We start from the raw sequence: 57,671 nt of genomic DNA, 5'->3' as shown, positions 1-57,671 counted from the left end.
CCTTGGCAAGCGAGGTGACGGCAAATCGTACCCGGTCCTGTTCCTCCACCGCGCTCAAGGTCAGGTCGGTGACCTGCACACGAAGCCAATGTCGGGTTTGATTGTCCACCGCACGCAGGCCGACGAGATAGGTGCCGGGCTGGTCAGGCCCAGCGATCCGGGCAAAAAAGGATTTCAGATCCAGGCCGAATTTGGTGGCGGCGCCGCCCTTGTGAATCGGCAGGTCCACGAATTCGGATATAGCAGGCGATCCGAGCGCCTTGACGCGCGCCTGGATCGCGTCGGCTGAAATCTCATCGCTGTCGGCCCATTTCTGCGGCTCCTTGCCGGGCAGAGGCGGCGCTTCGTAGTCATCCGTCTCGAGGCCGGGTTGCGGGAAAGGCCAAAAATCGCGGGACAGCGGATCGATTGCGTGGATGCGCACGTCGGCCCTGTCATAGCCGCGCCCACGCAACGGCACGAGTTGCGGGCCAAAACGCTCGACCACGCCCTGCGACGCATCCCAGACGAGCGAGGACTGTTCCGGTGCGAAGGCGAATTTCTGGCCGAAACCGGTCGCCAGCGGTCTGCCGCGGTCATCCGTCAAGGCGCCGGCGGTCACATCGAGCGTATAGACCTTGTCGGTGAGAAAGCGGCCATTGATGTAAAGACGGCCGTCGCTGGCTTCCGCCGTCAGATCGTCGACCGGTGGAGAAATGCGCAAGGCGTCCCGGACCGAAAACTGCTTCCCGGCCACCGGATTGCTCGAAAACCGGAAGATCAGGCCACGACCCGATCGAGCGATCGGCGCTGCCTCGGCATTGTCGAGCGAGTTGCCGTCATCATCGACCGCGGCGCTGTCGTCGCTGACGGTGGCGTTGGACGTGCAGCGCATGATGTCATCGCTTGTGGCGGCGTCGAAGCCTCGTCCGCAATCGGAACTGGTCATGGTGAAGGGCACTGCGGTACGCACGCGCAACTCGAAGGTCTGGTCGTTGAAGTCTGGCGTGTCGGCAAGCTTTAACCGCAGAATGGCAACGCGGCCATCGGGCACGCTGGCATGCAGCTTCACCACATAGGATTGCTGGTCGCCGCGGCTGTTGCGTTCGAGCGGCTGGATATCGAAATCCTGCGCCCCCAGCATCAAACCGCCTTCGTCGCCAATGCCGGGCGCCGGACGCAGCTCGATCGACAGAAGCCGGCTCAGCGCCGGAACATCGACGGGTTCGGCAAAGGTCAATGTGACCTGGTCGAGCTCGCTGACGGGATCATCGGGTGCGGCCGGAGCCGTCGATACCGGCACCGGCAGCAGCGGTATCAGTTCCGTCGTGCCGCCCGCGTCCTTGTCATGAGCCAGCATCGTTACCTTGACGCGCGACAGCGGCTGCCACTTGTCGGCCGGGCGGAATTGCAAGGCGCGTGCGCCGAGCCACTGCCAGGCGCCGGCAGCCGCCGGTTCCATGGTCACAAAACGCTCAGGCGAATCCTCCGGGCCGCCGGTTGCGGGGCCGGTATCGGTGGGGAAGAAGATCGTGACCGGATCATAGGCGCGCAGGAACCTCTCCGGCACGATTTTGACGCCGTCGGCGCGCTGCAGGACATCCAGTGCCAACGAGGCAGCACCTTGCTGGGCATGACCGCTTGCAACCGGCGTTGAAGAGGCAAGAGCGAGGGCAATGAGAAATACGATTTTTTTCATTGGTTTCACTTCGATCCCGTGGGCTTCAAACCGGCACGCTGCAAATAATCGCTGACAATTTCGGGCGGCGGACCTGCGGGCGGTGGTGACAATCCAACCACCGAGGGCCTGACGATGAGCGTCGGTGCGTCCGCCGGTGCGCGCGCTTCCAGGAGGTAAGAGCCTGGCGCGAGCTGCTTCAATTGATTGACGCCGTCGCCGAGCACTTGGCCCTTGGCATCCAGCAGCCGGCCGATGGCAAGATCCGGATCGGAACGCAGGCCGACACCGATATTGCCGCTATTTATAACCTCGAAGCCGAACAAGGCTGTCGCGCCCGGTGCAAGCACGACCGGGGCGCCGATGCCGTCGTTGACCGGGACGACCGGTGTTGCCGTCATATCCAGGTTGCCTGACAAGGGGCCCTCATGCGTGGAATAGAGCGTCAGGACTGCCTCGCCCGCCGCCAGATAGCGGTGGAATTCCGCTCCCGTCGGAAATAGCTGCAGGTCGCGGTGACCCCCTTGCTCCAGGCCGACAATGACGGGGGCGTCGGTGCTGACGTCAAGCACCATCGGTTGGGCCGGATCGAGGCGGAAGGCCATGGCCTCACCCTCGAGTGTCACGCTCTGCGGCAGGGTCATCGATTTTGGTTCTGGCTTGGGCCAGGGCGACTTGCGATCCCGTTCCAGCCACAGCGCCACGAGGCCGGCACCGTGATCGACGATCAGTTGCCCAGGTCCGGACACGGGAATGCTGTCACCACGCGAGACCCGACCGTCGGAGCCGATAAAGGTCGCCGCGCCGCCGGAGACGTTCAGGACATCTCCTTTCATGGCATCAACCGCGATTTCTTCCGATCCGACCGTGCCGAAGAACCGTCGCTTGATCTGATCATTGCCGAGCGTAACGGCTTGGCCCGGCGACAGGCTAACGCGCGCCGAGCCGGCATCCCCCGTCAGGTTGACGAGCCAGATCTCCTCAGTCGACGTCGCGATGCTGCGCGACAGCGGAGCTGCACCCGACCAGACGTTCAACAATTGCGAGGTTGAAGGGGCGGAGACGACGGCGATCCCCGGCGCCAGGTCGAGGGTGAGCCGTTTCACTGCCGGTGCGAGCTTCACCGGCCGCGCGCTGAAGGCTGGAATGGTGGTCGTCAAGGTGCCATTCAGCTGCACTGCCTCGAGCTCGGCAGCATCGACCGGTCTAAGCCGCAGCTGCAGGCTTTCATCGCTTGCGGCGTTCCAGATATGCAGATCCTGATTATCGGAGAGCGCGACCGCACTGTTGAGGCTGATGCCCATGCCGCGTCCGGCCGTCAGGCCCGGCTGTCCAAAAGCCGAATCCGCGCGCCACAATCTGACTTTGCCCGGCAAAGCCGGTGCGGCTGGGATAATTGCCTGATCTCCTGGCGCAAGCGTCAGCGCGATTTCTGCCTCGGGCTGCGCTGGGTTTACCTGCACATGGCTCGCTGCGCGGGAGACCAGCCATAAACGATCCGATTGCGGAGCAAAAAGTCCGGGCATGGCCGCCGTGAGCGGACGGTCCGCACTTGCGCCGACAAGCAGATCGGCGGCAGCGCCAAGGTCGACGAGGCCGGCCGATGGTGCATGCGCGAGAGCAACGTTCAAGGAGAGATCAAGGCCATCGATGGTCACCGGATCCAAGGCAATGTCGCCGGGCTCGCGCATATCGCGGGCGATGCTGCGCGCGGCGATTTTGATGGGTGCTGCTCCACCATCAAGGGTCCAGACCGATGCGCGCCGTTGTGCACCTCCCTCGGACGCCGGCCAGGCGATCAGCGGCGTGCGGCCACGGGCAAAGGCTTGCGGCTTCCAATTGCCGTCGGCGTCTCGTTTTTCGACGGAGAGAACCAGCTCACTGGTGGACTGGGCTGCGACCAGCGCAAGTTGATCCTTTGTGTTGGCCGGCAAGGGAAAAGCAAAGACGGAGGCGCCGTTGACCTCGGCGGTGCCGCTCTCGGTGAGGGCTGGCTGCGGCTGCTCCTGCGGCAGGGCAAACTGAACTTCGATATCCCCAACGTCGGCCTGGTCGTCGCTGGCCTCCTGCTCACCATCACCGGAGTCGGCGTCTTGATCGTCGGAACCGTCATCTGATTGACTGCTGGCCGGGCCTGACGCTGCCGCCTGATCAAGGGCCAGCGTATAGGATCCCGCCGGCAGGCGAGTGGAGAGCGCGATGTTCCAATCATCGCTGCGCCCCGTCAGGCGTTCGACTACGGCGCCATGCTCGTCCTTCAACACGCCTTTGATTTCGCTGCGGCCGAACGTGCCGAGGCTGACGACACGGTCCTTGTCGACATTGAAGGAAAGCTCGGCGGGAAGGTTGACGAAGCGTGCTTCGCCCGGCTGCAAATCCTGGGTGTTCAGGGTAATCTGATAATCCAGTCGGTCATCATGGGCGAGGCTCATGAGATCGATGCGATAATGCCCGGCCTTCAACGTGCCGGTGAATTGGGGAGCGGCGACAAATCGGGCGATCTGGTCCTTGTCGTCGCGAAACAGAGTGCCGATCATGCCTTCGGTCAGGTCGATGCTGACATCGGCATCGGCAAGGAGATCAAACGTCCAGCTATCGGCAACGCGTGCGTCGCTTTTGCTCTGAGGCTCGCGCCACTGAAATGCTTGGGACTGATTGAAGGCCAGTGGGTGTGGTCCGTGGCCCTGCAACTGCGGTGGGTCGATGACCGGTCTTAGCCGTGCGACAAACCGCGTGTCGACGTCGCGCGGCAGGATTACCAGACGGTAGTGCCCCGGGGTGAAATCCTGACTGAGCGTGGAAAGCGGGCCTGGCGCGGTGAGCGGCCATCCCTCCGCATCCTCGAGACGCGCGGTAAGGTCTTCGCCCAGGGAATAGAGATCGAGCTGATAGGTTCCTGCAGTTGCGATCTCGATCGGCACGATGGCGCCGCGCCCGCCTGAGAGGGCCCCTCGGCTGGTGCCATCGGCGACCAGGCTTGCCGCGGTCAACAGCGAGGCCGGCGTAACGGCGACGCCGAGATGGCCGGAGGAATTCTGGGCGGAGACGTCAACCTGATAGGTTCCCGCGCGCAGATAGGTTTGCAGCAGCGCATTATGGCCATCGCCATTGTCCGACGCTTCCCCCAGTCCCGGCAGGAATGAGGTGCCAAGGCTCAGCGATGTCTGCAAACGGCCAAGGGTTTCGATGCGGTAAAGCCCGCCCTCGGGAACCTCGAGCCGGTAGGATTTCTGCGCGTTTTCGGCGAGATCGAGAAACTGGCTTTGGCCGACAATCAACGAGGATGCGGGGGTCGGCGAGGCGATTTTCTGCGCCGCAGCAGCATCCGGCTGCCAGCTGACGACGATGGACCGGGCAGCGGCAGGGGCGGGGAAGCGCAGTGTCAACGTGCGGCCCTTTGCGTCGACACGTTGGTTGCTGGTCGCAAAAGCGACGGATGTATTGTGCATGTCGACGGCGGCGATGGTCCCGCCAGGGGGCACACGGACGTCGATCTGCAAATCCGCTGGCGATGCCGGCCGCGACAGGGCGTTCGCATCGTCATTCGCGGCGCCTTTGGCCTGCGGCACGGGCGCCGGCATATTGGACATCGGCTGATCTGGCAGGGGTTGCGGCTGCGCCGAGGCATCGACGGGCTGCCAAAGCGCCAGTGGCCGCACCTGCAGATCGGCGGGCAAGGCCACGGCACGAGGTCCCGTCAGCAAACCGGGCGCAGCATTGGTGATGATCTGGTAGCGCGTGGCCTTTTCGGCTTCCCGGATGCCAAAGGAAATAGTCGTGCGTGCCGGAGCGGCGGGTTGGACCGGTGGGAGGAGGCCCGGCGTGCCGAAGGAAAGGTCGACGATGCCGACGGCATTATTGTCGGGCAGCAGGCGCAGCAGATAATAGCCGGCGTCCAGATCGAAACGATCGGCGTTGCGGCCATCGGCGCGCGGGGCATTGCCAACCAGAACCGGGCTGATGTCGGCATGCAGCGCAACGCCTGAGGTGCGGATGCCGATCTGGCCCGCTTGGGTCATCTCGAATAGAAGCGATGTCGGCCCGCGCAAGTTGAAGCGTCGCCGCCAAGCCTGGCCTGGCCCCAGATGAGGCAGGTCGGAAGCGACGATGGTGGCTTTGCCACTGCTATCCTGGCGCACCAACAGAGCCGTGGCCGGAATTTCATCGTGGCCTTCGCCGGCAACGTCGAGACTGATGAGATTGGCCACCGAGCCTTTGAATTGGGTCTCGGTGCCGAACCGAAGCCCGCGGAGCTGGAAAGGCTGGCCTTCATAACCCGAGACTTCGACAATACTCACCTGGCTGTCTGTCGAAAGCGAAAGCGTGGCTATCGGTTCACGGCTAGCCTTATCGATCGCGGCGCTCTGAAAAGCCGTCCCTGTGTCGGAAATCCGACCGGCCCGGAGCACCGCCGGTGCCGATTGCGGCAGCTCCAGGCGGAAGGTATCGAGATCTGCCGGCGCCTCAAAACGTATCGAGCCGAAAGGGCCGATGACATTTTCGGCAATCCCTCCGGCCAGCGATATCTGCGTGCCGGTGCGAATGTGGAATGGCTCTGCGGCGTCCGAATTGGTCCAGACAAGCTTCTGGCCGCCATAGGCCGTCACGAGATAGCGGCCGGCCTCGACCTTTCCCGTCAGCGTGGCCCGGGTCATGGGGAGGCCCGGCTTCAGTTCGAAAATCGACATTTTCGGCGAGAGAGCGGCAATATCGGTGCCGTTTCGCCACAAGCGAAGATCCTGAAGCGAGCGTCCAACGGCCTCGATATCGACGCGCCCGGCATCGCGAATGTCGATCCAATAGGATCTTTGTTGCAGATCGCTTAGATCGGCATGGATTGGGGTGGCGGAGGTCAAAGCGGCGTCGGGCTGTTCAAGCTCCTGATAGGCCTGTGCGGTAAGCTTAACGTCGCCGGCGGCTCCCTTGGCGCCGAACACACGGATCTTGTAGGTGCCTTTATCGAGCAGGGCGTCGATCCGGCCGTCGCTGACCCCGGCGGCGCCCATGCGGTCCCCAGGGCCTGCGATCATATCGACGAGCTGCAATGCTTCACCCGAGGTGCTCTGCGTACGGATGGTGATATGGCCGGGCGTGTCGACGGTCAGCAAGGTGCTGCCATCCTGATCGGCAGGCAGTTGATCCGAGGCCAAATGCGGCTGCGACACAAGCCGGGGCAGGGCCTTTATGGGCGCGGGTTGAGGCGCTGCGGCAACCAACGGCGCCGATGTATCTTGTCCCGCAGCAGGCGGTGTCGTCGGTGCTGTTGATGGTGCAAGCTCGACGGCGGATTCTGCCGGCTTGTGGCTGGGAGACGCGCCAGCTGCTACAAGCGCTTCAAGACGCGTGTGATAGCTTGTTGTGAGGCATGCCGACAGCCGGACCGGATCGGTGTCTACACAGGATTTGTTGCGGTCAGCCAACCAGCGGCGCTGTTGCTGGCGTAGATCGTTCAGCTTTGCCGGGTCGCCGTTGAGATCGGTCAATGCCTGCCGATAGGAGGCCGCCAAGGCAGTGTCCTGAGCAATCAAGGCAGGGGAGGCACAAATCGCCTTTTCAATAGCGGACTGCGCCTTGCCGCAATCAAAGGATTGCGCATGGGAGACTGCTGAGAAAAGACAACCACTGAGGGCAACAAGCAAACGCAGGCGAGGGACGAAAGCCATGGATAACTCGTTTTTTTAAGTGGCCGGCATGCTAGTCAATATGAACTATCCTTGAGCAAGACAAGAGCCGGTTGCAGAAGCCGCGATCTCGGCTTCGCCGCCGACGATCTAAGCCTATCGGCCATCACCTAGTCCTATCGACATCGCAGCGTGATTGCTGCGGATCTGGAAGCGCCAATCGACGCTCGGTGCAGCCGTTCCAGCTGGCTTGCCAAGAAGCGTGCCGTCTTCATCGACGTCTGATCGCCGTCATGGAGATTGCCGGCGATGACCGCATCGATTATTCGTCTAGGCGCAGGTCAACCATTCGCCATCAGCGCCTGCTGTCGCTCCCGAGATCATCCAGCTCCGCATTGCAAAGTGCCAGGAAAGTCGAGCGATCGCAGCCTTTTGGTCGGGTCGGCAAAATGGGCCGGCATAACCGGCCCATCCACAATTACTGCTGCTCGGTCGGCGCCGGCACCGCAGGAGGTGAAGCCGGCTGCCCAAGCCGATCGGCGACCAGCATCGACAGCATCATTTCCACAAGACCATTGGTGGCGCCCTTTTCGCCGCCGCCACCACCGACCTGGATCTGCGGCACGAGCGGCAGCCTGCCGTTTTCGATCGCTTCAGCAAAGCGCATGAGGACCTGCGAGTGGAGCTGATAATCCGGTCCACCGAAGGCCGCGACCTTCTTCTCGGTGGCCTCCGCTTCCGCCAAACCGATGGCGCGCACCTTTTGGGCATCGGCAAAACCGGTCGCCTTGATGCGTTCGGCATCGGCGAGCGCGACGGCCTTGATACGATCGGCTTCGCCGAGGCCGGCGAGGCGCACCTTCTCGGCTTCGGCCTTTGCGGTAACCTGAATGGTCTCTGCCTGCTGACGGGTGCGGGCGAGTTGCGCCTTACCTTCGTTCTCGCTGATCTCGATGGTCAGTGCCGATGTGGTGATCTTCGCCTGCTGTTCGGCCAGCGCTTGCTTCTCGCGCAATGTGCGCTCCTGGACCGCCGCCGCCTCCTGCAATTTATAGGTCTCGACCTTTTCAACGGCTATCTGACGCTCGCGCAGCTGGATCAGAATCTGCTCGATGCTGTTCTGGCCATTGTTGGCCCGCGGCGTACCGATCAGCACTTCCTGCAGTTCGAGGCTGTAGGAGTTAAACTTCTCGCGCATTTCGTCGCCGGATTTACGCTGAATTTCGCTGCGTTCCTGCAGCAGTTCGATCAGGGTCTTGGTCTGGGCGATATTCTTGAAATAGGCTGAGACCATCGGATCGAGCGTCTGTTCGACCAGCCGTTTGATATCGCCGAAACGCTGCACGACGAGGGGCGCCTTCATATAGTCGATATGCACGACGACCGAGAGCGGCAGCACCGGTTCGAATGCATCCTTGGTGATCAGCGATACTTCGGAAAGATTCTCGTCCAGCCTGTGCTCGCCGAACTGTTCCTTGGTCCACTTCAGCACGAAGTTGGTCGTTGGCACGATGATGATATTGCCAGCAAAGGTGTTGAACGCATATTTGCCCGGCAGCAGCGGCGTCGACCAGACACCGCGGGCGCCCGTCTCGACCAGTTCGCCATGACGATAGGATGAGCCGGAAATGTCGGCGCTTCGCCGGCCGGTGTAGGAGACGACGACACCCACCGTGCCGACGTCGATGATCGTCTTTTCCACAAGTTCGACGGTTGCGAAGATGCGGTTGAGGAAATAACTGCCGTCGGCAAGCACCTGCAATTGCCGGCCGCGATAACCGCCGGCATTGAGAAACTTCTCCGGATCCTGAAAATTATTGTGGAAGTTCGGATCTTTCGGGTTGTTGGCAACGGTCGGCGCGATGATCTCGCCATCCGGCAGCGCCGGACCATCATGGATGGTGACGATGCCGATCAGGTCCTCGGCGTCGTGGATGACGACGGGCTCGAAGCCATTCCGGTCGGCAATCAGCGTCGACATGTCGGCGAACAGTCGTTGTTCCGATGCGTTCAGGTTGACCGCATAGTTCGATTGTGCGGTCAGCACGATGAACTGCGCGAGATTGATGGCATAGGTGCCTTCGCGTAGGATCTTGCGTTGCGGCCCCTTCTGGCCGCCTTTTGTGAGAAAGCCGCGCACATCCTGAAAATCATCGGCGTCGACATTGGAGGCAAGCGTCTGGGTCGGCGGCAGCGGCTCGCCGTCACGGGCGAAAACATAGCCGATCTGGCCCTGCGGAATGGTTACGAGATTGGCGCGATGCATCGAATACTGGAACGGCATGAAGAAATGCAGGCCGCCGCGCACGACTTCCGGCTGGAAGCCGGCCTCGCCATAGAGCGCAATGAAGCCATTGTCGACGGAGCCGCGAAAACTCCAGAGCTTCTCGAGAATGCCGAGCCTGTCGTTGGGGATGTAGCGGATCACGCCGCTCCACCGGAAAAGAATTGCCACCACGATGAGCGTGACGGCGATTTCGATCGCCTTCCATCCCATAGGGCTCAGGTATTGTAAGGTTTCCATCTTTTCTCTCGTATGGGCGCGCGGGTTCATCCACCCGATGGCCGCCCGGTTGGTGTTGGTTGATAAGACGGGGAGATGGCGCGCCTATTTGCTCGAGGCACTAAAGGTGCATCGAACGCTTGGGCTGCTCATTGTCTGGGAAAAACGACCGCGCGTCCCGAGTCCCCGATGAGGGGCGGCGTGGTCGTGAATGCTCTCACATCGGTGTCGCCTTGATAGACATGACGATGGACGACGTAAGGATTGCGCCTATAGGTTTAAAGATGCTCGATGCGGAAATCAGGCAAGTACTTCCAGCGATTTCGATATTTCGAGCATTCAATTCTACTGAATTATACCTGGTTCTCGAAATCCATATAAATAAAGGGGCTTCTGGTTTCTGCGATAACTCGAGAGATCGAAATTCGGTTCCGGCCTCTCGCCCCCGATCAAAGCGTTCAGCCGGGTTTTAGCCCTTGCCGACAAGCAACGGGTGCGGACCAGATGGAAGTTCGGGGCCCCGCAGCCCAATCGCCGGAACTGTTTGATGGTTGACCCTCAGAGCACGCCCTTCCTCAGGATGAAGTTCCCATAGGGGCGCGATTCAGCGGTCTGGATGATCGCAAACGATCGCATTGCAAGGGGATAGTAAGCAAACCTCTCGATGGGTTGGCTCGCGATCGAGCGCCCTTCCGCCTCACCGCACACATCGATGACGTCCCGGTGCACTTCCAGCAATTCACCCGGCGCGTCGACGGCCTCCATGTGCGTCAGCGGCGTGTCGCCGGATCTGTCCAGGGGCATCATCTTGAGGATCCCGCCCACCGCAGTTGGTGCATCGACCCCCTCCAAGATGAGAAGCTTTCCGCTCGTGGTCTGGGTCGACACCCGAAAGCCCGAGAAGTTTCGATCGACGATGGCCAATTCGTCGCCATGACCCATAGAGGCCATAACCCACAACAAGTCGGCAGTCACGAACGGCGGGACACCCTTCAGCACGTCATTTCCCTCCCAAGAGATGATCACGAATTGGACAGTATCGAGAAAAAAACGATTGCGCAAACGTTTCGATGGCGCTAGCGTAATCATATTCGCGGATCCTTGGAGAGCCTTTTTAAGGTTGGAGTTCCGCCTGGGAGGAAAATTTGAGACGTTTTCTTGTTGCGCTGCCGGCGAACGCCGGAGCGCGCTCATGACCACGATTTCCGAAGTTGCAAAGGCCGCGGGGGTTTCGGTCTCCACGGTTTCCCATGTTCTCAACAAGACGCGCTACGTGTCGCCCGAGAAGGCGAAGCTCGTCATGGAGGCCGTGGACGAGATCGGGTACATCCCGAACGCGGTTGCGCGCTCTCTCAAATTATCGTCGACCGGCACGGTCGGCCTGGCGATTTCGGCGATTTCGAACCCCTACTTCAGCGACATCATCTGCGCGATCGAAGCCGAGTGTTCCAAGCGAGGCTTGATCGTATTTCTGTGCGATACCCAGGACGATCCGGATCGGGAACTGGAGCTCGTCCGGCATCTGCACCAGCGCCGGGTCGACGGGATTATCCTTGCCGCGTCGGGCGATCCTCAGAAAGCGCTGGATTACCTCCTTGACTGCGATGTTCCCTGCGTGCTCGTCGACAGGCTCTCCGATGATCGTTTCGATCAGGTCGGGACCGACAATAGGGCGGCAATTCGCATGCTGGTCGATCACCTCGTCACGCTCCATCACCACCGGGTGGGGATCATCCTCGGCCAGCCTGGATTTGCGACGACCGTGGAGCGCACCAAGGCTTTCCGGGAAGCTATGACGGAGAGGGGAATAGAGGTCCCGCATGCTTTCATCAGCAACGGCAACCACAGCACTGCCGACGCCGCCGCTTCGACGCACCGTTTGCTGGAGCTGAAGGAGCCACCGACAGCAATCCTTGCCTCAAACAATCTTGCGATGATCGGCGCGATGAGAGCCATTCGGGAACGGGGACTTCGCGTTCCCGCCGACATTTCGGTGCTCGGGATCGATGATTTCGAATGGGCAGACTACTTCGAGCCGCGCCTGACGCTAATGGCCCAGCCTTGCGATGAGATTGGCAGGAAGGCGGCCGATTTGCTGATTGCACGGATCGGCAACAAGCACCGCCCCCGCGAGACCGTTCGACTGTCGCCGGTTTTGCGGGTTCGTGAATCGTGTGGAGAAGCAGCATGAACCAGGTTGTTCTTTCGGCGAAAGGGGTCACCAAGCATTTCGGCGGGGTTCAAGCGCTGCGTGGCGTGGACTTCGATCTTAAAGTGGGTGAAATCCATGCCCTGCTTGGAGAGAATGGCGCGGGCAAATCGACGTTGATGAACCTGATGTCCGGTGTGCACACGCCGGACCAGGGAGAGATCTTCATCGATGGCAAACCCGCCCGGTTTCACAGCCCGCGAGATGCACAGGCGGCGGGAATTGCAACGATTTTCCAGGAACTGGATCTCGTTCCTAGCCTGAGCGTCGCGGCCAATCTCTTTCTTGGCCGTGAGCTGGTCCATCCCCATGGCCTGCTCGACGGAAAGGCGATGCTGCGCGAAGCGCGCAAAAGACTGGAAGCAATCGACCGATCGATCGATCCCGCCCAGCTTGTCGGCGAGCTTTCGATCGGCCAGCGCCAGGTCGTCGCCATTGTCAAGGCGCTGTCCTATGCATCGCGCGCTCTGATCATGGATGAGCCGACGGCAGCATTGACTGTCGGCGAAGTCGATCGATTGTTCGATATCATGCGCGGGCTCGCATCGTCAGGCGTCGGTATCGTCTATATTTCGCATCGCCTTGAGGAAGTGCCGCAGATTGCCCATCGCGTAACGGTCATGCGCGACGGCAAGGTCGCCGGTATTACCGAACCGAACGCGCCACAAGCCCAACTGGTGCAGCTTCTCGTCGGCCGTCCGTTGAACGAGCTTTACCCGCCTCGATCGGATCGTGTCGGTGACGTGTTGCTGAGGATGCGGCAGGCCTCCTTCCGCCCGCACCGGGCGTCACCCGGCTGGCAAGCGCCATTAAAGATCGACCTGGATGTTCACCGTGGTGAAATTGTCGGCTTGGCTGGTGTGATGGGTGCAGGGCGAACGGAGCTTCTCAGCGCTCTCTACGGGACAGGCGTGCCGGGCAGATGGCAGGGTGAGGTTACCATTGGCGGCAAGCCGGCAAGGCTTAAATCCATCGCCGCGGCGCGTCGGGCGGGTCTCGCCTTCGTAACCGACGATCGGCGCGGCGCCGGGCTGATGCTGCGTATGTCTGTCGGCCTCAATCTGGTCATGTCGATCATTCGCCGAATATCCCCAAACGGCTTGTTGTCCGCGCGCCGACAGGACGATGCGATCAAGAGCTCGTTCGGGAATTTCGACATCCGTCCCAAGAATCCCGGGATCGCGGTGGGTGCTCTGTCCGGCGGCAACCAGCAGAAGGTCGTGCTTGCCAAGGAAGTGCTGGGTAATCCCAGCTTGTTGCTTCTCGACGAGCCGACCCGCGGTGTTGACGTCGGAGCAAAGGGGGAGATTTACGCCCGCTTGCGCGAATTTGCCTCGGACGGATTGGGCATCCTTGTCGCCTCAAGCGAAATGCCTGAGCTGATTGGCCTATGCGATCGAATAGTGGTTCTACGCAACGGCTGCAGCGTTGCCGAATTTTCTGGCGGGGTGAGCGAACACGAGGTTCTGGCCGCCGCCAACGGGAGGGAGGGATGATGTCCGAACAGCAAATTACGTCGAGTTCTTCGATTCAACCGGCAAAGCGCATCGATCCGCTTGCGGTGATCGTCCGCTTCCAAAGCCTGATCGGCCTTGTGCTGGTCTTTACAGGCGGCATCATATTCTCGCCGCGCCGGCATGGGGTCATCCTGTTCATTCAACCCGACAACATCGCCAACATCGTCCGCGCGGTGTCGGAAACCGGCATCATCGCCATCGGAATGACGTTCGTGATCATAACCGCCGGGATCGATCTCTCGGTCGGGGCCACCCTTGGTCTTGCGAGCGTCGTCACAGCAACATTGATGGTCTCCGGCGGTTTTGGGCTGATTACGACGGTGCTGGCAGTGCTGCTGATGGGCACTTGTTTCGGCTTGGTCCAGGGAGCGATCTCAAGCAAATTTCGGCTTGAAGCCTTTATCGTCACTCTTGCCGGTTTGCAGGCAGCTCGCGGGCTTGCACTCGTCGTGTCGGGCAATCAGTACATCAATATCTCTTATGGCGATGGCCCTGGGCTGGCTCCCCCCATCTTTGCGGTTCTCGGCGGGCGATTGTTCGGCAACGTCGTTCCGGTCGCCACGATCGTCTTCTTGATTTTTGCCTGCATCGCAACGCTGGTGCTGAACACGACCAGGTTCGGCCGTTACGTCTATGCCGTCGGCGGCAACGAGCGCGCCGCTCGCATCTCAGGTGTTCCGGTCTCGGCAATCAAGATCGCCGTTTACGCCATTACCGGCTTTGCATCCGCGCTGGCCGGCATCGTCCATGCCGGGCAATTCAATTTCGGAAGTGCCAATGATGGCACCGGATATGAACTGACGGCCATCGCGGCTGTCGTCATCGGCGGGACCAGCCTGTTTGGCGGCTCGGGGTCCATGGTCGGAACGATCGCCGGTACGATCATGCTTGGCGCCTTGGCCAATATTCTTCAGCTCAACAACATCACGCCGGCCATGCAGCTGCTGTCTACAGCGGCAATTATCGTTCTGGCGGCAGTCCTTCAATCCCTCGTTCGTCGCCGCGAAGGATTGGGCAGGTAATGTGGCGGCATCTTCCGGAGGGTGGATCCGGGACCAATGTGGAGGAGAAAGTAATGACACAGAATGCACTTCGATTTTCGAATGCCGGCCGCATGGCACTTATGGCGGGCTCATGTCTTTGTATTGCCGGCGTGGCCCAGGCTGCCGATCCGCTAGTGAAGGCTTGCGCCAAGGATGGCGAATTCGTCATCGGCTTCTCGCAGGCAAACAATGCGGAGCCCTACCGCCAGCACGTCAACGATGAACTGGAAGCAGCCGCCAAGGCAGTCCCGCAGTTCACACTGCAGATTGCCGACGGGGCAGGCAACGTCAACACGCAGACGTCGCAGGTCGACAATTTCATCACCCAAAAGGTCGACCTTCTGTTGATTTCGCCTTTCGAGGCGGCTCCGCTTACACCCGCCGTCAAGCGGGCAATGGACGCGGGTATCCCGGTCATCGAACTCGATCGCAAGACGAACGGTGAAGCAGGCAAGGATTACACAGCTTTCATCGGAGGCGATAACTACAAGATTGCGTTGGCGGCCGGCGAATATACCAGCAAGACGCTTCTTCCGGATGGCGGCGAGGCCGCCGTGCTGCAGGGGCTGCCGAGTTCGACACCGGCGGTCGAACGGCTCAACGGCTTCAAAGATGGCGTGAAAGCCAATTCCAAGATCCAGATCGTGGCAGAACAGGCGGCTGACTGGCTGCCGGATAAAGCGCAAACGGCGTTCGCCGCCATGCTGCAGGCCCATCCCGATATCAAGATGGTCTATGCGAGCAACGATATGATGGCGGCCGGTGCACTGCTTGCTGCAAAAGGTGCCGGCAAGAGCGTGAAGATCATCGGCACTGACGGCTTGCCTGGGCCTGCCGGGGGAATTGAGGCGGTCGCAAAGGGCGACTGGTCCGCGACCTTTACCTATCCTACCGGAGGGAAGGAGGCGATCGACATGGCAAAGTCGATACTGCTGGACTGCGCGTCGTCTGTTGAGCCGACGGTAACGGTCGATACCACAGCCATCACGCCCGAAAACGCGAAGCAAATGATGGGCAAGTAAAGGCGCAGGCTCAACCCGGCTGGGCGCATCTGCCTAGCCGGGTCGAGCCAATCAATTGGCTGGAGCGCATCGAGCCCATGCTGATCTCGATGCCGCCCCCGGTGGCCGGTTGTGGAACGCGCAAGCCTGGAGTGCTTGGGGATGCAGGGTATGGCCATCAACCTGCCGCTGTCAGTCCCTCGTCCTTCGCACGGCAAAATTCGATCAACTGCTCCGAGGTCATTGGTCGTGCCAGCGCGTAACCCTGCAGCAAATGGCAGCCAAGATCTTTCAGGATCTTCGCATGCTCCATTGTCTCCACACCCTCTGCGACGATGTCGATGTTCTGTGACCGGCCAATTTCTATGATCGAGGAGACCAGACGGCGTTGAGATGGAGAGGCGATAATCGGCTTGATTATTTCCCGATCGATCTTCAACCTTCGCGGCTCAAATCTCAGTAGACTGACGATACTGGCATGTTCGGTGCCGAAATCGTCGATCTCGATTTCAATGCCGAGCTCTTTGACAGCTGGAATTATCTCATTGAGAACAGGCTGGAGATGGTCGAAGGAGATTGTCTCCAGCAACTCGAAACACAGGCGGCCCTTCGCCAGGGGAAGCTCGGACAGTTCCGCAAGCAGATTTGCCTGTGCCAGTCGACGTGCTGAAATGTTGACCGAGACACGCGGGATCTGCATTCCCAAGCTGTCCCATCTTGCAAGCTCGAAGAGAGCCTTCTGCAGGATCAGCCGGTCCATGTCCCCGCTACGCCCCAGCCTTTCGGCGACATCAAGAAATTTGTCTGGGCCGAGCAGCCCTTTTTTCGGGTGATCCCACCGGGCAAGCGCCTCAACGCCGGCGATAGTCAATGTGTTCGCATCGAACTGCGGTTGGAAGAATGCAACGAGTTCATCGCAATCCAGCGCATGATGAAATTCGTCCGCCAGTTCTTTCGAAAGTATCGCCGCGCTGCGAAGCTCTTCGGTGAAAACGGCGGCGCGGCCGCGGCCCGTCTTTTTTGCCTCGTACAGAGCCAGGTCGGCATTCAGAAGCAATTGGCTGAGGTCACGGCCACGCGCCCCCGGGGTCTCCCAGGCGACACCGACGCTAGCGCCGACGGCACACTCCACGCCATCGATAAAGATTGTCTGCTCGAGGGTGCCGACAATCAGGCTGGCCAATGCCGTTGCTTTAGGCTCGGGATCAGCACTCCAGCTGGCGAAGATGAACTCATCTCCGCCGATCCGAGCGGCGACCTCGTTTGGTCCGGCCAACCCGGCAAGGCGCGACGCTGTCGCTTGCAAGACCGTGTCACCGCCGGCATGCCCTTTCGTGTCGTTAATCTCTTTAAACCGATCCAGGTCGATATGGATAAGTATCAGACAGTCTTCCGCATCGGGTCGCGGCGGCTGCGAGATGATCTGGTCGACAAATCGTCGATTGGGAAGTCCCGTGAGTGCGTCATGCAGCGACAGGTATTCCAGCCCCTGCCGTGCTCGAACGAGCTTTTTCTTATGTAGGCGAAGCTTTTCAATGGTTCTCTGGCGTGATTTCGTCAGAAAACCGACCCAGATAATCGGCGCAACGACACACAACGACAAGAGGCTCGCATAGAGCTCAAAAATGCCGATCTCGCTATTTTGGCCCCATCCGCCCTTGGGCGCCGCGGCGAGGGTCCATCGTCCATAAGTCATATCGACGGAGGCTTTAACCGGCTTCTTCGAAAAAGTTTGCAGGCTGCCGAGGAACACTTTTTTAGGCAGATCCGGCTCCGGTACGCTACTGATGGCGATCTCAAGATCGGTCGATTCAAGGCCGCTTTCTCGGTAGAGCTTTGGTATGTCGATCAGCCCAGACAGCAGACCCCAAAAGACCTGGCTCGTTCCGTTAGTGACATAAATTGGCCATCTGACAACAAAAGCGGTTCCACCTTGGACGAGGTCCACTGGGCCGGTCAGAACGATATTATGGGTGTTGCGCGCCAGCATTGCGCTATCCCGTTGCTTCTCATTCGTTCGGTAATCGAGCCCGATGGCCTTTTCATTGCCTTTTTCCGGATAAACCCATTTGACCACCATGCCGGGGGCTGCGGCGAAGCTGCGCAGTTGTGAGTCAGGTTGCAAGATCTGCGTGGCAAGCTTGGAAAATCGGTTTTGATCCATCGTCGGGTCGACGGCAATTCCAGCCGCCAGCCCTTGCAACAACTTCACATTGCTATTGAGGTTCGTCTGGAGACGAGATGATATGGTGGCGAGCTCTCCGGCAACAAGGGAGCGTTCATCGGCGAGCGAGCGCTCGAGCCGCCAGTTCGTTGCAACAGAGACGACGATGATTGCAATGATGGCAGCAAATATCGCGGGAGCAAATGCGCCTGTTTTGCCTACAGCGCCCGCGAGGCTGCGCACCATCTTTGGATGTCTTCGAAACTTCATCAGGTTGCCGGTGTGGATGACAAGCCTGCACCCTTGCACAGTTTGTTTAAGGCAACGCTAAACCGAGCACTGATCTGATGGGTTCTTTCGCCGTATCAATTCGTGCTCTTGACCAGCGTGCGGTGACTGTCATGGAATGAATAAACGCGCGCCCTTTGCAGGGCGCGCCGGGTCAGTCTCAGAGGCGATAGCGACTGCGTTCTTTTGCGACTTGTTCTGGACTATAGGGGTCGAGCGCGTCATCGAACCTGGTCCACCCCTCTTTGGTGTAAGCGGCGCGGCGTGTGGCCGGGTCGACCCAGTTTGATCGCTTGAGTATCGCTTCCGCTTCCGGGACAAGCGCGTCCTGGACCCTGGCGGTGACCAACGAGCCACCCCGGCGAACGCCTTCGGCATAGACATTTGCGTCCTCGTCAGAGACGCCCGAACTCGTCATTGCGCCGATGATGCCCCCTGTCGCACCGCCGGCGACAGCACCGGCGGCAGCGCCGGCGGCGGTTGCGGCCAGCCAGCCTGCTGCGACGACTGGGCCGACACCCGGGATGGCCATCAACCCAAGGCCTGTTAAAAGGCCGCCGGCGCCGCCGACGACCGCGCCAATGCCAGCCCCAGTACCGGCGCCTTCGCCAGCATTCGAATCTTCGCCGTAGCGATTGTCGGCATTATTCGAAACGATGCTAATGTCATTGGAAGGAACACCGGCGGACTCAAGCGCGCTGACTGCAGAACTTGCGTCGGTATAATCATCGAAAAGTCCAGTTACGGTTCTCATGTTCATTTCTCCTAAGTGCTTATTTATTGCGTCACTTGGCGACGATGTTTCCCTGGTAGTCGAGAGCGATCACGACGGCCTTGCCGTCCTTCATGCCCGATGCCATCCAGATGCCCTTGTCATCTTTCTTGAGGTCCTTGATCTCGGTATATCCGGCCTTTTCAATGCGATCCTTTGCCTGACCCTCGGTGAAGCTGTTGGCGCCTTCCACCGGGGCGGTCGCATTGTTTGATCCAGGCGTTGCAACGGCCGGCGTCTTGCCGTCATTCGTGGCTGCGGGCGCCGTCTGGGCCAGTGCTGACAATGCCGAAGCGCCGAGAAGCGCAGCAGTAAAAATAAACTTGTTCATGGGAATTTCCTCTCGTGCCGGACCTCTTAGATCCGTGAGCAGAAAACCTCATGCGGCCCTATTCGTTCCACGTTCCAGAACTTAATTTCGAATGCGGGGCTTTGCTGATTTGCTGTTGAATCAAAGATCTGGCGCAAGGAATCGCCGACCCTCCATCGGCGCGAGGGACGAATGGTGAGCTGGGCTTGCTTCGGCGGCATGCCTTGTTTGACTGCGGGATGGGGGGATGCCGTAGAGGGAGAGAGGGGAAGGGGATTTCGTGACGGGTTTGGAGGCTGGAGAAAGTTCCCGCCGGCTCGTCACGGAGAAACGATATGGCAGGGCCATTCAGAAGATCACGCTCAGTGTCGGACGCGATATCCCCTTTGACAAGCTGGTCTTAAGCCAGCAGAACGTCCGCAAATCAAGGCTGGCGTCTCGATCGACGAGCTTGCCGAAGACATAGCGTGCCGCGGACTACTGACCAGCCTAAATATTCGAGCCGAAGTCGACGGTGAGGGCAAAGAGACCGGCTTCTATCGCATCCCGGGCGGCGGCCGGCGCTACCTCGGCAGGGTCACCAAGGCGCAGATCCTGCAGGCTGCGGGAGGCGAAGGGCGAGCAGTCAGCCGAACTGATCGGCCATCTCAAGAAAGCCGACATGGCTCGTGAGGCAGAACGTCTGCTGGACGGCAGCGGCTGACTTCCCGAGCCGCTGAGACTGGCGTTCGACGCGGCATCGGCTGATGTCGCAATGACAGTGACAACGACGCTCAGAAAAAATGTTGAGCCGCTGGATCTTCCGGCATTCCTGACCGAAGACGCAAATGTCAGCGACCTGACAGGAGGGCCAAACGAGCCCTTCCAGGAGGAACGTCTCGACGCTGCCCAATAGGTTCCACATCCGATGAGTGAGGATCCGGCCGTCGAGCCGGGTCTTCCACCATTTCCCATCTATCCGCGCGGTCCGACTCCGACAGGAGACCGGGCCGCTTGTATTCTACGGAGATAAAATCATGGACAGCATCACTTCCAGCTCACGGCCCGTATCCTCTGCCTATAAAGTCGACATCTCGCGCGGTGAGCGCATCGGCCGCGTCTCGTCCGAATGGTTTTCACGGCCGAGCGACGAACGCTATCTTTCCCTCGGCGACCTCTACGGTGCGGTCAAATCACGTGCCGACCGAGCCCATGCCCGCACGGTAGAGAGCTCGGCGATCCGTCTCGAGGCCAGCCGGGACAGTGCCGAGCGCCTTGAACTGATCGTGCCCGGAAACCAGAGCCCGATTGCGCCGACGCACTGGAGCTATGGCCAGCTCTGCAGCCTGGTCGGGGCGCCTGCCACCTATATGCGCCAGCTTCCCGCGCCACTCGCCGCCATCAATCTTCAGCATGGCCTGCTCAACCATCGTGCCGAACTCGTCAAGACGCTGGAGATGGACGACGGCCGTGTGGAATTGCGAGCCGTGACCGGTCCCGACTACGGCAGAATCTGGGACCACGAACTCGTGTCTGCCGTGATGAAGATCGCCGGCAACGGAACCGGCGACACGATCTGGAAAGTGCCGGGTCTTCTCGATTGGGCGAGCATGACGCACAACCCGTTCATCGATATCTCCAAAGATACGACGACGCTCTACGCATCTGATCGCGACGTCTTCCTGTTCCTGGTCGATGATACCCACCCGATTGAGGCGGGACGGTTGCCCAATGGTGAACCTGACCTCTTCTTCCGCGGCTTCTATGCTTGGAATTCGGAGGTCGGATCGAAGACACTGGGCATCGCTTCCTTTTACCTCCGCGCCGTCTGCGCCAACAGAAATATCTGGGGCTCGGAAAACTTCGAACAGATCAGCATCCGGCATTCGAAATTCGCAGCCGAGCGATTCGCTCATGAAGCAGCGCCCGCATTGACCAACTTTGCCAATTCCTCGCCCGCAGCCTTCGTCGCCGGCATTCGGGCTGCGCGCGAGCGGGTCGTTGCTCGCAACGATGAGGAGCGCCAAAACTTCCTGCGCCGGCGTGGGTTCTCGAAAGGCGAAACCGGAAAGATCATCGAAACCGTTCTTACCGAGGAAGGCCGTCCACCTGAATCGATCTTCGATTTTGTTCAGGGGATCACGGCGCTTGCACGTGACAGGACACACCAGGACACGCGTCTCGAACTGGAAGGCAAGGCCAGGAAGCTTCTCGAAAGCGCGGCCTGAAACACTTCAGCCCTCATTATGTTGCCGCCGACCGCTTGAACCGGGTCGGCGGTATCTTTTCCAACTGATGCCGCTAAGTCCTCAACACCGTTTTAGGACAAATGGGACGCACGGGCGGGGGCAGTCGGTCCCGCCTCCCTGCAGGCCGCTATGCTGAGGCTCCTGCGGCTGCCCTTGTGCCGCCCTTAGCGTGGCGAGATTCCCGAAATTCCGCCTGCGGCGGCGCTATGCTAATTTCTCCGATACTCTTCATTGTTTAACTGGAACCCGCCTTGCAGGGCGGGTTGCCCTATAGTCCCTGGCGACTGCCGCCGGCAGCGCGATGAGGACCAACCAGTGATTCGTCATCCTGCCCCTTTCAAGGTGTTAAACCAGTCAGTTTGATCCCGCATCCTGGCTGGCGCGGAAAGCGCTAAGCTTGTTCAAAAGGTCCTGTGAGATCTCAAACTGCCGTGCCGTTCCCCGGCCCATCGAGTTCTTCACCATCGTCTCGTCCAGCATTCGCCGTTTTACCAGAAGATCAACAGTCTCCTTGACCCCGCTCCGCGTCAGCTCGGTAATCTCGATGATGTTCGAGAGGGTTAGCTTCTGGTGAGCCTGGGTCATCGTGTAGAGGATCGTCATCATGCCGATCTGCTTCAGTCTCGCCTGGGGGGTCTCGTCATCGAGCGGATGGTTGAGGATCTCGTGCAGCACGAGCCCGGAGAAAGCCAGGTTGTGCCATTGTGTTTTAAACGCGCTTGTCATGCTATTTAACTGTGTTATATAAGTTAGTATGATTGCGAGCAATCAGAACAAGCCCTTCCGCGTGCGATAGGGCGTCGTCTCGAAGGATATTGTCCATGAAAAGCCTTCTCCTGAATTCATTGCTGGCGGCCTGCTTCGTAGCGTCACCCTATCTTATTTCCGGCAGTAAAGCGCAGGCGGAAGATTGGGGATGCCAGGTTATCCTGTGCCTTTCTAATCCCGGCGGGCCGAGCCAATATGCCGAATGTCGGCCGCCGATTCAAAAATTGTGGCGGGAGCTTGCCGAGGGGCACGGGTTCCCGACCTGCAGCGGCGTCGGTTTTCAGAGTTCACGGCCTGGCTACGAGCCCTATTATTGCGACACGGGCTACAAGCTGATGGGTGATGATAGCCGCGGTGGCCGGCAAGTGACCTGCGTGTCGACGGCACCGCAGCCGGTGAGCGAAAGCCTCTGCTGGAATAGCAATGACACTTATCACACCAGCAATAACTCGGTCCTTTTGCCACGTTGGCAGCGCGTCGACGGGCGCCGCCAGTGCATGGGCTTCCCGAACGCCCGCCCGAATGTGCGATCGCAACCGCACTATATAGACATCTCCATCGATGGCGCTGGCAAACAGCGGGTCTGGTACTGACCGATGGGTGCTGTATTCATCGATGTTGCGCAAAACTGCGCGCCGATGGTTCAAGTGGAGACGCTGGCCGGGATCGTGAGCCTTGAGAGCCGGTTCCAGCCCCTCGCCATTCGCATCAACAGCGGCCCTCCACTGGCTGCGCAACCCACATCGAAGGCGGAGGCGATCGAGGTTGCCGCGTCTCTGATCGCCAATCACCAGGATATCCAGATCGGCCTTGGCGGCATCAGGACCGAGGAGCTTCAAAAACTTAAGCTATCCGTTTCGGGCGCCTTCGATCCCTGCCTGAACCTCAAGGCTACGGCCACGCTTCTCGAACAATATTATCGCGCCGCTTTGCGCGTGGGCGACGTCCCGGCTCAAGCCGAGACAGTGATGCTTCAATCCTACTACGGTCGCGATGATCCATCCGTCGGCGCCATAGTCGAATACGACGAGCAAGTGCGCCAGGCAATGAAGAGGCTATCGCCAACGATTGCCTCCCTCACCATCGGCGAGCCTGATGTCCGGGCCGAGCCCGACGGGCAGCCGCAAGGTGAGCTGGCGCCAGCTCTTCCGAAACTGCCCTCCCAAGCCTTCCAAACTGCTGAAGCCGCATCGTGGGATGTGTTCAGCTCCCGACGAGAATCCTCTGTTCTCGTTTTCCAGAATGACCGATCGGAGCAAAGTGAATGATCTCCAAAGCCAGACTACGGCCCCTTGCCGCATCCACGCTCATGGCGGCTTCCATTGTCATCTGCATGGTCGAACCGGCCTTCGCCCAGGCCGCCGGCATCGAAACCGTCCTGCAGAACATCGTCGACATGCTAACCGGCAATATCGCCCGCCTGCTGGCGGTCATCGCCGTCATCATCATCTGCATCGCCTGGATGTTCGGATACATGGATCTCAGGCGCGCTGGCTTCTGGATCATCGGTATCGGCGGCATCTTCGGCGCCACCGAGCTGGTCAACACTATCGTCGGGAGCTGAGCGCCATGGCGAGCCTTCTGAACCTCGAAGATGACACGCTTTTTCTCGCCTGCACTCGGCCGGCGATGATCGCCGGCGTCACCGTGGAGGCAATGGGCGTCAACATCATGCTGACGACGATCCTCTATATCACCGCGGGATCAATCGCCTACGCGCTGGTCGGGATCGTCTTCCATGCCCTGTTTCGCGCGCTCGTCAAGCACGACCACAACATGTTCCGGATCCTGATCGCCTGGATCGAGACCCGTGGCCGTTCGCGCAATGCCGGCTATTGGGGTGGCGCCTCGCTCTCACCTCTGACGCTTGCCAGGCGCTACGACGAAAGGGACCTCAGCCTTGCCTAGTCTCACGACGCTGCGGTCCCGCGAGCTCGGGGCGGAGACCTTCATCCCCTATGTCAGGCATGTCGACAAGACGACAATCGCGCTGGATTCCAGGGCGTTGATGACGATGATCGCGCTCGACGGGGTTTCCTTCGAGACCGCTGACGTCAGGGACCTCAACGGTCTGCACCGTAATCTGAACACGCTCTATCGCAATATCGCCGACGAGCGGCTGGCGCTCTGGACGCATGTCGTGCGCCGCCGCGACAATGCCTATCCCGATGGACGATTCGCCAATTCCTTCTGCGACGGCCTGAACGCGAGATATCGCGAGCGGATGGTGCGCGAAGACCTGTTTCGCAACGATCTCTACCTCACCCTCGTCTGGCACCCCGGCCGCGATCCTGCCGAAAGGGCAGCCAATCTCCTCTCCCGGCTTCGCAGGGCGCGCCGATCCAATATGGAACTCGACGAACAGGCTCTGAAAAATCTGCGCGACCGCGTGGCGGACGTCGTCGCTGGCCTGCAGCGTTTTGAGCCGCGATTGCTGACCCTTCACGAACAGGACGGCATCCTGTTCTCTGAGCAGAGCGAAGTTCTCCACCAGATCGTCGGCGGCCGGCGGGAACCGATCCCGTTGACGGAGGGACGGATTTCTTCGGCGATCTATTCCGATCGTGTGATTTTCGGGCGCGAGACCGTCGAAATTCGTCATGAGGCCGAAAGCCGCTATGTCGGCATGTTCGGTTTCAAGGAATATCCGGCGACGACGCGCAGCGGTATGCTCGATGGTATCCTGACGGCACCTTTCGAACTCATCCTGACGCAGTCCTTCGCCTTCAGCTCCAAGGCAGATGCCCGCACCATCATGGGCCGCAAGCAGAACCAGATGGTCAGCGCCGGCGACAAGGCGGCCTCGCAGATCGAGGAACTCGGGGAGGCGATGGACGATCTGGAATCCAATCGCTTCGTTCTCGGAGAGCATCACCTTGCGCTTGCCGTCTTCGCGCCGTCGGTCAAGGAATTAACCGATCACATGGCGAAGGCGCGCGCTTATCTCACCAGCGGCGGTGCCGTCGTCGCCCGCGAGGACCTCGGGCTCGAGGCTGCCTGGTGGGCACAATTGCCTGGCAATTTCCGCCACCGCGCGCGCTCGGGAGCGATCACCTCCCGTAACTTTGCGGCCCTTGCTCCCTATCATTCCTATCCCATCGGCCAGAAGGGCGGCAACGAGTGGGGGCCGGCGGTCGCCATGCTGAAGACCGCCTCGGGCTCGCCCTTCTATTTCAATTTCCATCACGGCGACCTCGGCAACACCTTCGTCTGCGGCCCGTCGGGCGCCGGCAAGACAGTCCTGTTGAACTTCATGCTGTCCCAACTTGAGAAGCACGATCCGCATATGGTCTTCTTCGACAAGGATCGCGGCGCTGACCTCTTCGTGCGCGCGGCCGGTGGCAACTATCTACCGCTGAGGAATGGCATCGCCACCGGCTGCGCGCCGTTGAAGGCGCTGGACCTAACTGCGAAAAACAAGATATTCCTCACCGGCTGGATCGCTAAGCTGGTCAGGCCAGCATCTGGTGAACTATCGATCACCGAGTTGCGCGACGTCGCTTCGGCGGTCGACGGGGTGGCGGACCTGCCGGTGGAGCGTCGCTCCATCGGCGCCCTGCGCACCTTTCTCAACAATACCGATCCCGAGGGCATTGCCGCACGTCTCCGACGCTGGGAGAGGGGCGGGCCGCTTGGCTGGGTCTTCGACAACGAGACCGATGATATCGGCATCGGCGCCAGGTTCATCGGCTACGACATGACCGATTTCCTCGACAATGAGGAGATCCGCACACCGCTCATGGCTTACCTGTTTTATCGCATCGAGCAGCTCATCGACGGGCGCCGCATCATCATCGTTATCGATGAATTCTGGAAGGCGCTGCAGGATGAAGGCTTTCGCGATCTCGCCCAGAATAAGCTCAAGACGATCCGCAAGCAGAACGGGCTCATGCTGTTTGCGACCCAGAGCCCGCGCGACGCCATCGTCTCGCCGATCGCCCATACGATCATCGAGCAGTGCCCGACGCAGATCTTCCTGCCGAACCCTCGCGGCGACCGCACCGACTATGTCGACGGTTTCAAGCTGACCGAATGCGAATTCGAGCTCGTCTCGCGCGAACTCTCCGTCGAGAGCCGCCGGTTCATCGTGAAGCAGGGGCACAACAGCGTCGTCGCCGAATTGAACCTCAACGGTTTCGACGACGAACTCGCCATCCTCTCCGGTCGGACAGCCAATGTGGAACTGGCCGATACGATCCGCGCGGAGCTCGGCGAGGGCTCCCAGCACTGGCTTGCCGAATTTCACAAGAGAAGGAGGACAGCATGATCCGAGGACACACGATAAGGCCCTTGCTTGCATCGGCCTTCTTGCTGGCGCCGGCGATGCTCGCGTCTGCCCAGGGCATCCCGGTCATCGATCAGACGGCGATCGCCAAGCAGATCGAGAGCATCACGCAGCTCAAATCCCAGCTCGACGCCTTGAACCAGCAACTCCAGCAAGCCCAGCAACTCTACGGGTCGCTGAACAAGATCACCAATATGGCCGATGTCGCCACGCTTCTGAACGATCCGTCTATCCGCAAGGCGCTCCCGCAGGACTTCACCGCGATCGAGGCCCTGCTCAAAGGGTCCGGGGCCGGCGCTTTCGGCAGCTCCGCCTCGAAATTCCTTCAGGACAATTCCGCCTATCGCACCGATGCCGACGATTTCTATGCGCAGGAGCTTTCGCGCCTCCAGAACCAGAACGCGGGGCAGATGAGCTTGGGACAGCAGATCTACGATGCCGCCACCAAGCGCATCGACGGCATCGACGAGCTTCGCCAGAAAATTTCCGGTGCGGCCGACGCCAAGGATATCGCCGACCTGCAGGCTCGCCTTCAAGCGGAAACCGCTTTCCTGCAAACCGACGTCCTGCGCATGGAGGGCTTGCAGATGGTCCAACAGGCCCAGGTGCAGGTTGACGACCAGCGCAAGGCCGAGGACTGGCGCAAGCGCATGGACACGATGGGAGCGGTGCTCAAATGAGATGGTTTCTTTACAGTATGGCGCTGCTTTTCCTGGTTGCTTGTTCCCCACAGGCGGACAAGGTCTATTCCGTCGATGAACTTCCAGCCGACGACGCGCTACTCGCGAAAATCATCGGCGAATGCCGCAACAATCCCGGCAATCTTCGCAACACGCCCAACTGCCGCAACGCCGAGGCCGCCGACGACACGCCGCGGCTGGAGCGGATGCGCAAGTCGCTCGGGGGCTGAGCAATGTATCAGGTCTTCAGCTTCGTCGACGGGCAATTCAAGACACCGCTCGAAAACTTCATTTCCTCCGGCACCTCGAACATCGCCAGCTGGGTCAGTGGCCCGTTGACGGCGGCCCTTACGCTCTATGTCGTGCTCTACGGCTACCTGGTTCTGCGCGGCTCCGTCCAGGACCCGATTCTTGAATTCGCGTTCCGGGCAATGAAGCTTGCCATCATCGTCATGCTGGTAAGGAACGCTGGCGACTACCAGACCTACGTCAGCAACATCTTCTTCGACATACTTCCACGCGAGATCTCGCAGGCGCTGAACTCCGGCACGACGCCGAGCGCTTCGACCTTCGACAGCCTGCTGGATAAAGGCCAGAAATGCGCCTACGAGATCTGGTCCCGCGCTTCCTGGCCAGTCGATATCGTCACAGGCATCGGCGGCATGATGGTCATCGGCGCGAGCTTCATCGTGGCGGCGATCGGCTACATCGTCTCGCTCTACGCTCGGCTGGCGCTTGCCATCGTCCTGGCGATTGGCCCGATCTTCATCGCGCTCGCCATGTTCCAGTCGACGCGCAGGTTTACCGAATCCTGGATCGGTCAGTTGGTGAACTTCGTCATCCTCGTCGGCGATGCGATGCAGCTGCAGCCGATCCAGGCAGGTGCGGCCTTCCGGGCAATCACCGAACGGACCGGCTTTGCCGAGCTTGCCGGCGTGCGCCGCCAGCGGCAGGAATGGGCGCGCGAGGCGTCACGGCTGTTTGCCCGCGGCAAGGTCGAGAAGGGGCTCGATGCCTATGCTGAGCATGGCCATCTGGTCGAGGCGGGCACGCGCGAGGAAGCGGTCGATCGGATCGTCGCCGATTGGACCGACGCACGCAAACAGGCGATCGATCGCTCCGCTTCCGAAGGCAGTGATGGCCGTCTTCGCGGCGACGAATTGCTCGTGCTCGCCCACACCAATGATGATGTCAAGCGCCTGAACGAGGCGCTGCGTGAAGTGATGACCCGAGAGGGGGCGTTGAGTGACAGCCGCAGCTTCCGGACCGAGCGCGGGACGCGGGAATTCGCCGTCGGTGATCGCATTATCTTCCTGGAGAACGCCCGCTTCCTCGAGCCGCGGGCCAGGCATTCCGGTCCGCAATATGTGAAGAACGGCATGCTCGCAACGGTCGTTGCCACCGGTGACAAAAACGGCGATCCGCTGCTGTCGGTGCGCCTCGACAATGGCCGCAAGGTCGTCTTCAGTGAGGACAGCTATCGCAATGTCGATCACGGCTATGCCGCAACGATCCACAAATCTCAAGGCTCGACCGTCGATCGCACCTTCGTGCTGGCAACCGGGATGATGGACCAGCATCTGACCTATGTGTCGATGACCAGGCATCGTGACCGCGTCGATCTCTATGCGGCAGGCGAGGATTTTGAGCCGAGGCCGGAATGGGGACGAAAGCTGCGTGCCGATCACGCCGCCGGCGTCACCGGCGAGCTTGTCGAAACCGGAAAAGCTAAATTCCGGCCGGATGACGAGGATGCCGACGATAGTCCCTATGCCGACGTTAAGACCGACGACGGAACCGTCCATCGGCTGTGGGGCGTCAGCCTGCCGAAGGCGCTCGACGATGCCGTCATCTTGGAAGGCGATACCGTCACGCTGCGCAAGGATGGGGTCGAAAGGGTCAACGTCCAGATTGCCATCGTCGACCAGGAGACGGGGCAGAAGCGTTACGAGGAGAGGCAAGTCGACCGCAATGTCTGGACGGCCAGTCGGATCGAAACCGCCGAAGCGCGCCAGGATCGCACCCGGCGCGAAAGCCATCGACCGGATGTGTTCAAGCAGCTGGTCGAACGACTGTCGCGCTCCGGCGCCAAGACGACGACGCTCGATTTTGAGAGCGAGGCCGGTTATCGCGCCCAGGCGCAAGACTTCGCCCGGCGCCGCGGGATCGAGCATCTTTCGCTGGCCGCGGCCGAGATGGAGGAAAGCCTGTCCCGGCGCTGGGGGTGGATTGCTGCCAAGAGGGAGCAGGTGGAAAAGCTCTGGGAGCGGGCAAGTGCGGCGCTCGGCTTTGCCATCGAGCGGGAGCGGCGGGTCGCCTACAACGAGGAGCGAACTGAATCCCACGTCGTCTCGGGCGCAAGCGCTGGTGAAGCACACTCTCTGATCCCGCCGACCACCGGCTTCGTCAGAAGCGTCGAGCAGGATGCGCGGCTGGCGCAGCATTCATCACCCGCCTGGGCGGAGCGGGAAACGCTGCTGCGACCGCTGCTGGGAAAGGTCTATCGCGATCCGGATGCAGCTCTTGTCATGCTGAACAGGCTGGCCTCGGATATCGGCAGTGAACCGCGCAGGCTCGCCGACGATCTTGCCGCAGCCCCTGATCGGCTCGGCCGCCTGCGTGGTTCCGCGCTGATGGTCGACGGACGCGCGGCCCGCAACGAGCGCAGTGTCGCGGTGGCGGCTGTGAAGGAATTGCTTCCCTTGGCCCGTGCCCATGCGACCGAATTCCGCCGGAACGCCGAGCGGTTCGAACTGCGTGAGCAGACGCGGCGTTCGTATATGTCCTTGTCGATCCCGGCGCTCTCGAAACCCGCGATGGCGCGCTTACTCGAGATCGAGGCGGTGCGCAGCCGGGGTGGAGATGATGCTTATAAGAGCGCCTTTGCATTTGCCGCCGAGGACCGCTCGGTCGTGCAGGAGATCAAGGCGGTCAGCGAAGCACTGTCGGCCCGCTTCGGCTGGAGTGCGTTCACCGCAAAGGCCGATGCGGTTGCCGAACGTAACATCGCCGAGCGCATGCCGGACGATCTGACCGCCGCTCGGCGCGAGACGCTCATCCAGCTGTTTGAAGCCGTCAAACGTTTTGCCGAAGAGCAGTATCTGGCCGAGCGTCAGGATCGCTCGAAGATCGTTGCTGCGGCCAGTGTCGATCTGGGCAAGGGACCAGAGACGGGACAGGGCAAGGAGAACGCCACCGTGCTGCCGATGCTTGCCGCCGTCACCGAGTTCAAGACGCCGGTCGACGAGGAGGCGCGATCGCGCGCCCTCGCAGCTCCTCTCTATCGCCAGCAGCGTGCGGCATTGGCCAAAGCCGCGACAACCATCTGGCGCGATCCGTCCGGCGCCGTCGGCAAGATCGAGGAACTGCTCCAGAAAGGTTTTGCTGCTGATCGCATTGCCGCCGCGGTCACCAACGATCCCGCCGCTTATGGTGCGTTACGCGGTTCTGGTCGGCTGATGGACCGGATGCTGGCGTCCGGCCGCGAGCGGAAGGAGGCGATGCGCACCGTGCCGGAAGCAGCAGCCCGCCTGCGTGCGCTCGGGTCGACCTACGTCAACGTTCTCGATGCAGAACGCAAGGTCATCACAGGAGAGCGCCAGCGCATGGCGGTTGCCATTCCCGGCCTGTCGAGAGCGGCAGACGAGGTGCTCGTGCAACGGCTGGCGCAGGCGCGGGCGAATGGTCGCAAGCTGAATACCTCGGCCGCTCCTCTCGATGCCAACATTCGCCGGGAGTTCGCCGATGTCAGCAGGGCGCTCGATCAGCGCTTCGGGCCCAATGCCCTCATTCGTGGTGAAGAGGCTCTCATCAATCGGGTACCGCCCGCGCAGCGTGAGGCCTTCGCGGCGATGCAGGAGAAGCTGAAGGTCCTGCAGCAGACCGTCCGCCATGAAAGCAGTGAGGAGATCATTGCAGAACGGCGCCACCGGGCTGTCAGCCGTGGCCGTGGCATTGGTTTGTGAGAGCCGCTGAATCGAAAGGGCATCATGGCTGAGCAGGAATTCTTCTGGCCTGATCGTTAGAGTGTCCGCGCAAATTCGCGATCATGATAATCCGCCGGCTCGCTACATTCCCGCGAGCCGCTGGCGAGGACCATAGACTTTGCGGTCACTTGTCGCTTTATCTCAAGGTTTGGGCGCGCAAGATGTCGAAACAGTGAGCGTCAACCGGGATGGTCATCTCCGATGAAACGCCGTCAAGCAGGAGATCGCGCAACGGCTGCCAATCCTTGTCGCCACGGATCGGTCCCCCGCGTACTCGCTATTGGTCCCATAGCCTATGCCGGCGACCCACTCGGGGGATGTGCTTCCGATGATCCTCAATTTCGCGCCCCTTCAGACTTCGCTGCTCCCAGGTGTTTGAAAACCCGCACCCAAAAAATGAAGTCGCCTGAACGCCCGTCGAAGCGCGCGCAGAGGGCGCACCAGGCCGCAGCCGATTTCGCATCTGGGCCATAAAGCGATCGCGCGGCAGCGCTTGTATCCCCAACATCTACATCACCCCAAATATCAGGTGCGGCTGCGGCACAGCCCACCGAGAACGTTTCGACTATTTCGCGCATGGAAAAACCCCGTAACCGTCCGGAAACAGGTCATCAATTATGCCGGACGTTGATCCCATCAAATGGGCCACGATCACGTGCCGTCCCTGGCAACTATACGCTTCTGCGCGAAATCCTTCCCGCGTTCAACATTATGTTGTAACAAAATAAAAAGGCAAGTTATAAAAATACCCGGGGTGAGAGCGATTTACGATTCAGGTAAGCCGTCTATGAGCCAATGGCGGGAGGAACCAATTAATATGACACAATTCGGTAAATGTTTTGTGGTATCAAAAACCGTCATGAGGGTCTCAGATTACGGGGCCTGCCAATGACCGAACTTCTGGCGATCGTATCCCGAGACGCTGATTATTATTTGATGCTCGAGCATATTTTGAAGGAAGCCGGATATAGGACAACGCTCGTGGATATTCCGAGCGAAGCCGTGCAGACAGCCGAGGAGCGCGACGCTGCAGCGATCATCGTCGACTGCCAGCCGGGGTCGCAAATTTTGTCTGATATCGCCTTCAGCCTAAAAGAAAGAGGGCTTGCCAGCAAGGTCACCCTCATTGCGCTCGTCGCCGAAAAAACAGCCTATCTCGACATCTTGAAAGCCAACGTCGATGAGAGCTTTACAAGGCCGATGCGGCCGAAGCGCCTCCTGTCTTACCTTCACGGTGCAATAGGCAATACCTCCGACGAGACGCGTAGCCGCCTCCCTCCAATATTCGACGATATGAAGTTGGACGCCGAGGGTCGGCGTGTCCTGGTGCGGGGCACGCCGATCAACCTCAGTCCGATCGAGTTTCGCCTATTGAACGCCCTTATGGGCGACGCGGGGCGTGTTCTCAGCCGCGCCGAGTTGATAGGCATCGCCTGGCCGCAGGGAGCGTTCGTTGAGCCGCGGACGGTGGATGTTCATATAGGCCGCCTCCGGCGGGCTTTGAAGCGAGCCCTTGGTCGCGATGTGATCCGGACGGTACCAAAGGTCGGATATGCGATCGACATCGCTTGAAGCATGTGAATGTCAACACGTTCACACCTTCACCGAAACTTCCTCAAAACTTGCCGACGCCTTCGTTGCATAAAGGATGGGCACGCGGTTAGCGTGTATCCCATCCATTGTTTGGGAGCACAACATGCAAGAGGCCGCTTCGGGCGCCGGGTCGCCCACGATATCGCACAGAAACACTGCCAGTTTGATCAGGCATGCAGGTCCTCACTTTGCCGCAGCCCATCTTGACGGTTTGATGGCACTCTATGTCCAGCCATCCGACGGTCGAGCGGTGTCGCTGCCAATTTCAGAGCATCGATCGGAGCGCATTGTCGACTTCGTTCGCTGCTCCTATCTCGGGCTCGACAATCATCCCTCGATTATAGAGGGCGCAATCGAGACCGTTCGGCGCTACGGAACGCTCCATTGGTCATGCGCCCGCACACGGCTCAATTTTGCAGTCCTCGGAAACCTTGAGGACGCTCTCTCTGATCTCTTCGGGGCGAGGGTGATTACCTACACAACGGTGCTTGCGGCCAACCTGAGCGCGCTTCCGCTGATCGCGTCCGGAGTTCTGACCGGCGGCAAGAAACCCGTGATGGTGTTCGACCGTCTCGCCCATGCGACGCTTGCCCTCAATAAGCCTGTCGTAGCCGAAGAATGTGAGGTCCGCACAGTAAAACACAACGATCTTCAGGCGCTCGAAGACATCTGCCGTCAGAACGAGACGGTCGCTTACGTTTGCGATGGTGTCTATTCCATGGGCGGCGGCGCGCCGATCAAGGAATTGCGCGAACTTCAGGAGCGATACGGCCTTTTCCTTTATATCGACGACGCTCACGGCATATCGATCTTCGGAGAAAAAGGCGAGGGCTTCGCCCGTTCGCAAATGCCTGAGGGTCTCGGAGAACGTACGATTATCGCTGCCTCACTCGGCAAGGGTTTTGGTGCTTCAGGCGGCATGCTTATGCTCGCAACTGCCTTCCAGGAAGAGATCTTTCGCCGTTTTGCTCTTGCGCATGCCTTTTCGGCTTCGATCAATGTTGCAGCAATTGGTGCAGCTCTTGCCTCCCAGGCGATCCATCGCACGCCGGAACTCGGCGTGCGACAGAGGGCGCTGGCCGAATACATTTCTCTTTTTGACGAACTGGTGCCTACCGCACAGGCCGGGTCCAGACTGCCCATTCGGACTGTCGTCGTTGGTGACGAGCTTGCGGCAATCGGTGCCGCCAGAGTGGTGCTTGACGCCGGTTACTATACATCGGCCATATTCTTCCCGACGGTGGCCAAGGGGAGGGCAGGGCTACGCATATGCCCGACTGCCAGCCACACGGCCGCGGAAGTGCACGAGGTCGCCGCTGCCATTAATCGTGCCCTCAAGAGTCAATGATCGGTCTTCACCCCCGGGCGGCGCTTCTCCTCCCCCGGGGGTGACTCTCATCGGATCCACGCATTCCATCGCGCGAGCATTATCGCGGCATTTTCATTGATCCATTTGGCGTCCGGAATGACGATGTAGTCCCTGATGTCGTCGTCGCTCGGTAGCGCCGCACGTGCTGCCGGCGACATCAATCCTATTGCCTTGCGACTGGGCGGCGTGCAGAGGAGTTCCTCGCAGACTTTCGCCTGAGCCTCAGGATGATCAAGCCAGTAGCCGACCAGCTTCAACGCGCTCGTGCGGTTCGGCGCGTCCTTGATGACGGTCAGCCGATCACCGACCAGGAAAGAAGCCTTCTTGGACCAGGCGATCTGGCGGCCTTCAGCCTTCAGGGTATTTGCACGTGTCAGCCAGATCTGCCCGATGCTGTAATCGCCGTTGCGAAAGCCCTGGACGCTCTGGTCGCCGGTCTTCCACCAGAGCGATATCGCGGGACGAATTTCGTCGAGCTTTTTCAGTGCGCGGTCGACGTCGAGCGGAAAAAGCTTATCGCGCGGAACGCCATCGGCCAGCAGCGCGGCAGCCATGACCCGCCACGGATCGTCGAAATTTGGAAACGACCGCCCACCCGGAAATTTCGTCTGGTCCCACATGTCGGCCCAGCTCGACGGATTTCCATCTTTGAAGCCGGTTGGGTCGTAGGCCATGAGCGTTGCGGTCGAAAAAAGCCTGGCCCCGGCACTGACGCAGGCATCCTCCACCAGGTCTGGCCGGTCACGGAACGGCTTGCAAAATTCGGTGAGGTCTTCAGACGTCAGCCGATGCGTTTCAGCGCTCGCCTGGATCTCGCCGTCCGGATAAAGGTCCCAGGTCACATTTCCAGTCTTGACCATGGCCGAAGCTTTCGCCCGCATCTCCGCATTTGTCGCGGCTACCGAAACTATCTTAATGCCGGTCTCTTCGGTAAATGGCTCGAACCAAAATTTTCGGAGCGCCGCATCGTAGGCGCCACCAGTGGTCGCAATGATAACCTGCTCTTCGGCCTGCGCCGCTCCCACACCAGAAAGTGTGAGGCAAACCGCGAGCAGCAAAAGCTTGATCTTGGGTTGCTTTTTCATCGCGTGTTCCTCTGTCCGGATGAATGTGGCCACGTTAGTCCTCCCCGCGGCCGGTAAGGAGATGGATGGAGCCCATGAGAATGAGCGATACCGCGACGAGCAGCGTCGAAACGGCGGCGATGACCGGGGTGAGATTGAAGTCGATGTCCTCGAACATCTTGCGGCTGATCGTTTTGCCGCCGGTATCGGAAATGAAGAATGCGACAGTTGCCTCATCGAAAGACGCCAGAAACGCAAAGACCGAAGCGGCCGCGACCGCCGGCGAGATGTTTGGGAGCACGATGCTGAAGAATGCGCGGCTCCGGCTTGCCCCGCAATTCAGTGCGGCAAGTTCAAGCGACGGGTCGAAGCGCTCGAGTGCCGCCGACACGGTGATGATAACGTAGGGGACCGAAAGCACCGTGTGTGCGATCAGGAATCCAGCAAAATTGCCGGTCAGGCCAAGCGGCGAAAAAATCAGGTAAAGGGCAACACCAAAGACCACATGGGGGACAATCATTGGCCCGAGCGACAATGCTTGCAGAAAGGCCTTTCCCGGCAGATTACCGCGAACGAGCCCGACAGCGGCCAAGGTGCCAATGGTCGTCGAGGCGATCGTTGTCGATAGCGCAATCTTCAAACTGAAGATCGTCGCCGCGCGCCAGTCCGGATCGGAAAGAAATTCGCTATACCAGCGAAGCGTCAGCCCCTTCGGTGGGAACTGGATGTAGCTGCTGCCATTCAGCGAAATCGGGATGACGAGCAGCGTCGGCAACACCAAAAAGAACAGGATCGCGCCAATCAAGAATCCTCCAAAAAGCCGCGAGGCTGACTTGCGAATAGGTCGGTGGTCGCTGTGCGAGCGTGGCGCTATAGCTGCGGGATCAGTTGACACTGTTCATTCCTTTGCTGAGGGAAAGCGCCTTGCGGAACACAAGGACAAAGACGAGCGTCGTGGTCAGAAGGACAGTCGCGAGCGCTGCCGCGAACGGCCAGTCAAGAAGGACGGTGGTTTGCTGACCGATCAGCGTTGCCATCATCAATGCCCCCGGTCCGCCAACGAGTGCCGGCGTAATGTAAAAACCGATTGCCAGAATGAAGCACATGACACACCCGGCGAAAATTCCAGGCAGGCTAAGCGGCAAGGTCACGCGCATGAAGGCGCCCGCTGGGCCGGCGCCGAGATTGCGGGCTGCCTGGCAGTATTCCGCAGGAATAGTGCGAAGAGCATTGCAGATCGGCAGGATCATGAAGGGCATCAGGACATGCGTCATCGCAAGGATGACGGCGCCCTCGGTATAGAGAAGCTTTAAAGGGCTGGTAGCGAGGCCGCTTTCCATCAACAAGCCATTTACAATGCCCTTTCGCTGCAACAGCACGATCCACGCGTAAGATCGCACCAGCACCGAGGTCCACAGTGGCACGAACACCGCCGCCGCGACGATCATTGCAGTCTTGCCCTTGGCGCGCGCCATGAGGAAGGCGACCGGATATCCGAGCAGCAGGCTTGCCACCGTGACGATTGCTCCAGTCTGCAACGTGCGCAGCAGGACGTCGATGTAAAGCGGCTCGGTAACGATCCGCTTGTAGTATTCGAGCGTGAATCCCGGCGCCATGAAGCTCAGAGAGATGAGCCGGCTGATCGGATAGACGAAGCCTGCTGCCAATAGGAGCATCAACGGGGCAATAAGCAGCAGCGTCAGCGCGTGCGAATAACGCCGGGCCGAGCGGGAAAATAACCAGCTTGCTGGAGGGGTCGATGTATGGGCGAGATCATCGGCGGTCACGGTCATCTCATGCCTCCAGTTCGGCAAAGAGCCGCAGGCCATCACGCTCGGCAACGACATCCACGAGTGTGCCCGTTGCAAACGGCGCCCTCATCCCATCGGTGGGGGTCTGGACCTGAATGATCTCTCCGCTCCCGAAATCAGTGCGAACGAGATGAAGGTCGAAGGAGCCTGCAAAGACTGAGGTTTCGATGCGGCCAGGAAGCGCGTTCTTTCCGCCTGCGCCACGCGCCGCAAGGCCGAGGCGCTCTGGCCGGAGCGCAAGGCGAATGCGATCGCCGATCCTTGCCGAACCATTGAAACCCGGAGCAGCGCCCGGCGTATCAATGACCACGTCATCACCCAGTCTGATCGTCTGGCTGCCAGCGATCTCGCCCAGGAATTCTCCGGTCAGAAAGTTCATCTTTCCGATGAAATCCGCGACAAAGGCACTCTGTGGATTGCAGTAAATCTCCGCCGGGGTTCCGAGTTGTGCGATTTCGCCCTTTGCCATAACAGCGATCCGGTCGGACATCGTCAACGCCTCCTCCTGATCGTGCGTCACATAGATGACCGTAGCGCCCAGACGCTGCTGCAACTGTTTTATCTCGAGCTGCATGGATTCGCGCAGCTTCTTGTCCAGCGCTCCAAGCGGTTCGTCCATCAGGAGTACGGGCGGTTCGAAGACAATCGCACGCGCGACCGCCACTCGCTGTTGCTGGCCGCCGGAGAGTTCGTGGGGATAGCGCCTGGCGTAGTCGGGGAGTTGGACGAGGTTGAGCGCACGACCGACGCGTTCGGCTCTGAGATTCTTGTGTATGCCGCGCATCTTCAGTGGAAAGGCGATGTTCTCAGCAACGGTCAGATGCGGGAACAAGGCATAACGCTGAAAGACCATCCCGATGTTGCGGCGATCGGGTGATATGGTGGTGACATCGCGCCCGCCAATAATGATGCGTCCGGCAGAAGGGCTTTCGAAACCGGCGATCATTGTCAGAAGCGTCGTCTTTCCCGATCCGGAAGGACCTAGGATCGACAGGAATTCGCCGGCCGGAATGTCCAAGGTCACTGCGCCAACGGCAGTCTGGTTGCCATAGGACTTTCCTATGCGATCGATGAAAACAGCTGCGCCAATCAAATGATATATCCCCTCATCGTGTGTGTTAAAACGTGTTGCAACCTCCCGGCCCCGCGGGTGCAGTGCCAGATCCAAGAGCGTAGTGCCGATAAGACCGGCACCATTCTGGCATCGCTTTTCGCGGCCAAGCCGTTGCTGATAATCACGATCCCGTTATGCTGTCACATTACAGGTTCGTTTTCCGGCGGCTTTGTTTTTGTTGCAACAAAAATGTGAAGAAGTCAACACGTGGGAGATTAAAATTGAACAAAAATACAACCATTGAGGAATCGCAGGCGTCGGACACGCAGGTGGGGCGGCTCAGCGACTTTGCCTACGCCTCCATCAAGGAGTTACTCGCGCGCGGTACTTACAAGCCGGGTCACAAGCTGCCCATCCGCTCGGTAGCCGAATTACTGAACGTTGGCGCCACACCGGCGCGCGAGGCGATCAACCGGTTGGTCTTTGAGGGCGCGCTCGCAATGGTGGGCCCTAAAACCGTCATCGTCCCGCATCTCGATCTCGCCGCGCTTTACGAAGTCACTCAGATGCGGCTTGCCCTTGAGGGGTTGGCTACCGAGAAAGGCGCGTCCCGGGCGACAGGCGAGACCATCGATAACCTGCTCTGTCTGCAAGAGAAAATAACGCTGTCACTTGACGAGATGCGTTATGGCGACGCTCTTCACGACAATAAAGAATTTCACTTTGCGATCTATCGGCTTTGTGAGATGCCGCACCTCCTTTCAACCATTGAGGCGCTTTGGCTAAGGGTCGGCGCTTCGTTCCACAATCTCTATCCCGAGTTTGCCGAGGCCAAGTATGGAGTGCACAACCACATGGCCGCGATTGAGGGGCTCGTGGATAAAGATCCGTCTGCTGTCCGCGCGGCGATGGAAAACGATATTCGCGACGGCTACCGGCGCCTAAAGAAGGCTGCACAGGAGCGTCTCAACCGGCAATAACGTCTGTCGTCATTTTTTTGTTGCAACTTCTTCAAGTTCATGATTTTTGTTATAACAAAATTATGAAGGGTTGCGCCGCGACCCCTGTTGGCCGGAGAAGATTGATGTTTCACCCAGATTTATCGCGAAGCGGCCGGGGCTATTCCCGGTCGAGGTCCGAACATTTCTTCAAGAGGGGGCGCCGGGTATTTCCGACGGGCATCACGCGGGTCACCGTGGATCATGAGCCCAGCCCGCTCTACATTTCCCGCGGGGAGGGAGCCTATCTCATCGATGTCGATGGCAATCGCCTCCTGGACCTCAACAACAATTTCACGACGCTGATCCACGGCCATGGTTTCCTTCCAGTCGCCGACGCGGTTGCAGACCTTCTTCACCGCGGCACGTGTTTCTCCAACCCTACCGAGCACGAGATCACGCTGGCCGAGTTGTTGATCGAGCGCATTCCCGCAGTCGAACATATTCGTTTCGTCAACAGCGGGACCGAGGCTGTGATGTTTGCGATCAAGGCCGCCCGTGCATTTACCTGCCGGCCAGGCGTTGCACGCATCGAAGGCGCCTATCACGGCGCTTACGACTGGGCGGAAACGGGGCAGGCGGTGTCGCCGGCTATCTGGAACGACCCACAGCGATCGTCGGCTGTGCCTTCCTATCGTGGTATGCCGCCCTCGGTTGGTGAGGAGGTCACCGTTGTCCGATTCAATGACGTCACGGATCTCGAGCGTCGGATAGCTTCTGCAGCCCCTTCATTGGCGTGTATCCTGATTGATCCGATGCCGAGCCGCGCCGGGCTGATTGCGCCCGAACCGAGCTTCCTTGCCGCCGTCGGTGCGATAGCCAAGCAATACGGAATCCTCGTCGTCGCCGACGAAGTCCTCAATCTGCGACAGTCATATGCGGGGTCTTCGGCTCGCTATGGCCTGCAGCCCGACTTGATCGCGGCTGGGAAGATCATCGGCGGAGGTTTTCCCGTCGGAGCAGTTGGTGGGCGTGAGGAAATCATGCGGGTCTTCGCGAGCGACAGCGGCAAGCCGCTGCTTCCGCAAGGCGGCACGTTTTCGGCAAATCCGGTATCAATGGTCGCAGGGCGGGTCGCAATGGAGGCGATGACGGAGGCCGCGTTCGGCTCGCTCGAAAGCCTTGGCGATAGCATTCGGGTCGGCCTTCGAAAGGAGATCGAGCGCCGCGGCGCGGCCTTCTGCGTGACGGGGGCCGCATCATTGTTTCGCATCCATCCGAAAGGCCAGGAGCCAACCGACTTCCGAGAGGCCTATCTCGTGCCGGAAGAGGCCGAATTGATGGCTCGCCTTTCCAGGCATTTCCTCGATTGCGGCATTCTGCTTCCGAATGGTGCCGCGGCATGCCTTTCGACGGCGATGACGAAGGCCGACGGTGATGCGGTTATCTCAGCCTTCGCAGATTTCCTTTCAGTCCTTGAAGCAAACCCAACAGAAGCAGGCATGTGACCATGGCAACTGATGTTTTCACCGTCGCCGAGCGTATCGCTCATTCTCTCAAGAGGCACGACGTCACCCACATATTTGCCCAGAGCCTGCCTTCGGCGGTGATCCTCGCCGCCGAAGCGATTGGCATCCGCCAAGTCGCCTACCGTCAGGAAAACATGGGCGGGACCATGGCTGATGGCTATGCGCGCCTGTCCGGGAAGGTCGGCGTGGTCGCAGCGCAAAACGGACCCGCCGCAACGCTTCTCGTTCCGCCGTTGGCCGAAGCATTGAAGGCCAGCGTTCCGATTGTCGCTCTTGTCCAGGACGTTGAACGAGATCAGGCCGACCGCAACGCATTCCAGGAACTCGACCATCTTGCATTATTCCAATCCTGCACAAAGTGGGTGCGCAAGGTGATCGTTGCGGAACGGATCGACGACTACGTCGATGCGGCCTTCACGACGGCAACCTCGGGCCGGCCGGGGCCGGTAGCTCTCTTGCTTCCCGCCGACCTATTGCGAGAGCAGATAGCGCCTTCGCCATTTCGGCGCGAGGCTACCCTGGGTCACTGGCCGCTTGATCGGTTGCGCCCGCGCAATGACGACATCGAGCGCGCAGCCTCGATGATCGCGGCAGCTCATGCTCCCATCATCATCGCGGGAGGCGGCGTTCACGCAAGCCGCGCCGCCGCCGAACTTTCGGCGCTACAAGATGAGGCCTCGCTTCCCGTCGTCACGACCAACATGGGAAAAGGTGTTGTCGACGAATTCCATCCCCTGTCGGCCGGGGTTCTCGGTGCTCTCGTGGGACCGCGGTCGCTCGGACGACATACCGTCGCGCTTGTCGAAGAGGCCGATCTCGTTGTTCTGGTCGGGACGCGGACCAATCAGAATGGCACGGATAGTTGGCGTCAGATTCCCCGGTCCGCGTCAGTTATCCATGTCGATGTCGATCCCGCCGAAATCGGTCGCACGTATGAAGCGGTCAGGCTGGCAGGCGACGCGGCCGAGATCATTCGGGCGCTTCGAAGCGAGCTCGCCGGAAGCGATCTCTCCCACCGCAAATCGAAGCGCAATCAACTGACTGACAGGATCGCCGGGTTCTGGCGCGCGTTTGACGCAGACCGGCAATCGGTTGCCCGGTCGGATGCCAGTCCGATCCGTCCCGAGCGGATCATGTTCGAGCTGCAACAGTTGTTGACGGCAGAGACGACCGTTGTTGCCGATGCGAGCTATTCCTCGATGTGGGTCGCTGGCCAGTTGCGGGCGCTTTCGCCGGGCATGCGATTTCTCTTGCCGCGGGGCCTTGCTGGACTTGGGTGGGGCCTGCCGCTTGCGCTCGGCGCGAAAGTGGCAGAGCCCGATAAGCCGGTCGTTTCGATCGTCGGGGACGGCGGCTTCGCGCATAGCTGGGCGGAGCTTGAGACCATGGTGCGAAGCAAGCTTCCCATCCTCATTATCGTGTTGAACAATGGCATCCTTGGTTTTCAGCGTGACGCGGAAACTGCCAAGTTCGGCAGGTTCACGACCGCCTGCAGCTTTGCGGATGTCGACCATCAGAAAATTGCGGAGGCCTGCGGCTGCCCGGCAGTCCGCATTTCCGATCCCGCCGATCTTCCCAGATACCTCGAACGCGGTCTTTCTGGAGACGGTCCTTTGCTGATCGAGGTCATGACTGATCCTTGCGCCCATCCGCCGCTATCGCTGTTTGCTGCAATGGATCAAGCGGCATGAGTGCCGACTGCAGCCCGCGTATTGCCGTCATCAGCGGCGGCACAACCGGGATAGGTCTTGCTGCCGCGTTTCGTCTGCTGAAAGCCGGCCATCGGGTTGCCGTCTTCAGCCATGGCGAGAAAGGCGTCATGACCGCAGGCGCAGCACTTGGCGAGGCTTTCGGACCAGAGCGCTCGATAGCGAGACAGGTCGATCTCCGCGCGCCGGCGGCGGTCGAACGGTTTTTCGGGGAAGTCGCGGATATCTGGGGTGCACCTGGTATCCTCGTTTGCAACGCGGGGATATCGCCGAAGGGTCCCGAGGGTCCTCTTAACGTTGCCGACCTTGCCCTTGAGGAGTGGAACGACGTGCTCGCCGTCAACCTGACGGGCACGATGTTGTGTTGCCGGGCTGTTCTGCCCGCCATGAAGGAAAGGGGTTATGGGCGCGTTATATTCGTCGGATCCCTTGCAGGCCGGACGAGACCGCGGATCGCCGGCCCGAGTTATGTGGCGTCAAAGGCCGCACTTTCAGGCTTCTCCCGCGTCCTGGTCTCTCAATATGGCCCTTATGGCATAACATCAAATGTCGTGGCGCCGGGTCGCATCCTGACGCCACTGACCGGTTCCCCGGAAAGCAAGACCAACAGCGACGCGCTCACCCGGATTCCGGCCGGTCGGCTGGGTGCTCCGGACGACGTCGCTGCCGTGATCGCGTTCCTGGCGTCGGAGGACGCCGGGTTCGTCAACGGAGCCATCATAGATGTCAACGGCGGCGAGTTCGCACCGAGTTGAGGCTTGTCGCCATTTAAATGATGAAGAGGCGATCGACATGACTCCTATCATTCTGGTTTGCTCGCAGGACGCCGAACTCTATCTGCTGCTCGCGCATGTTCTGCACAGTGAAGGTTTCGAGGCTCGTCTTGCAGCAAGCGAAGACGATGTTATGGACGCCTGCACATCGGAAGAAATTTCCGCAGTCCTCTTAGATTGTGCAGGCTGGCCAAGCGATCTTGCGCCCCTATGTGCGCTGCTGAAGGGCACCGGGCTTTCCGTGGGTGCTCTCATCGACGGGAATATGCGTGCGCAGCACCTGCAGTTGATTAAGGCGGGTCTTGACGAAGGCATTACGCGTCCTTTGTCGCCGTCAAAGCTTCTCGCCTTTCTGCAGGGAATAAGACCGCGGTCGGAAGCTGTGACCCGGTCGAGTTTCGCTGTCCCCGCCGAGTTTGTATTCGAGCCGCACGCTGTCGTCGTCTCGGGGAAGAGAATATCCCTCGCGCCTATGGAGGTGAGAATCCTGAGATTTTTGCTCGAAAGGCAAGGGCAGATCAGCACCCGTCAGCAGCTCATCGAGGCCGCTTGGCCCGACCGCCACGCTGTAGAAAGCCGGACAGTCGACGTGCATATCGGCCGCCTGCGAAGGGCGATTGCGGAACTCCGCGATTTGCGGGTCCGCACTGTTTATGGCGCAGGTTACGCGCTTGAGTTTCACTATGGTTGATGTCCGTAATGCCCGGTCTAAGACTGGGTCATTCCCAAAGGCTCGCCTATCAGAAGCTGCCGCCTCACAAGGTTGCGGAACGCCTGGGAGGAAGCCGGCGTATCGGAAAGACTAACAAGCGCCCCTTCGGCTTCCACACCTACATCAAGGCGCTCGACGTCGGTGGACGCGTCCCCTCTGTCGTCCAGGTACATCGATTAGAAGCCGAAAAAGCCGACGAAAATTTGAAGGAAGAAAAGCAACGGAAAAGCGAGTGGCTTCACCGCTCGAAGCTGCCGCCCTCGTTCGTGAGCTGAACTGAAAAAGTCTATTGGGAAGGGTCGAAAATGCAGTCATTAAATTACCCATGCCCAATTCCAAGGGCGGATAAATACGGGCCGGAGTTGCCGCACCCACTCGTATCCGGCGCCTCGGCTCGCTCTGTCGTCCTAGACGCGATATCGCGCCAAGCCGAACTGAAACTACACGCGAAACCTATGGCCGACCAAACGTTCGTCAGTGCCGCAAGAGACGCTGGCGTGATTGGCCCCCTCGAGACGGAGTTGATCCAACGATCAGAAAAGCTCTGACAGCGATATGGAGGATGCCGGCGCAATACAAACACCCAGGTGGGCCCCCGTTGCGTTAATCGTCAAACTGCTGCAAATGTCGAATCGCTCAACGTAGGGTGGATTCATGCCGTTTCAGATTAAACGTCTTATTCCAGAATATCTCTGCAGCGCTGCCGCCGTACTGGTAAGTGCCTACGCTCGACCTCCGTGGAACGAGGATTGGTCGCTCGAAGCGGCAGTTGAGAATGTAAAGACTGTGCTTGAAACGCCCAAATCGATTGCCCTTGCGGCCATCGAGGGAGACAAGGTGCTAGGGGTCGCGCTAGGAATACGACAGCGGCGCCACTCTGGTCCGGTCATTTACCTGGACGAGCTTTCGGTACTGCCTGAAGCGCAGGGCACGGGGATAGGGACAGCACTGCTTTCCGCAATGTACGAGACGGCAATGGCCGAAGGTTGTAACAGCGTCTGGCTGGTCTCACAGCGAGAAGGTTCCCTGTCGAAATTTTACCAGCGCTGCGGGTTCGCCATTGGCAGCGATCTCGGGCTGTATTCGAAATCAGATATTTAGAACTTGGGGGATAAGAACTGGAGCATGTTGGCTCGACCGATGTCGCAAGCTTCGGACCATCGCTCCGGCGTGAGAGAGCGGTAAGGATTCCGCGGAGATTGCGATGACAATGTATGGTGGTGGTCGCCGGCCACGGCAGGTTGGCGGCCGCGAGGCCGCGGTTTTCCTGCTTTCCGATTCAAGCTTTTGCAAAACAATGACACGATGTCTCTGGAAACCAATTTGGCCGCAGGGGTGAGGGTTCGTCCTGCCTATCAGATTTGTTTTTTCCAGCATCTCCAAAGGAAACCGGCGAGCGCTCATCGAAGCGCTGCTGGCTGTCCGTTCGAAAAGGGGCGGTCCTGTGGGCTATAGTTGAAAGCGACGGAATACGTATCGATACGGACTAGGGCAGGAAGGCGGAATGGCCTTCCCCGAAACCGCCAAGTCCGAAATAACGCGCTACCTTCCGGCACACATGATTATCGAACCGAGAATCGAATAATACTGTTGCCTCAACCCGACCGCATTGATTTCCGCCTAAGCACTCTCTGACTTCCGTGCCTTGTGGCTCGAACTCTGATTGCCGTCACCTGTATAAATCCTCGCAACATCCGAAGAGTGCGATAGCGCACGGAAACAATGATGGTGTGCCTTTGTTACTCAGAGGCTGCCTCACGCAAAGGGTTTCGTGACCTGCGGAGGCTTATGCGGAACGGAGCTTAGTGATGGACACAGCAACGCAATGGGCACTTCTTCTGGGTGTAATGACTCTGGCCAGCTGGATAGCCGGTGGCCTAGCGGCCGTCCTCGGGAACGGGGAGTTGAGTCAGCACCGACAAAGGGCGGTGGACTATCTGACAATCGGGTTGAACGGCGTCGGCTTTGTGTCGGCAGTTGCAATGGGTGCGATCTTGGTGATCTGATGACTTCGATCAATCGCGTGGTCGTAGATCCGAAATTCCCGCGGTCATCAGGCCTTTTGCTGGGGCTTGGTCTCGGAGGTTTCTTTGACGGTATTGTCTTTCACCAGATCCTGCAGTGGCATCACTTGTTCCGCTCGTGGTACCCGGTCGATTCTGTCGACACCCTAGAATTCAACACGCTCTGGGATGGTGTCTTTCACTCGGCGACATACCTGTTTGTCTTCACCGGTGTATTTATTTTGTGGCGCCACGGGCGCGAGCTGCATCTCCTGTGGTCGGCGAAGGAGTTGACCGGCACTGTGCTCGTCGGGTTCGGCCTATTCAACCTAGTGGAAGGTTTAATAAACCATCAACTGCTGGGAATACACCATGTGAACGAAACGGCCGATCGGTCGGCGTGGATCTACTACGACATCGGCTTTTTGGCCTGGGGAGCGGGGATGGTCATTGGCGGCTGGTTAATGGTTCGCAAAAGACGCATTGGATCCGTGCCGTCAATAGATGGTGACGCAACTCGGGAACCTGACGGCAGCGATTAAGACGATGAGGATCTGCCCGCCCTTCGTGTTATTCCGCTGCTGCTACTCTGCGCGTCTCGCCTTGACGATTGCCATCGAGCCTCTCGATCAAGGATCCGCCTCCCTTGAAATTTGTGCCTGTTCGCCGCTCCTGCCGCTGGAGCTCCAGGAAAGCGCCGCGCCGAGAACAATCAAAAGCCCAACCAACATGATGGCTCCGATGTAGATCATTAACGCTCGACGATCTGATCCCTGGTGCATCTGCCTCTCCATTCCGCCCTCGAACCAGGAAAAAGGGACAATGTTCCAGCAATGCGACGTTACCACGTGGCCTGCACCTTCCAGCAACCTTCGCTCCGGGTTCTCCGCGTCACCTTAATAGGTGCACTGCTGAAATCGTCGGGAACCGTCTCCCGGTCTGGTTGTTGGAGGCGCGTCTGGAATGCCAGCGACATCCGCCGCTGGCCGCCAATGAGATCCCCAAAAGGAGAAACCGATGTTTTATACGGATGGAAAGCTGCAATTCCCGGTGCGGGTTGAGACTCCCGATCCTCAGTTCGCCCGAGCATTGCAACAGGCTATCGGCGGCGTTGAAGGCGAGATTCGGGTCGCCATGCAATATTTCTTCCAAGCCTGCGGCGCACGCGGCGATCCGAAGTTTCGCGATCTGCTGATGAACACGGCCGCGGAGGAACTCGGGCATATCGAGATGCTGGCGACCGCGGTGGCGCTGAATCTCGAAGGCGCGCCGGTTTCGGTCAAGGACGAGGTGGCGCGTGACCCAGTGGCGAGTGCAGTCCTTGGCGGCATGAATATGAAAAACCTTCTGTCGGCCGGGCTGTCGGCGATGCCGGTGGATTCCGACGGCGTTCCTTTCGACATGTCGCACATCTATGCCAGCGGCAATATCGCGGCTGATATGACGGCCAATGTCGCGGCCGAATCCACCGGTCGCGTCTTGGCAACCCGGCTGTTCAACCTCACTAACGATCCGGGCATGAAGGAGATGCTGTCCTACCTCATCGCCCGCGACACGATGCACCAAAACCAATGGATGGCGGCGCTCGAGGAGCTCGGCGGGCCGGCGAGGGTCTTCCCGATCCCGAACAGCTTCCCTCAGGAGCAGGAGCTGCATGAGTTCAGTTATGCCTATCTCGGTTTTCAGCAGGACGGCAGCGAGCCGGTTGCGGGGCGCTGGTCCCAAGGCAAGTCAATCGACGGCAAGGGAAGTTTCGTGACCGCCGTGCCGCAACCGATGGGGCAAAAGCCCGTTCTCGGGCCAGCAAAGCCCAATAGCGGCGCGCAGGCGGAGCAGATTTGAGTGAAATTAAAGGCGGGCGTTTCGCCCGCCCCCCATCCAACGCACCAGGAGAAAAATGATGAGGCTGATATTCCAAGCGTGCCTTCTCTTCGTGATTGCCGCGCCCGCGTTCGCCGCCAATGAGGCCGCGCGGCAACAGGCCACCGGTTTCGCCGCCCGCGCCGCGACGGCAAATATGTTTGAGCTCCAGGCAGCCGAGATCGAAGTCGCAAAAGGCGCGGCCGAGGATGCAAAGCAGTTCGCCAACGACATGCTGAAGGATCACGGGCGTGCCGGTCCGATTTTGACGGATGCCGCCAAGGAGGACGGCATTCAGGTGCCGTCGTCTCTTGACGATGAGCACAAGAAAAAACTTGACGCGCTCCAGCAAAGTGATCGGGAAAATCTCGACCAGGCCTATCTTTCGACGCAGGTGACTGCGCATGAGGAGGCGGTATCGCTCTTTGCAGACTATTCGCAACACGGCCCTGATGGGGCTCTGAAGCGAGCGTCGCAGAAGATCCTGCCGGATCTCAGAATGCATCTGACGAGAATTCATGGTCTGACGTCGAAGTGAAGGAGGCGGCAACCAAGTATACGGCAGGCGAGGGGCTCAGGCCGTTTACCAGCAATGAACTCGGCCGCGCGCGAAGACTGAATGCGCTCCTCGGTCTTCTTCCACGCTACCACACCGATCGGCGCTGGAATGCAATTACTATTCAGGCCCTGGTTCGGACGATACAGTTCCTGGTTCCGGATAAGCTACGCCGCCACAATGAAATCGCTGGCGGGCGGGCCATGTCCAGTGACAGGCGCATCGGCGTAAGGTTGATCCTGCCGAAGGGTGTTCGCCGCGGCCTCTATGTTCATTTCCATGGCGGCGCCTGGGTAATGGGCAACGCCCGCTTGGACGACAGCATCACCCGTCCGATCGCAAGGCATTGTGAAATGTTGGTGGCAGGCATCGATTTCCGCAATGCTGTAGATGACCGCCTCGATCTAACCCTTCAAGACTGCAAAATGACGATCGATTGGCTGGTAGACCATCTGGCTGAGCTTCAGGTTGAGCACATCATCCTCGGCGGCGAGTCGTCCGGTGCACATCTTGCTGCGGAGGCACTTCTTCACTTGCGCGAGCGCGGCAGGGCAGGGGTAGTTGCCGGCTTTGTCTCGATGTGTGGTTGCTTCGACCTGACGGGATCGGAAAGCTTGCGGCGGTCGAATAGCGAGAGCCTCTTGATCAATGGGCAATCGGCGCTGCGCAATCTCCGGCGGCTGACTCCGAGCCTATCGGGGCGCCCGGCCAAAGGCCCGCTATTTGCCGATCTTTCCAACCTCCCGCCCGCCTTGCTCATCGCCGGAGCACTTGACCCGATCGTGGACGATAGCCTTTCAATGGCGCAGCAATGGCAGCAGCAGAGCGGCAATGCCGACTGCGTCATCTTTCCCGAGGCGGCGCACGGCTTTAACCGTTTGCCGACCAAGCTTGCGGCAAGGGCGAACAGTCTTGTCCGTGAATGGATGTCGACGACTATTGCGAAAGTTTGGCTAGGTAAGTCTTGATGCTCCGGAGTGCCGGCCGTCCGCGGAATCACCGGTCTACTTCGCCGAAGACGATGTCGAGAGAACCGAGAACGGCCGATATATCTGCCAGCTGGTGGCCGCGGGACATGAAATCCATCGCTTGCAGATGGGTAAAGCCCGGTGCGCGGATCTTGCAACGGTAAGGCGCATTTGTGCCGTCCGCGACGAGATAGACGCCGAATTCGCCTTTTGGCGCTTCCACGGCCGCGTAGACCTCGCCTGCTGGCACACGGAAACCCTCAGTATAAAGTTTGAAGTGATGGATCAGAGCCTCCATCGACCGCTTCATCTGTCCGCGCTTCGGAGGCACCACCTTGCCATCACTCGATGTCACGGGACCCGTGCCGAATCGCGGAGTAGCCGGTCGACGCATTGCTCCATAATCCGCACCGACTCCCGCATTTCCTGCATGCGAATGAGATAGCGGTCGTAGCAGTCCCCGTTCTTACCGATGGGAATGTCAAATTCCAGATCCGAATAGCACTCGTATGGATTCGCGCGCCGGAGATCCCATGCCGCTCCCGAGCCGCGGATAAGAACCCCCGAAAAACCCCACGCCCAAGCATCGGCAAGCGAAATCACTCCGATGTCGACATTGCGCTGCTTGAAGATGCGGTTATTGGTCAGAAGCTCGCCGATATCCTCAAGCGTCTTCGGAAAATTCCGGCACCATTCGCCAATATCCTCGACCAGATTGGCCGGGAGATCTTGATGCACGCCGCCGGGCCTAAAGTATGCGGCATGCATGCGCGAGCCCGACGCGCGCTCATAGAACACCATCAGCTTCTCCCGCTCTTCGAAGCCCCATAGAGGCGGCGTGAGGGCGCCGACATCCATAGCCTGAGTAGTGACGTTGAGCAGGTGGGACAGGATTCGGCTGATCTCCGCATAGAGAACGCGGATGAGCTGTCCGCGATAAGGCACCTTGACGCCGAGCAGTTTTCCACCGCCATGCAGTAGGCGTGCTCCTGGCACATCGGAGCAACATAGTCGAGCCGGTCGAAATAGGGCAAAGCCTGAAGGTAGGTCTTCTTCTCGATCAATTTTTCTGTGCCGCGATGAAGCAGGCCGATGTGAGGATCAACTCGTTCGACGATTTCACCGTCCAGCTCCAGCACCAGACGCAGGACGCCGTGAGCGGCCGGGTGTTGGGGGCCGAAGTTGATGCTAAAATTTCTGACATCACGTTCTGTCATTGATCTGCTCCAGGGGTGCTGATAACCGTCCCTACTGCTTTGGCGGCTCAAGGGTCGTCTTCTCGTCGCCCGGAAGATGATAGTCTGTCCCCTCCCAAGGGGAGAGAAATTCGAAGTGGCGATATTCCTGCTTCAATTCCACAGGTTCATAGATCACGCGTTTTGCGGCATCGTCGTAACGCACCTCGACGAAACCGGTGAGCGGAAAGTCCTTGCGTAAAGGATGACCTTCGAAACCATAATCTGTCAGGAGCCGGCGCAGGTCAGGGTGACCGGTAAAAAGTATGCCGTACATGTCCCAGGCTTCGCGTTCGTACCAGTCCGCACAGGGAAAAAGCGCGCAAGCCGAGGGGACGGGCGTGTCCCCGTCGGCGGAGAGCTTGATGCGTACCCTCAGGTTCTGGGAGGGTGACAGAAGATGATAGACGACGTCGAAACGTTCGGTTCGAGCTGGCCAGTCGACGCCGCAGATGTCAAGGAGACAACTGAAGAGACAGCGCCCGTCGTCCCGCAGGAAGCCCAGGAGTTCAATGAGGTGATCCCTGTCTGTCAGGAGTGTGAGTTCTCCCAACGTTAAGTGGTGGGCGCGAACCGCGCGCGGCCGCTTCGTGAGGATGTGTGATGCGAGATCAGGTAATTGCCCGGCCAAAAGTCCCTCCATCCGCCGTTACGAGCACTGACGGTCCGAACTCGTCGCGGTTCGGCAAGTTCCTGGCTGATCTAAATAAACCGGCTGCCACACCTCATGCCCCGCGGTGCCACCGTTTTTAGGATCTTTCTTGGCTCTGTCGGGCTCGCCCGAGTAAGTACGATTCCGTACGCGCGGTTGAAATCGGAAATCCTAAGATTAGGATCAGCTCACGTAATGGGGAGGGATGCGGATGACCCAGCATTCGGGGATTATGAAGCCAGCGCTGCAGCCTGACGACGTAGCCATGCTGAAAGCTGTGCTCAGGCAATGGTGTCAGGAAAAATCATGTGACATTTGCAGCCCGGCCGCGCAGCACGTTGCGAGGGAGCTCGTCTCGTGGTTCGAATGCGGCATTCGCAACGAGCATAAGCTCACTGGGCTGATGCGGCACATGCATCTTGAGTTGATGACTTCGCCGCTTGCGAGTTGTGCGCCTTGTGTGGGCTCGCGGCCAGCCATGGAAACCAACCAGTTGGTGGGTCACAATGGATAAGGGCCGACACACTGCGTCGATCGCTTTGGACGCGTATGGTCTGAGTTTTCCGAACCGGCAGGTCGCCCTCACGCACATCATCGATGACCTTCAGTATCTCCGCGACAGCGCCGTAGGCGCCTCTTCGGATCGCCGCCCAGCGCTCGATCGTCTGCTTCCGATAATCCGCGCGTCAATTGAATCGATCGCGAATGCCGATGATGATTGCTGGAAAAATATTATTAAGGAACTTCTCCAGCTTCGCGAGACGTTGCTGCGTCTCAAACCCGGCGCAACTCGGACCTGCCATTGACTTCCCCGATCGGCTGGGCGCGAAAACAACGGGGCGACGGTTTCGGCGAAGACCTGAAGGCCTGACCAGCCAACTGCTTATAATGCAGTTGGAATTCCACGAGATGCCCCGCTTCGCCATTTCTTAACATCTTAATAGTCCGACCTCGACAGCTTCTTCGCCGGCATTTCTCCATGCGCTAGGAACCCAGGTCGGTTCACAGATTTCGAGGCATGCGGATTAGAAATCTCGTACCGACCTTTTGGTTCTCAATTCTCAATTCGGCCTTCAGCTGCTGCACGAGTGCGCGGATGATCTTCATACCCAAGCTCTTCGCGTCATTCTCGCCGAATGAAAAGTCCGGCGGCAGACCTTGCCCCTTGTCGGCGACTTCTAACCAGATGTCTTCACCGACGCTGTGCGCACCGACGCTGACGGCCCCTGATAAACCAGGATAAGCATGCTTGAATGCATTCGTCACCAGTTCATTGACGAGGAGGGCCACTTGGATTGCGCGGTCCGCGTCAATGACGCACGGATCGGCGCTGACGGCAACGGTATTGCCGGAGGTCGACTGCTGCAGGCGTTGACATAAACTTGCAAGGAAATCTCCCAGATCCACCGTTTCGAGGTGTGGTTGACGCCACAACTGATCGTGCACCTCGGCAATTGTTCCAACACGCGCCTCGGCATCGCGAAGGGCCTGTCCCACCTCCGGCTGTTTGGCGGAACGGGCCTGCATAGCCAGCATGGCCGCGACCAGCGACAAGCTGTTTTTAACACGATGACTCATTTCCCGCATCATGATCTGCTGGTGCTCATCGGCAAAATGACGTTCGGTGTCGTCTCTGAGGACCTTGAGAAAGCCGGCTCGTTGATGATGGGCATGCAGTGGCATCGTCAGCCCGCTTCCCCAGAATGTAGACCCATCTTTTCGCAAGTGAAATCGTTCGTTTTCCGCGCGACCGCGCTCGAGCGCCGTCTCCATTTCGCGTTCCGGGGCGCCGCCGTCACGGTCCTCCTCCAGAAAGAGAATGCGTGCGTCGCGACCGAGGATTTCATGCTCGTCATAGCCGAAGATGCGGCAGGCCCCGGTATTCCAACTGATGACCAGTCCATCTCTGTCGAAAGCAAAAATTGCATAGTCGATGGCGCTTTCGAGAATGAGCTGCAGGCGCTCTTCGCTGGCGCGCAACGCTTCGTCCTCCTGAAGCGTTCGTGTTCGGTCACGGACGATTTTCAACAGGCCATAGATCATGCCAGCATCGTTTTGAAGAGGCATCATCAACCCCGAAGCCCAAAACATGCTGCCGTCCTTCCTGACATGCCATCGAATGTCGTCGGCGCGGCCTGAGGCAAGGGCTAACCTCATCTCCTTTAGTGCTGCTCCGGCAAGTTGATCCTCGAACGAGAAAATCACGACACCGTTTTGGCCGATCATGTCGTGGGAGGAATACCCGAAAAGTCTCGCTGCGCCGGCGCTCCACGTTGCAATGGTTCCGTCTAGATCCATCGTGAAGATGGCATAATCCACGGCGCTCTCGATTATGTGCCGATAAATTCCGGCGTCGTCGCTCGGAAAGGTGTATTGATCCATACAACAAACTCCCCGGAATTGCCGGTGGCGCAATATTAGCACCCGCCGTGGTAATGTCGTTGCGTGTGCGTTTGCGTACAAAAAATCAAGTCGAGACTTGTAGGCCTGAAGGATCAGTCGGGTGTCGCGGCCTCCAGGTAGCCGGCCGTGTCATTGAATTGTCGCACCGCTCCATACGGCTGGCCATGCCACCGCTTGTAAGGTCCAGCATCTGACCGGGAAACCATCTTTCGATGGCGCTTTCGATAAGCCCGAGCTTTGCCAAAACCTCATCTGGCGGTGATGGGCCGATCACGGCTTCGCCGCGGTTCGAGCTCAGCCTTCAGGCTGGAAAGGCGTCATGCGTCATTGCCTAGAGAGCCGGGGCAAATCCTCGCACGGCAAGAGCCTCAAAGAGCGTGACAATGTACCTCCTGTCTGCGTGTTCAATCCGCCAGCACGCTCAGGCATCGGCTATTTGTGTACTTGCCCGGCAGATCCTTTTCGCTCGTCGCGGCCGCCGGAAGCCTGTTCTGTGATCCTTCTCTATCGGACGCACGCACAGGGGCCGTGGGTGCACTACTCACATAGAGGCCCAGCCCGAGCGCGCCGACGGCAACGACAAAGGCGCCGGCAATGGCGAAGACCGATCGCCGGCCGTCCTGTTTGATCATTCCGAAAGCGAGAGCGATTCCCAGAAGTGCTGCCCCTCCCGCCACGGCAAAAAGCCAGATATAATTCATCGTCGTTTTCCCAATATCTGAGCACCCAACCTTGAGAAATGACGAAGGTTCCCGATTCGACGGCCGCTCGCCCCGCGCCGAGTTAAATCGGAGTGATATAGCAGCGGAGAGAAACGGCGCCAGGTTCGCAGATGGAGCGGTTTGTTCTCGTTCGTGGCAACCGGTCACAAGCTCATGGTCGACCCTCCCGCCGCCGCCAGATCCATGGTCTAATTCAGCGGTCTAGTGGCCGAGCTAGCGCATTCGGCCGAATGCGCGGGGGCCTCCCAGCGTGAAGGGACGACGGTTGCAGAGATAGAGGCCGTCTGGCCGTCGGAACCAATCGGCACCACGTGTGTTAATTCTTGGTCGCGCGGCAATCATTCCTGCAAAGATTTGATGACATGACGGTCAGCTGGCGACGGTCGTTTGGTTCAACTTCAGGGGAATTCATATGGAAAACGCAGGAATCGGCTGGATTGCAGCAATCATCATTGGCGGTTTAGCAGGATGGCTCGCCGAAATGTTCATGAAGAGCAATATGGGCGTTCTCATGAACATCTTGCTTGGTATAGTCGGCGCGATCGTCGCTAACTTCATTCTCTCGCTCTTCGGCGTCGTTCTCGGCGGATGGGTGGGATATCTCATCGCGGGCTTCGTTGGAGCCTGCATCCTCATCGCCATCGCGCGCATGGTCCGACGACCGGCCTGATTGAACAGGCTCTCCGTCTGTCTTGAGCGACGGGCGGTGTGGCTCATACCCATAGCCTACCGCCCGAACAAACGATTTTCGTGCAGGCCGCCAGCTCGGCCGCAAGTCCGCTTCGCCAACAGAGTTACCGCTTAATCGCGAACACTGTCGCTGATCCGATTTCGGCGGCGGCCGATCGCGTTGTGCCGGATCGACGCCGCGCCGCTAGTGCGGATCTAGTGTAGCAGTCGGCGAACTTGGCGCTCGCCCTGTTAGTACACGTGCTCCGCTGACACTCGCAATCAATCCCATTACCACTCATCATTCAGAACGGTGAGTGTGACATTCCAACTTCGAAGATCTCAATCTGGAGCGGCGTCGCATATTCACTATGTGATGAGTGCCGAGGGGGCGTCGCCTGCGTTCGCCCAGCGGTCGCAACCTCATGTGGCGATAGGATTCGAAGTTCTTTGGAGGCTTTCCGTATGACCGAAGACGACGGACTGAGAAACGAAATTTACAGGCTGGCTGCTGAGGCGGAGGCCCAGGCGGAAATCACCGCAGATCTGAAGTCGCTAGCTGTCCAGCTCTGGGCGAACTTCGACGAGTTCTCGGTCGAGGATCTGGAGGAAATCCTCCGGGACGAATGGAGGTCTCGCGGACTTTCCTTTAACGACAACTCCGACATCGCTTGACCGGAACGCCAACGATGTCGGCCGGCGAAAAGTCTTACTGGAACTGCATCGCGGTCAAGGACGGAGCCTACCTGCGCCCGAGCCTCCACAAAGGAAGCTCTGCTATGGCGGAGCAATAAGTTCGGTTTCGAACTGTCGCGTCAGGGACCGAGGAGGCATTTAGAAGCGCGGAACCGTCAGCCGACTAAGCGAGGGCGGCGAGCCAGCGTTGGTCTGGACTTGACGATCACAAAACAGAGGCAGCCGCGCCTCAGCGGCCAGCTTCTTCCGGAACAACCACGCGCCCCAACCTAACGGAGCGTGATGATGGTCACTTTGGTAGGAACCGAATCCGACATCAAAGATCTGGTGAAGAACCTTCTTTATCTCGAGCACGACGCGGTCGCCGCCTACGATTCCTGTATTGAGCGCCTCGACAGCCGCGAGCTTGCGAGCCAGATCGCCGCGTTCAAGGAAGAACACCTGCAGCATGTTCACGTTTTGATCAGGATGGCTCGCGAACTTGACGTCGACGCGTCAACGGAAGGCGACATGAAGCAGATGCTCACTACCGGCAAGACTGCGCTGGCCGCCGACCGCGGCTACACACAATGTGGCAGCGATGTTGAAATGTCCGCCGTTGCGCAAAGTTAAAATGTCCGTTTCGGTGTCCACACGGCAGGACGACCAGCCCCGATCTGAGCGGCTGGTCCGGGTTGCAAGATCAGATCGGGGCGGGTGAGGGGCACCCTTCGGCTTTAGCTTTGAGACGATGCGATCGACGTCTCACTCGGCAGCATCAAGCTTTGCCAGCGCCGCTTTGCGGCGTTCGATCACTGCCGGATCGTTCATGAAATCCTTCCGACGTCCCGGACCGTGAGCCCGTCGCACATAGCCGTTCTTCTCGCTGTTGGTCTTCACCACCGGCTTCGACGGCTGCTCCTGGCGCTCCTTGATATAGGCCAGACCATCGCCGAGCCGCTTGTTCTCGGTGATCACCGCATGCGTCACCCGCTGGTCCTTGTCGAACACCTTGTAGGGCAGGGAATCTTCCAGCGCCGTCCAATCGACCGTCCGCATAGACATAGGTCTCGACATAACGACCGACCAATCCGCGCGTCACCTCGGTCTCTTCCAGCATGATCCGCTTACGCTCGAACGAAAACGCCAACTGCGATCCGACATAGCGCTGCTCACGCTTGCACAGGATCTCCTGCAGTCGATCCGGCGCCAGATTCACCGGTCGGTGCAGGTCATCGGGCCGGGCAGGGACAATCGCAAATCGCGCATTGTAATGCTCCATGAAGCCAGGCAGGAACACATTGCCTGCCTCCATGTCGTCGATGCCGGCCAATCGCAATTCCTTGACCAGCCGATCCTGCAGCGTCCGGTTCATTCGCTCGACGCGGCCCTTGGCCTGGCTCGAATTTGCACAGAGAATCTCGATGTTTAGTTCGCAGAGCGCCCGCCCGAACTGGGTCATGCCCTGGCCACCCTTGGCGTCCTTCTTCGTCACCCGGAACACCGAATGCTTGTCGGAATAAAAGGCAATCGGTGCGCCGTGATGCTTCAGATAAAACTCAAGTGCCTCGAAATAACTGAAGGCGCTTTCGGAGCGCACGAAGCGCAACTGCATCAACCTTCCCGTCGCATCGTCGACGAACACCAGCAGCGAGCACGGATCACCGCGGTCTTCGAACCAGCGATGTTCGGACCCGTCAATCTGCACCAGCTCGCCATAAGCCTCGCGCCGCAACCGCGGCTGATGAAACGTCCGCCGCTGCCTGCGCGACAGCCAAAGTCCGGCCTCCGACATCCATCTGCGCAACGTCTCGCGCGACACACGCAATCCATCGCGTTCGGCAAGCTTCTCGGCCGCCAGCGTCGGCCCAAAGTCCGCATAGCGTTCGCCAACCAGCGTCAGCGCGTAATCCCGAACACCGTCGCTGATCCGATTGTTCGACGGCCGGCCGATGGCCTTGTGGCGGATCGACGCCGCGCCGCCAGTGCTGATCCGGTCGAGCAGCCGCCGCACCTGGCGCTCGCTCAGCTCAAGCACATGCGCCGCCGTCACCACCGTCATGTGGCCGGCAATGACTTTCGACAAAACCTCGATCCTCTGCAGATCGCGCTCGCTCATCGCAATCAGTCCCATCTGCAATCTCCCAGTCGTCGTCATTCAGACGCAGGGAGTGTGACATTCCAACTTTGCAGAAACAGGACACTTTAACTTTGCGGTGTGACTTCTAATGTAAATGCAACAAAGGCTTAAAGGCTACTACAGGGCAGGGAGATCAGCCCCCGATCCGACCGGCTGGGCCGGGTTGCAAGGGCGGAGCGGGGGCGGGTGATGACGCACCCCTTC

At 59.5% G+C, this 57,671-nt stretch carries 46 protein-coding genes and 4 pseudogenes (1 of these 50 running past the window's edge); 32 read left to right on the top strand and 18 right to left on the bottom strand.

Annotated elements, in window-relative coordinates; translation table 11 throughout:
- From GR197_RS23145 to GR197_RS23130, 5 genes and pseudogenes are all read right to left on the bottom strand, one after another.
- Nucleotides 1-1,678: the start of an alpha-2-macroglobulin gene (locus GR197_RS23145; RefSeq protein ID WP_164013793.1), read on the bottom strand. The gene continues 4,292 nt to the left of window position 1, outside the view; 1,678 of the gene's 5,970 nt are visible here — the first part of the coding sequence; it begins with the start codon at nt 1,676-1,678; its stop codon lies off the left edge, out of view.
- A 5-nt stretch (nt 1,679-1,683) separates the two neighbouring features.
- Nucleotides 1,684-7,320 carry a lysozyme inhibitor LprI family protein gene (locus GR197_RS23140; protein ID WP_164013791.1) on the bottom strand — a complete coding sequence of 1,879 codons (5,637 nt, stop codon included), beginning with the start codon at nt 7,318-7,320 and terminating at the stop codon, nt 1,684-1,686.
- Between the two features lie 138 nt (nt 7,321-7,458).
- A pseudogene (locus GR197_RS32450) lies at nt 7,459-7,687 on the bottom strand (DNA repair exonuclease); the annotation flags it as partial.
- A 69-nt stretch (nt 7,688-7,756) separates the two neighbouring features.
- Nucleotides 7,757-9,802 (bottom strand): SPFH domain-containing protein, encoded by a 2,046-nt coding sequence (locus GR197_RS23135; RefSeq protein ID WP_164013790.1) that lies wholly within the window; start codon nt 9,800-9,802, stop codon nt 7,757-7,759.
- Nucleotides 9,803-10,339: 537 nt separating this feature from the next.
- Nucleotides 10,340-10,780 (bottom strand): RbsD/FucU domain-containing protein, encoded by a 441-nt coding sequence (locus tag GR197_RS23130; RefSeq protein ID WP_164013888.1) that lies wholly within the window; start codon nt 10,778-10,780, stop codon nt 10,340-10,342.
- Nucleotides 10,781-10,973: 193 nt separating this feature from the next.
- On the opposite strand from GR197_RS23130, the gene GR197_RS23125 reads away from it, so the two are divergent.
- From GR197_RS23125 to GR197_RS23110, 4 genes are read left to right on the top strand one after another with little or no spacing between them, the layout of a single operon-like run.
- A complete protein-coding gene (locus GR197_RS23125; RefSeq protein ID WP_164013788.1) occupies nt 10,974-11,972 on the top strand; it encodes a LacI family DNA-binding transcriptional regulator in 999 nt (332 codons plus the stop codon).
- Nucleotides 11,969-13,486: a sugar ABC transporter ATP-binding protein gene (locus GR197_RS23120; RefSeq protein WP_164013786.1), complete on the top strand. Its 1,518-nt coding sequence runs from the start codon at nt 11,969-11,971 to the stop codon at nt 13,484-13,486. The genes GR197_RS23125 and GR197_RS23120 overlap by 4 nt, the downstream gene beginning before the upstream one ends.
- Nucleotides 13,486-14,529: an ABC transporter permease gene (locus GR197_RS23115; RefSeq protein WP_204330350.1), complete on the top strand. Its 1,044-nt coding sequence runs from the start codon at nt 13,486-13,488 to the stop codon at nt 14,527-14,529. Before GR197_RS23120 ends, GR197_RS23115 begins: the two co-directional genes overlap by 1 nt.
- A gap of 53 nt (nt 14,530-14,582) precedes the next feature.
- On the top strand, nt 14,583-15,572 hold the full coding sequence (locus tag GR197_RS23110) for a substrate-binding domain-containing protein (RefSeq protein WP_164013781.1): 990 nt from the start codon (nt 14,583-14,585) through the stop codon (nt 15,570-15,572).
- Nucleotides 15,573-15,729: 157 nt separating this feature from the next.
- Here the strand turns inward: GR197_RS23110 and GR197_RS23105 are convergent, their stop codons facing one another.
- The 3 genes from GR197_RS23105 to GR197_RS23095 form a co-directional block, all read right to left on the bottom strand.
- A complete protein-coding gene (locus GR197_RS23105; RefSeq protein ID WP_164013780.1) occupies nt 15,730-17,985 on the bottom strand; it encodes a bifunctional diguanylate cyclase/phosphodiesterase in 2,256 nt (751 codons plus the stop codon).
- Nucleotides 17,986-18,163: 178 nt separating this feature from the next.
- A complete protein-coding gene (locus tag GR197_RS23100; protein ID WP_164013778.1) occupies nt 18,164-18,757 on the bottom strand; it encodes a general stress protein in 594 nt (197 codons plus the stop codon).
- A 31-nt stretch (nt 18,758-18,788) separates the two neighbouring features.
- A complete protein-coding gene (locus GR197_RS23095; RefSeq protein ID WP_164013776.1) occupies nt 18,789-19,106 on the bottom strand; it encodes a PepSY domain-containing protein in 318 nt (105 codons plus the stop codon).
- A gap of 259 nt (nt 19,107-19,365) precedes the next feature.
- Here GR197_RS23095 and GR197_RS32445 point away from each other — a divergent pair.
- Nucleotides 19,366-19,656: pseudogene (locus GR197_RS32445) on the top strand (hypothetical protein); the annotation flags it as partial.
- A gap of 445 nt (nt 19,657-20,101) precedes the next feature.
- Entirely contained in the window at nt 20,102-21,292 is a 1,191-nt protein-coding gene (locus tag GR197_RS23085; RefSeq protein WP_164013774.1) for a DUF932 domain-containing protein, read from the top strand.
- Nucleotides 21,293-21,667: 375 nt separating this feature from the next.
- Here the strand turns inward: GR197_RS23085 and GR197_RS23080 are convergent, their stop codons facing one another.
- A complete protein-coding gene (locus GR197_RS23080) occupies nt 21,668-22,039 on the bottom strand; it encodes a MarR family transcriptional regulator (RefSeq protein ID WP_164013772.1) in 372 nt (123 codons plus the stop codon).
- Between the two features lie 95 nt (nt 22,040-22,134).
- Between GR197_RS23080 and GR197_RS23075 the strand changes: the two genes are divergently transcribed.
- The 10 genes from GR197_RS23075 (at nt 22,135) to GR197_RS23030 (ending at nt 33,973) form a co-directional block, all read left to right on the top strand.
- The gene (locus tag GR197_RS23075; RefSeq protein ID WP_164013770.1) at nt 22,135-22,674 is read left to right on the top strand and encodes a hypothetical protein; all 540 of its coding nucleotides are present in this window, start codon (nt 22,135-22,137) and stop codon (nt 22,672-22,674) included.
- Nucleotides 22,675-22,677: 3 nt separating this feature from the next.
- The gene (locus GR197_RS23070; RefSeq protein WP_164013768.1) at nt 22,678-23,349 is read left to right on the top strand and encodes a lytic transglycosylase domain-containing protein; all 672 of its coding nucleotides are present in this window, start codon (nt 22,678-22,680) and stop codon (nt 23,347-23,349) included.
- Complete coding sequence (locus tag GR197_RS23065; RefSeq protein WP_164013766.1) at nt 23,346-23,645, top strand: TrbC/VirB2 family protein; 300 nt, start codon at nt 23,346-23,348, stop codon at nt 23,643-23,645. The genes GR197_RS23070 and GR197_RS23065 overlap by 4 nt, the downstream gene beginning before the upstream one ends.
- A 5-nt stretch (nt 23,646-23,650) precedes the next feature.
- Nucleotides 23,651-23,989: a type IV secretion system protein VirB3 gene (locus tag GR197_RS23060; RefSeq protein ID WP_164013763.1), complete on the top strand. Its 339-nt coding sequence runs from the start codon at nt 23,651-23,653 to the stop codon at nt 23,987-23,989.
- Nucleotides 23,982-26,348, top strand: a complete 2,367-nt coding sequence (locus tag GR197_RS23055; RefSeq protein ID WP_164013762.1) for a VirB4 family type IV secretion/conjugal transfer ATPase — start codon at nt 23,982-23,984, stop codon at nt 26,346-26,348. Before GR197_RS23060 ends, GR197_RS23055 begins: the two co-directional genes overlap by 8 nt.
- Nucleotides 26,345-27,046, top strand: coding sequence for a P-type DNA transfer protein VirB5 (gene virB5 / locus GR197_RS23050; RefSeq protein ID WP_204330349.1), 702 nt, complete (start codon nt 26,345-26,347; stop codon nt 27,044-27,046). Before GR197_RS23055 ends, virB5 begins: the two co-directional genes overlap by 4 nt.
- On the top strand, nt 27,043-27,276 hold the full coding sequence (locus GR197_RS23045) for an EexN family lipoprotein (protein ID WP_164013760.1): 234 nt from the start codon (nt 27,043-27,045) through the stop codon (nt 27,274-27,276). The genes virB5 and GR197_RS23045 overlap by 4 nt, the downstream gene beginning before the upstream one ends.
- 3 nt (nt 27,277-27,279) lie before the next feature.
- The gene (locus tag GR197_RS23040; RefSeq protein ID WP_164013758.1) at nt 27,280-31,011 is read left to right on the top strand and encodes a type IV secretion system protein; all 3,732 of its coding nucleotides are present in this window, start codon (nt 27,280-27,282) and stop codon (nt 31,009-31,011) included.
- A gap of 909 nt (nt 31,012-31,920) precedes the next feature.
- Complete coding sequence (locus tag GR197_RS23035) at nt 31,921-32,604, top strand: winged helix-turn-helix transcriptional regulator (RefSeq protein WP_164013756.1); 684 nt, start codon at nt 31,921-31,923, stop codon at nt 32,602-32,604.
- A 124-nt stretch (nt 32,605-32,728) separates the two neighbouring features.
- Nucleotides 32,729-33,973 (top strand): aminotransferase class I/II-fold pyridoxal phosphate-dependent enzyme, encoded by a 1,245-nt coding sequence (locus tag GR197_RS23030; RefSeq protein ID WP_164013754.1) that lies wholly within the window; start codon nt 32,729-32,731, stop codon nt 33,971-33,973.
- A gap of 47 nt (nt 33,974-34,020) precedes the next feature.
- Here the strand turns inward: GR197_RS23030 and GR197_RS23025 are convergent, their stop codons facing one another.
- From GR197_RS23025 to GR197_RS23010, 4 genes are read right to left on the bottom strand one after another with little or no spacing between them, the layout of a single operon-like run.
- Nucleotides 34,021-35,079, bottom strand: a complete 1,059-nt coding sequence (locus GR197_RS23025; RefSeq protein WP_204330348.1) for an extracellular solute-binding protein — start codon at nt 35,077-35,079, stop codon at nt 34,021-34,023.
- A gap of 34 nt (nt 35,080-35,113) precedes the next feature.
- Entirely contained in the window at nt 35,114-35,899 is a 786-nt protein-coding gene (locus GR197_RS23020; RefSeq protein WP_432444205.1) for an ABC transporter permease, read from the bottom strand.
- Between the two features lie 43 nt (nt 35,900-35,942).
- Nucleotides 35,943-36,851 carry an ABC transporter permease gene (locus GR197_RS23015; RefSeq protein ID WP_164013751.1) on the bottom strand — a complete coding sequence of 303 codons (909 nt, stop codon included), beginning with the start codon at nt 36,849-36,851 and terminating at the stop codon, nt 35,943-35,945.
- Nucleotide 36,852: 1 nt separating this feature from the next.
- A complete protein-coding gene (locus GR197_RS23010) occupies nt 36,853-37,962 on the bottom strand; it encodes an ABC transporter ATP-binding protein (protein ID WP_164013882.1) in 1,110 nt (369 codons plus the stop codon).
- Nucleotides 37,963-38,204: 242 nt separating this feature from the next.
- Here GR197_RS23010 and GR197_RS23005 point away from each other — a divergent pair, with 242 nt between their 5' ends.
- The 11 genes from GR197_RS23005 (at nt 38,205) to GR197_RS22955 (ending at nt 48,971) form a co-directional block, all read left to right on the top strand.
- Nucleotides 38,205-38,903, top strand: coding sequence for a GntR family transcriptional regulator (locus GR197_RS23005; RefSeq protein ID WP_164013749.1), 699 nt, complete (start codon nt 38,205-38,207; stop codon nt 38,901-38,903).
- 104 nt (nt 38,904-39,007) lie between these two features.
- Entirely contained in the window at nt 39,008-40,369 is a 1,362-nt protein-coding gene (locus tag GR197_RS23000) for an aspartate aminotransferase family protein (protein WP_164013747.1), read from the top strand.
- Between the two features lie 2 nt (nt 40,370-40,371).
- Nucleotides 40,372-42,081, top strand: a complete 1,710-nt coding sequence (locus GR197_RS22995; RefSeq protein WP_164013745.1) for an acetolactate synthase catalytic subunit — start codon at nt 40,372-40,374, stop codon at nt 42,079-42,081.
- On the top strand, nt 42,078-42,854 hold the full coding sequence (gene fabG / locus GR197_RS22990; RefSeq protein ID WP_164013743.1) for a 3-oxoacyl-ACP reductase FabG: 777 nt from the start codon (nt 42,078-42,080) through the stop codon (nt 42,852-42,854). Before GR197_RS22995 ends, fabG begins: the two co-directional genes overlap by 4 nt.
- A 37-nt stretch (nt 42,855-42,891) precedes the next feature.
- A complete protein-coding gene (locus GR197_RS22985) occupies nt 42,892-43,563 on the top strand; it encodes a winged helix-turn-helix transcriptional regulator (RefSeq protein ID WP_164013880.1) in 672 nt (223 codons plus the stop codon).
- An 8-nt stretch (nt 43,564-43,571) separates the two neighbouring features.
- Nucleotides 43,572-43,859 (top strand): hypothetical protein, encoded by a 288-nt coding sequence (locus tag GR197_RS22980; RefSeq protein WP_164013741.1) that lies wholly within the window; start codon nt 43,572-43,574, stop codon nt 43,857-43,859.
- A gap of 379 nt (nt 43,860-44,238) precedes the next feature.
- Nucleotides 44,239-44,685 carry a GNAT family N-acetyltransferase gene (locus tag GR197_RS22975; protein WP_164013739.1) on the top strand — a complete coding sequence of 149 codons (447 nt, stop codon included), beginning with the start codon at nt 44,239-44,241 and terminating at the stop codon, nt 44,683-44,685.
- Nucleotides 44,686-45,589: 904 nt separating this feature from the next.
- Nucleotides 45,590-46,129 carry a DUF2243 domain-containing protein gene (locus tag GR197_RS22970; RefSeq protein WP_164013738.1) on the top strand — a complete coding sequence of 180 codons (540 nt, stop codon included), beginning with the start codon at nt 45,590-45,592 and terminating at the stop codon, nt 46,127-46,129.
- Nucleotides 46,130-46,604: 475 nt separating this feature from the next.
- Nucleotides 46,605-47,429, top strand: a complete 825-nt coding sequence (locus tag GR197_RS22965) for a manganese catalase family protein (RefSeq protein ID WP_164013737.1) — start codon at nt 46,605-46,607, stop codon at nt 47,427-47,429.
- 58 nt (nt 47,430-47,487) lie between these two features.
- Nucleotides 47,488-47,985, top strand: coding sequence for a DUF4142 domain-containing protein (locus tag GR197_RS22960; RefSeq protein WP_164013736.1), 498 nt, complete (start codon nt 47,488-47,490; stop codon nt 47,983-47,985).
- Nucleotides 47,982-48,971, top strand: coding sequence for an alpha/beta hydrolase fold domain-containing protein (locus GR197_RS22955; RefSeq protein WP_164013735.1), 990 nt, complete (start codon nt 47,982-47,984; stop codon nt 48,969-48,971). The genes GR197_RS22960 and GR197_RS22955 overlap by 4 nt, the downstream gene beginning before the upstream one ends.
- Before the next feature lie 28 nt (nt 48,972-48,999).
- On the opposite strand, the pseudogene GR197_RS22950 reads toward GR197_RS22955, so the two are convergent.
- Nucleotides 49,000-50,188: pseudogene (locus tag GR197_RS22950) on the bottom strand (NADH-quinone oxidoreductase subunit D).
- A 31-nt stretch (nt 50,189-50,219) separates the two neighbouring features.
- Nucleotides 50,220-50,849, bottom strand: coding sequence for an NADH-quinone oxidoreductase subunit C (locus GR197_RS22945; RefSeq protein WP_164013734.1), 630 nt, complete (start codon nt 50,847-50,849; stop codon nt 50,220-50,222).
- 220 nt (nt 50,850-51,069) lie between these two features.
- On the opposite strand from GR197_RS22945, the gene GR197_RS32435 reads away from it, so the two are divergent.
- Together GR197_RS32435 and GR197_RS22940 are read left to right on the top strand one after the other, a co-directional pair.
- On the top strand, nt 51,070-51,372 hold the full coding sequence (locus tag GR197_RS32435) for a hypothetical protein (protein ID WP_246724662.1): 303 nt from the start codon (nt 51,070-51,072) through the stop codon (nt 51,370-51,372).
- The gene (locus GR197_RS22940; protein ID WP_164013733.1) at nt 51,365-51,664 is read left to right on the top strand and encodes a hypothetical protein; all 300 of its coding nucleotides are present in this window, start codon (nt 51,365-51,367) and stop codon (nt 51,662-51,664) included. The genes GR197_RS32435 and GR197_RS22940 overlap by 8 nt, the downstream gene beginning before the upstream one ends.
- A gap of 196 nt (nt 51,665-51,860) precedes the next feature.
- On the opposite strand, the gene GR197_RS22935 is transcribed toward GR197_RS22940, so the two are convergent.
- Nucleotides 51,861-53,240 carry a sensor histidine kinase gene (locus tag GR197_RS22935; protein WP_164013732.1) on the bottom strand — a complete coding sequence of 460 codons (1,380 nt, stop codon included), beginning with the start codon at nt 53,238-53,240 and terminating at the stop codon, nt 51,861-51,863.
- Nucleotides 53,241-53,665: 425 nt separating this feature from the next.
- Complete coding sequence (locus GR197_RS22930; protein WP_164013731.1) at nt 53,666-53,962, bottom strand: YfjD family protein; 297 nt, start codon at nt 53,960-53,962, stop codon at nt 53,666-53,668.
- Nucleotides 53,963-54,395: 433 nt separating this feature from the next.
- On the opposite strand from GR197_RS22930, the gene GR197_RS22925 reads away from it, so the two are divergent.
- The 3 genes from GR197_RS22925 to GR197_RS22910 all read left to right on the top strand — a co-directional run bounded on the left by GR197_RS22925 (nt 54,396) and on the right by GR197_RS22910 (nt 55,960).
- The gene (locus GR197_RS22925; RefSeq protein WP_164013730.1) at nt 54,396-54,653 is read left to right on the top strand and encodes a GlsB/YeaQ/YmgE family stress response membrane protein; all 258 of its coding nucleotides are present in this window, start codon (nt 54,396-54,398) and stop codon (nt 54,651-54,653) included.
- Nucleotides 54,654-55,117: 464 nt separating this feature from the next.
- Nucleotides 55,118-55,327: a hypothetical protein gene (locus GR197_RS22915; protein ID WP_164013728.1), complete on the top strand. Its 210-nt coding sequence runs from the start codon at nt 55,118-55,120 to the stop codon at nt 55,325-55,327.
- A 306-nt stretch (nt 55,328-55,633) separates the two neighbouring features.
- Nucleotides 55,634-55,960, top strand: a complete 327-nt coding sequence (locus GR197_RS22910) for a hypothetical protein (RefSeq protein WP_246724661.1) — start codon at nt 55,634-55,636, stop codon at nt 55,958-55,960.
- Between the two features lie 132 nt (nt 55,961-56,092).
- Here the strand turns inward: GR197_RS22910 and GR197_RS22905 are convergent.
- Nucleotides 56,093-57,461: pseudogene (locus GR197_RS22905) on the bottom strand (ISNCY family transposase).
- Nucleotides 57,462-57,671: the final 210 nt, after the last annotated feature.

The organism is Rhizobium phaseoli (assembly GCF_010668805.1).
Classification (GTDB): domain Bacteria; phylum Pseudomonadota; class Alphaproteobacteria; order Rhizobiales; family Rhizobiaceae; genus Rhizobium; species Rhizobium phaseoli_A.
The sequence above is the reverse complement of the archived record's forward strand: the minus strand, read 5'-3'. Positions and strand labels throughout refer to the sequence as shown.

What these genes read in the sequence shown, in the direction of transcription:
- GR197_RS23140 (WP_164013791.1), bottom strand. Translation starts at nt 7,320, where the DNA reads ATGGCTTTCGTCCCTCGCCTGCGTTTGCTTGTTGCCCTCAGTGGTTGT.
- GR197_RS23135 (WP_164013790.1), bottom strand. Translation starts at nt 9,802, where the DNA reads ATGGAAACCTTACAATACCTGAGCCCTATGGGATGGAAGGCGATCGAA.
- GR197_RS23125 (WP_164013788.1), top strand. Translation starts at nt 10,974, where the DNA reads ATGACCACGATTTCCGAAGTTGCAAAGGCCGCGGGGGTTTCGGTCTCC.
- GR197_RS23120 (WP_164013786.1), top strand. Translation starts at nt 11,969, where the DNA reads ATGAACCAGGTTGTTCTTTCGGCGAAAGGGGTCACCAAGCATTTCGGC.
- GR197_RS23115 (WP_204330350.1), top strand. Translation starts at nt 13,486, where the DNA reads ATGTCCGAACAGCAAATTACGTCGAGTTCTTCGATTCAACCGGCAAAG.
- GR197_RS23110 (WP_164013781.1), top strand. Translation starts at nt 14,583, where the DNA reads ATGACACAGAATGCACTTCGATTTTCGAATGCCGGCCGCATGGCACTT.
- GR197_RS23105 (WP_164013780.1), bottom strand. Translation starts at nt 17,985, where the DNA reads ATGAAGTTTCGAAGACATCCAAAGATGGTGCGCAGCCTCGCGGGCGCT.
- GR197_RS23100 (WP_164013778.1), bottom strand. Translation starts at nt 18,757, where the DNA reads ATGAGAACCGTAACTGGACTTTTCGATGATTATACCGACGCAAGTTCT.
- GR197_RS23095 (WP_164013776.1), bottom strand. Translation starts at nt 19,106, where the DNA reads ATGAACAAGTTTATTTTTACTGCTGCGCTTCTCGGCGCTTCGGCATTG.
- GR197_RS23085 (WP_164013774.1), top strand. Translation starts at nt 20,102, where the DNA reads ATGGACAGCATCACTTCCAGCTCACGGCCCGTATCCTCTGCCTATAAA.
- GR197_RS23080 (WP_164013772.1), bottom strand. Translation starts at nt 22,039, where the DNA reads ATGACAAGCGCGTTTAAAACACAATGGCACAACCTGGCTTTCTCCGGG.
- GR197_RS23075 (WP_164013770.1), top strand. Translation starts at nt 22,135, where the DNA reads ATGAAAAGCCTTCTCCTGAATTCATTGCTGGCGGCCTGCTTCGTAGCG.
- GR197_RS23070 (WP_164013768.1), top strand. Translation starts at nt 22,678, where the DNA reads ATGGGTGCTGTATTCATCGATGTTGCGCAAAACTGCGCGCCGATGGTT.
- GR197_RS23065 (WP_164013766.1), top strand. Translation starts at nt 23,346, where the DNA reads ATGATCTCCAAAGCCAGACTACGGCCCCTTGCCGCATCCACGCTCATG.
- GR197_RS23060 (WP_164013763.1), top strand. Translation starts at nt 23,651, where the DNA reads ATGGCGAGCCTTCTGAACCTCGAAGATGACACGCTTTTTCTCGCCTGC.
- virB5 (WP_204330349.1), top strand. Translation starts at nt 26,345, where the DNA reads ATGATCCGAGGACACACGATAAGGCCCTTGCTTGCATCGGCCTTCTTG.
- GR197_RS23045 (WP_164013760.1), top strand. Translation starts at nt 27,043, where the DNA reads ATGAGATGGTTTCTTTACAGTATGGCGCTGCTTTTCCTGGTTGCTTGT.
- GR197_RS23040 (WP_164013758.1), top strand. Translation starts at nt 27,280, where the DNA reads ATGTATCAGGTCTTCAGCTTCGTCGACGGGCAATTCAAGACACCGCTC.
- GR197_RS23035 (WP_164013756.1), top strand. Translation starts at nt 31,921, where the DNA reads ATGACCGAACTTCTGGCGATCGTATCCCGAGACGCTGATTATTATTTG.
- GR197_RS23030 (WP_164013754.1), top strand. Translation starts at nt 32,729, where the DNA reads ATGCAAGAGGCCGCTTCGGGCGCCGGGTCGCCCACGATATCGCACAGA.
- GR197_RS23025 (WP_204330348.1), bottom strand. Translation starts at nt 35,079, where the DNA reads ATGAAAAAGCAACCCAAGATCAAGCTTTTGCTGCTCGCGGTTTGCCTC.
- GR197_RS23015 (WP_164013751.1), bottom strand. Translation starts at nt 36,851, where the DNA reads ATGACCGTGACCGCCGATGATCTCGCCCATACATCGACCCCTCCAGCA.
- GR197_RS23000 (WP_164013747.1), top strand. Translation starts at nt 39,008, where the DNA reads ATGTTTCACCCAGATTTATCGCGAAGCGGCCGGGGCTATTCCCGGTCG.
- GR197_RS22995 (WP_164013745.1), top strand. Translation starts at nt 40,372, where the DNA reads ATGGCAACTGATGTTTTCACCGTCGCCGAGCGTATCGCTCATTCTCTC.
- fabG (WP_164013743.1), top strand. Translation starts at nt 42,078, where the DNA reads ATGAGTGCCGACTGCAGCCCGCGTATTGCCGTCATCAGCGGCGGCACA.
- GR197_RS22985 (WP_164013880.1), top strand. Translation starts at nt 42,892, where the DNA reads ATGACTCCTATCATTCTGGTTTGCTCGCAGGACGCCGAACTCTATCTG.
- GR197_RS22980 (WP_164013741.1), top strand. Translation starts at nt 43,572, where the DNA reads ATGCCCGGTCTAAGACTGGGTCATTCCCAAAGGCTCGCCTATCAGAAG.
- GR197_RS22975 (WP_164013739.1), top strand. Translation starts at nt 44,239, where the DNA reads ATGCCGTTTCAGATTAAACGTCTTATTCCAGAATATCTCTGCAGCGCT.
- GR197_RS22970 (WP_164013738.1), top strand. Translation starts at nt 45,590, where the DNA reads ATGACTTCGATCAATCGCGTGGTCGTAGATCCGAAATTCCCGCGGTCA.
- GR197_RS22965 (WP_164013737.1), top strand. Translation starts at nt 46,605, where the DNA reads ATGTTTTATACGGATGGAAAGCTGCAATTCCCGGTGCGGGTTGAGACT.
- GR197_RS22960 (WP_164013736.1), top strand. Translation starts at nt 47,488, where the DNA reads ATGAGGCTGATATTCCAAGCGTGCCTTCTCTTCGTGATTGCCGCGCCC.
- GR197_RS22945 (WP_164013734.1), bottom strand. Translation starts at nt 50,849, where the DNA reads ATGGAGGGACTTTTGGCCGGGCAATTACCTGATCTCGCATCACACATC.
- GR197_RS32435 (WP_246724662.1), top strand. Translation starts at nt 51,070, where the DNA reads ATGACCCAGCATTCGGGGATTATGAAGCCAGCGCTGCAGCCTGACGAC.
- GR197_RS22940 (WP_164013733.1), top strand. Translation starts at nt 51,365, where the DNA reads ATGGATAAGGGCCGACACACTGCGTCGATCGCTTTGGACGCGTATGGT.
- GR197_RS22935 (WP_164013732.1), bottom strand. Translation starts at nt 53,240, where the DNA reads ATGGATCAATACACCTTTCCGAGCGACGACGCCGGAATTTATCGGCAC.
- GR197_RS22930 (WP_164013731.1), bottom strand. Translation starts at nt 53,962, where the DNA reads ATGAATTATATCTGGCTTTTTGCCGTGGCGGGAGGGGCAGCACTTCTG.
- GR197_RS22925 (WP_164013730.1), top strand. Translation starts at nt 54,396, where the DNA reads ATGGAAAACGCAGGAATCGGCTGGATTGCAGCAATCATCATTGGCGGT.
- GR197_RS22915 (WP_164013728.1), top strand. Translation starts at nt 55,118, where the DNA reads ATGACCGAAGACGACGGACTGAGAAACGAAATTTACAGGCTGGCTGCT.
- GR197_RS22910 (WP_246724661.1), top strand. Translation starts at nt 55,634, where the DNA reads ATGGTCACTTTGGTAGGAACCGAATCCGACATCAAAGATCTGGTGAAG.